The organism is Pseudoalteromonas peptidolytica, assembly GCF_012641745.1.
Lineage (GTDB): Bacteria > Pseudomonadota > Gammaproteobacteria > Enterobacterales > Alteromonadaceae > Pseudoalteromonas > Pseudoalteromonas peptidolytica.
Window position 1 is genome coordinate 1 of sequence record NZ_WEHZ01000004.1, and the last position, 57,671, is coordinate 57,671.

Below are 57,671 nucleotides of genomic sequence, written 5' to 3' on the forward strand. Positions count from 1 at the left end.
AACACTCAGCCGCTTTCCAATTTCCCGGTAACTAAAACCCTCGCGTAAGTATGCCTCTATCTGGTATCTTTGTCCTTCGATCAACTGCTTGTAACTCATGGTAACTACTCTTGTTTTTTGGCGATTACAGAGTACCACCAACAGGCAGTTGATCTCTCCTCACCGATTAACCATGAGTGGTGCACTTATTATCTGAATTCGGGCTTAACAATTTATTACGACGCACTAAAAAAAGCGTCAAAACAGTGCGATAACGTACCAGATACCACCACCAAGTGGTTATCGCTGGTGGAGTCAACCTTGTTTGAATTACAAGAGCTTGCTCACATGGAAAAAGCGTATATGCAGAAGTCAAAAACCATGAATAACTTGGTTGAGCTAGTATATTCCAGCGCGCCCAGTATGGAATAGCATAGCGCGTTTAGGTTTTGCGGTGAGGGGGAGCGTTTTACTCTAATTTTACGCTTCCCCCTTTTTATTATTTAGTATTAACTGCTGTGACAATACTGTAATGTACGGTGCGACGTTATCGTATAGTCATGCTGGTAGATATAGCAATTAATTAAGATAATTGGCCTGTTTGTTTTTCATAGTTATTTGAAGATAAATAGAATATAAAAAAGGGGAAGCGTATAGAATATACTTCCCCTTTTTTAATAAGTATAAACGTAAGTTGATTACAGTTCGTAAGTAAAACTTAATCCGTACACGCGTGGTTCACCGTACTGCACGTAAGTATGTGGCTGCCAACCGTCTAATGGGTTGTTACCAAATCTAAAGCCGCGTACTACAATATCTTCATCCGCTAGGTTTCTGCCCCAAGCTGTGAGTGACCAGTTATCACCGTAATAGCTTAAGCTGGCATTGATCAGGTTATGATTACCGGCTTGCTCGTTGTGACTATCCGAGAGGTAATAGTTGTCTTTACCTTCAACGCCAAGCGCTACTACTAGGTTATTCATTAGCTCGTAATTAACAGCAAATGAGTATTGATAGTTTGGTGCTTGTGCTTGATCGCGGCCGTCTAAGTTAATGCCACTTGCTGCAACAAAATCTTCTATTTCTGTTTCCAAATAGCCTGCGCTATAGGTAAAGCCAAGGCGCTCGTTGTAACTAAAGGTGCCTTCTAGCTCTAGTCCATAGTTGCTGCCTTCACTGGCGTTATCGATATAGCCTGCAAATTGCTGGTTAGATACTTGCCACTGCTTTAGTTGAATGTCATCACGCTGCATATAAAATGCAGTAACACGTACAAGGTGACGCTTATCTTCAGATTGCCCTTTCACGCCGAACTCGGCATTCCAGACATACTCTGGGTCAAAATAATGGTGCTCTGTGGGAATGTTTAACCCTTCGTCTTTGGCCTTTGCTAATGCTTCACCATTTACGCCACCAACCTTGTAACCACGAGATAAGCTGGTGTAGATCATAGTACGAGGGACAGCTTGGTATTCAAGTGCGACTTTACCGCCCCACATCAAGTCATCGGTTGCGATGGTGAAGCCATTGCTGTCTAAGTAATCAGCGTCGTATTGTTCTGCGCGTAGGCCGCCAATCAAGCGAGTTTTATCTGATAGGTGATGCACGTACTGGCCAAATATAGCTTTGCTTTCGATTGAATAGGCAGAAGTAAACGGTGTAGCAAGCCAAGTATAGTGGCGGGTTAGATCAACGTCGTTACGCTTGGCATACATGCCAACTACCCAGTCGCTCTGCTTATCTTTGATTAAAAACTCAATATCGCCTTTTTCATAATTACGGGCATAAACATCGGTTGAGCTATATCCTTCAGGGTGTAATCCCGCGCCGCAGAGTGCAGGTTTACTTGGGTCGTTACATACCCAGTCTTCATCAAAGCTATAGAGGGCATCAGCGTCTAATCCTGATACTTTAAACTCAACATCAAACAAGTCTGAGCGTGTATATTTGCCACGAAAAGCAAAAGCGTCAGACTCTAGGTTATCTTGCCCAGGTTCATCAGCAACACTATTGCGCGAATTATCTAAAGTAAAGCCATCATAACCGTTGTCAGTATCGATATGATGGAAAGTAAACTCTAACGCAAGGTTGTCGCTGACCTGAGAGTTAAGTTTTAGTCTAGCGGCTTGCTCATCTTGCGTTTGCGTGGGCTTATTGAGATAAAGATTATCAACATAGCCGTCGGATTCTCGTTGATATAAGCTCACTCGTGCAGCAGTGTTATCGCTAAGCCCAGCGCCTGCGGCAATACCAGCTTCATAACTGCCATAGTTGCCTGCGCCAAGTTTTAGTTTTAGTGAGGGTGCAGTTGTTGCCATTTGAGTATTTACTTCAACAATACCTGCCAAGGCATCAGAGCCAAACTTGGTACCTTGAGGGCCGCGATACACCACGACTGACTCGGTATCAAAGAGTAGCGCGCTGCCACCTAATCCCGAGTAGTTAATGCCGTCAATCAATAAACCGACGCTAGGATAAATAGGATCAACAAATTGTGAACGCAAACCTACGCCACGAATTTGCATAAAACGGCCACGAGACGCGCCTGCGGTAAAGTTAACATTGGCAGTTGCACCAAGGATCTCATCTAAGTATTGGGCACCACGCTTGGTGATGGTTAGTTCATCAACAACCGAAGCGCTAGCACTGAGTGTTTGGATGGTTTCATTTTGAAAGTCACCAGTAACAACGATGGTTTCCAAGTCATCATCGGCAAGTACATGATGAGAGAAAAGTGGCAATAGTGCCAACGTGATCGTAGAGAGTTTTAACTTCATGCTTAATCTTTGTCCCATTTTTAATTGGGCACAGTTTAGCAAAAGCCAGACCAGTTAACAGTGAAATTATGTTATATCTTAGCCCATTAATTTTAATGCAATAGGTGTTGATATGAGTTTTAAGCTTGATTTTAAAGTGCGTGACTATGAATGTGATTTACAAGGTATCGTCAATAATAGTGTGTATTTTAATTATTTAGAACATGCAAGGCATGAGTTTTTGTTGGCTCATAACGTTGACTTTGCAGCACTTGCTGAGCAGAAAGTGAACTTGGTGGTGATCCGCAGTGAAATGAATTACAAAGATTCATTGCGCCCAGGTGATGACTTTTATGTTGAAGTCACCCTTGAGCGAGAAAGTAGGGTGAAGTTTGCATTTAAGCAAAAAATAATCAGAACCCATGATAATAAGTTGATGTTAGATGCGCTAATCACTGGCACTTCAGTTAACGAACGTGGCAGACCTTTTTTACCGGATGCTATCACACACTTATTTGATTAAATAAATGCCGAAAAAGTCATTTTTACAGAATTTTACTGCAATTATTGCCCAATGAAACGTTATAATAAGTATTGGGCATAAAATAGATGGTTTACCATGAAATTCATCAGCATAATTTGCGCAGTTATTGCGCTTAGTGGATGTGTCTCAACAGGGAAGGTAGACACGCAAGCGCTTAAGTATTCTAGTTGGCAGCTTCGCAGCATAAATGGCCAGCCACTTACACAATCACAGGACGCATCTTCAGAGAGTATGCAAGCGATTGACATTCGTTTTATAGACGCGTTGCAAGTCAATGGGTTTGCTGGGTGTAATCGCTTTTTTGGTGAAGGTGAAATTGTTGATGGGCAATTAATCGTCAAAAATCTAGGGATGACCCGTAAGTACTGTGGTGAGGATGTGGCTAAAGTTGAGTCACAGCTGATTAATCAGTTACAAATCGGCGTATTGCTTGAGGTTGAGGCTAATATACTGACCTTAAAGGGAAAACCTGAATTTACTTTTGTTAAACAATAAGCCAAAACCCCACATACCAGTGTGAATGCTGGCGACAATACTTGCGAGCGTTGATGTAAGTAAGTAGACTGGCGCTAATTCGTTACTTGTCGGAGTGCCTCGAATTTTTACAGCAAGCCAGCTGCTAATCATTCAGGCTGAGATCGCATTTTGCGGGATCCGTGGACCTGATCAGGTTAATGCCTGCGTAGGGAACAAGACAGCAAACGTGTTGCGTTTGTCTGTAGCAATAGTGGTATATTGCTATCCACCTTACCCGAGGACTATCCTCGTCTCCTCCTTTTTGGAGATCTGACAAGACACCTTTGATGAAAGTAAGAGGAACGTCATGTCAAACAATAGTAGCAAGTTAAGTCGTCGTGAAGCACGAGCAGCTGCGGCAGAATTTATCCATAATCTTAAAGGCCAACCTTTCCCCAATTCTCATAAAGTCTATGTCGACGGCGACCAAGCCGGTGTGCGCGTTGGTATGCGTGAAATCACGCTCAGTGATTCGTTTGTTGGTGGCACCGAAGACAATCCGGTATTTGAATCAAACGACCCTATTCGTGTTTATGATACTTCAGGTCCATACACAGACCCTGAAGTACCGGTTGACGTTCGTGCTGGTCTTCCTAAATTTAGAGCGCAGTGGATAGTTGAGCGTGACGATACCGAAATGCTAGAGTCGGTGACGTCTCAGTTTTCCCAGCAGCGTATGGCGGATGAAGGGCTTGATCATATTCGCTTTGAACACCTACCTAAAATTCGTCGTGCCAAGGCGGGTAAAAATGTCACACAAATGCACTATGCACGCCAAGGGATAGTGACGCCAGAAATGGAATATGTGGCGATCCGTGAAAATATGGGGCGGGCTAAATTACGAGATGAGTTATTAGCACAGCAGCACAAAGGTCAATCGTTTGGAGCCAGTATTCCTGAGTTTATTACGCCTGAATTTGTCCGTGATGAAATTGCTCGTGGCCGCGCCGTACTGCCAAACAATATCAATCACCCTGAGACTGAACCGATGATCATCGGACGTAACTTCTTAGTAAAAGTTAACGCCAATATCGGTAACTCATCAGTGACCTCTTCTATCGAAGAAGAAGTCGAAAAGATGGTATGGTCGACTCGCTGGGGTGCAGATACCGTAATGGATCTGTCGACAGGGCGCTACATTCATGAAACTCGTGAGTGGGTGGTACGTAACTCTCCTGTGCCAATTGGTACTGTGCCAATCTATCAAGCACTAGAAAAAGTCAATGGCGTTGCCGAAGACCTAACATGGGAGATCTTCCGCGATACGCTAATTGAACAAGCTGAGCAAGGGGTAGATTACTTTACCATCCATGCTGGCGTACTGCTGCGTTATGTACCAATGACGGCAAAACGCGTCACCGGTATTGTGTCTCGCGGTGGTTCAATTATGGCGAAGTGGTGCCTAGCGCACCACAAAGAAAACTTCCTCTACACGCATTTTGAAGAGATCTGCGAGATCTTAAAGCAATACGATGTTTGCTTTTCATTAGGCGATGGCTTGCGCCCAGGCTCTATTGCCGATGCCAATGACGAAGCACAATTTAGTGAGCTACGCACTCTTGGTGAATTGACTAAGCTGGCGTGGAAGCATGACGTGCAAGTATTTATTGAAGGCCCAGGCCATGTACCGATGCAGATGATCAAAGAGAATATGGAAGAGCAGCTAAAGCATTGCGATGAAGCGCCATTTTACACGCTTGGTCCACTCACAACCGATATCGCTCCGGGTTATGATCACTTCACTTCAGGGATCGGTGCGGCGCAAATTGCTTGGTATGGCTGTGCGATGCTGTGCTATGTGACACCAAAAGAACACTTAGGCTTACCGAATAAAGAAGATGTAAAAGAAGGTTTGATCACCTACAAGATAGCAGCACATGCAGCGGATCTGGCAAAAGGCCATCCGGGTGCTCAAGTTCGTGACAATGCGTTGTCTAAAGCGCGTTTTGAGTTCCGCTGGCATGATCAATTTAATCTTGGTCTAGATCCTGACCGCGCCCGTGAATATCACGACGAAACATTGCCGCAAGAGTCGGGTAAAGTTGCGCATTTTTGCTCTATGTGTGGGCCAAAATTCTGCTCAATGAAGATCACGCAGGATGTACGTGACTACGCAAAAGCGCTAGAAGCACGAGGGATTGATCCGAATAATGTAGGTGAAGAGATCAGCATTAAAATGGTGGATGTTGAAGCTGAGATGAAAGCAAAGTCTGAAGAATTTAAGCAATCAGGCTCAGAGCTTTATCACAAAGCGATATGATACCACTTTGTCTTAATACTTGCTCAATTTGAGGGAGTAAATCTGACGCTAACTGCGTTAAAAGTTTCTTATTTAGAACAACTAAATAGCAAAACTTTTGCCTTGCCTACAGGACGTACGTACCTCGGCGTGAGCAGGGCGCGGAAGCGGTGTTATCGACAAGATTTTCTTGCCTCAAAATAGATCACTTAATAAAGCAAATTGGTATAACTCATCCCATCATAGCCACCTTGATGTCTGTGAGGTGGCTCATTTTAGGAGTGTAGCGATGTCTACTCAAGCACGTGTTGCTATCTTGGGTTTTGGTTTAACTGGGCGTATCGCCGCATTGATGCTTGCAAAGCGCTATCAGATCAGCGTATTTGAGCAAGCAGAGCAAGGTGCTGAGTCTTCAGCAGGTAGTGTCGCAGCGGCTATGTTAGCGCCGTTGGCTGAGTCTGTGATATGTACTGAAACTTTGGCGTTACAAGGGCTTGAGTCGATGAGGTTATGGCCGCAAATACTTGCTAAACTCGACAGCCCAGTCTTTTTTCAACAGCAAGGCTCACTAATTGTTGCCCATGCGCAAGATCGTGGTGACTTGGTGAGTTTTAAGCAGCGCTTAAAGCCGTTAAAAGAGCATCGTGCGGAAACGGTGAATGGTGCTCAAATAGCCGAACTTGAGCCGGAGTTGGGGGGCGTGTTCCACCAAGGCTTGTATTTACCTTGCGAAGGCCAACTGGATAATCAGGCGTTTTATCAAAGTAGTACTACAACACTACTGAAGCAAGGTGTAGAAATTAATTACGGGGTTCATTGTGATGAGGCGAAAAAAGCGCAGCTGAGTCACTCATATGATTGGGTTATTGATTGTCGCGGTCTTGGTGCAAAAGTAAAATGTGAAGGGCTTCGTGGCGTGCGTGGAGAAGTAGCGAGAATTTATGCCCCTGAAGTGACCTTGACTCGACCTGTGCGTTTGATGCACCCAAGGTACCCTATTTATATTGCACCCAAGCCGGATCACCAGTTCGTGATTGGTGCGACGGAAATTGAGTCGCAAGACAGCACAGAGATCACTGTGCGCTCTACACTTGAACTACTCTCTGCTGCTTATTCAGTGCATCGTGGATTTGCTGAAGCGCGAGTATTGTCCTTATTAGCCGGACTTAGGCCCGCATTTAAAGATAATCACCCCAAAATTGACCAACAAGGCAATGTGATCAGTATCAATGGTCTTTATCGGCACGGCTATCTGCTGGCACCACTTATTGTGCAACAAGCACTATCTAAGGAGTTATTATGAAAGTCGAATTTAATGGCGAAACGATTAATATCGACCACGAGCAAACTATTCAGGAGTTTATCACAGCCAAAGGTGCGAGGCCGCCTTTTGCCGTGGCACTCAATGGTACTTTTGTTTCTCGCACAGAGCTGCCAAGCGTGACACTGAACGACGGTGATAAGATTGAACTTTTATCACCAATTCAAGGAGGGTGATTTATGCAGTCTTTGGCTGATACGCCACTTACCATTTATGGTGAACAATTTACGAGTCGAATGCTAATTGGCTCAGCGCTTTATCCTTCTCCTGAAGTCATGCAGGCGGCTATCGCCACCTCGGGTGCTGAAATTGTTACTGTGTCGCTGAGACGCCAGCAAACAAAGCAGGCTGGTGATGACTTTTGGTCGCTAATCAAGGAGATGGGACTGCGCGTCTTGCCGAACACCGCAGGTTGTCACAGCGTAAAAGAAGCGGTGACACTGGCACAGATGTGTCGAGAAGTGTTTGCCACTGATTGGATTAAACTTGAACTTATTGGCGATGAATATAACCTGCAACCAGATCCAATTGCATTACTCGAAGCCACCGAAATCTTATTAAAAGACGGTTTTAAAGTGTTGCCTTATTGCACTGATGATTTGGTGTTGTGTCAGCGCTTGGATGCGTTAGGCTGCGAGGTTTTAATGCCTTGGGGCGCACCAATTGGTACAGGGAAAGGGCTGTTAAACCCATATAACTTGCAAACTATCCGCACACGTTTGCCTCATCAAACCTTGATTGTTGATGCCGGGCTTGGCCTGCCGTCTCATGCTTGTCAGGCACTTGAGTTGGGTTATGATGCGGTATTACTTAATTCGGCGGTGGCTGGGGCGGGTTGTCCCATTACTATGGCAAAAGCATTTGAAGCCAGCACAGTCGCAGGGCGTCTATCTTATTTAGCAAAAGCAATGCCGCAAAAAGAGGTGGCATCGCCCTCTACACCAACCCTTGGGATGCCTTTTTGGCATGCAAATTAACTTGAGTTGCGGATAACTACATAGGGAGCTTTTTTATGTCACATATTGTTTGGAGTATAGCAGGCTCTGATTCTGGTGGTGGTGCAGGCATTCAGGCTGATCTCAAAGCAACGCAGAGCTTTAATGTCCATTGTTGTACAGTAATAACGGCGCTAACCGCGCAAAATAGTTTAGGGGTTGAGGCGTTAAATCCTGTTTCTACTACAGTTATCGAATCTCAACTAACAGCACTTTCGCAAGATATGCCTGCGACAGTGATAAAAATTGGCATGCTTGCCAATGTGCAACAAATCCAACTTATTGCTGAGCATTTAACACATTACAAAGCGACATGGGTAACGCCGCCAATCGTGGTTTACGACCCTGTTGCCATTGCGACCAGTGGGGACGCGTTAACGGAAGAGGATACGGTTGATGCGTTAAAAACCCACTTGTTACCGCTGGTGGATGTTATAACGCCCAATACGCATGAAACTCAGCTGCTGACTGGCGTGTATTTAATTGGCCCGGAGGCGGTAAAAGAGGCGGCTGCCAGACTGCGAGAGTTCGGTGCAAAGTCGGTGATCATTAAAGGGGGACATTGGGATTACCCGAAAGGTTACTGCATTGATTATGGCGTAGAAGCGGATACTGAATATTGGCTCGGAAACGAAAAAATTCAAACACCACATAGTCATGGCACGGGGTGTAGTTTATCGTCAGTTATGGCATCGTGTATCGCTAAGGGCTACCCGTTTAAAGATGCCTTTATTCTTGGTAAAGCCTATATCAATGCGGGGTTAAAAGCGGCAATACGATATGGGGAAGGGGTGGGACCTGTTGCGCACACGGGATTCCCTGTGACGCTCAATGATTACCCTCAAGTGGTTGAAGCGGGATCTTGGCTTGCGGACGAATTAGAGTTTACCTTACCAGAGGAGTTTAACTTTGCCGCAGGTTTTGCAAGCATTGATGACCTCATTGGGCTTTATGCTGTGGTAGATAGCGCGAATTGGGTGGAAAAGTGCCTCGCGATGGGGGTCGATACGGTTCAGCTGCGGATTAAAGACTCAGAGCAAGCCAATCTTGAAGCAGAAATACAAACTGCCATAGCACTTGGACAAAAGTACGGTGCAAAGGTGTTTATTAATGACTATTGGCAGTTAGCAATTAAACACGGTGCGTATGGCATTCATTTAGGCCAAGAGGATATTGATAAAGCAAACCTAGCTGCTATTCAAGAAGCGGGGCTGCGCTTAGGTATTTCTACCCATGGTTTTTATGAAATGCTCCGAGCGCATAACTATCGTCCCAGTTATTTGGCTTTTGGTGCAATTTATCCAACGACAACCAAAGACATGACAGGTCAAATCCAAGGGCTTGAAAAGCTGACGCACTTTGTTCCTTTGATGGAGCCTGTCTATCCAACCGTCGCCATTGGTGGTATTGATCTTAGCCGAGCACAGGAAGTGGCTGCTACAGGCGTGTCTAGCATTGCGGTGGTCAGAGCAATTACTGAAGCCCAAGACCCACAGCAAGCTGTACTTGAACTAAAACAGGCGATGACACAGCATGACTGAGCTGAGTGACAAAGAGCGACTAAGATACAGTCGCCATTTGCTATTAAAAGAGGTCGGCGAACAAGGACAGTTGGCTTTAAAGCAGGCACATGTTGCCGTTGTTGGGTGCGGCGGACTGGGAAGTCCCGCGCTGTTTTATCTTGCTGCCAGTGGCATTGGTAAGCTTACATTTATTGATCACGATGAAGTTGAGTTGTCTAACCTACAGCGGCAAATTTTGTATAAAGTGAATCACTTAGGCCAGCAAAAGGCTAAAGCTGCGGGAAAGGTGCTGGCGAGTCTCAATAACGACATAACACTTACGCCTATCAATGGGCTCTTGACCCAAGAAAATATAGCTGAGTTGCTTAGTGAGGCCGATGTTATATTAGATTGTAGTGATAACTTTACTACCCGTTATTTGCTCAATAAGTACTGTTATCAAACAAATAAGGTGCTGATAGCTGGCGCAGCTATTGCCACCCAAGGCCAACTAATGTGCTTTGATTTTAGAACCAAGTCACCTTGCTATGCTTGTATTTTTCCAACAGACTCACAAGCTCCAACGGAAAACTGCGGTAACTTTGGCGTATTGAGTCCAATACTTGGGATCATTGGCGCGCAGCAGGCATTACTTGCTGTAAACGTGCTACTTGGACATCATCAAGGGAGTTACTTTTCTTACATAGATGCGCTGACACTAGTTCAGCACCAATTACTACTAGTCAAGGAAGATAGCTGTAGCGAGTGCAGCTAATCATAACCGTTGTATAAGGTTAAATAGTAATACATAAAGCCAAAAAAAACCCAATTATTAAAATTCATTTAATGATTGGGGTTTATTTAAAAATGAAGTTTATTCTAAGCTAAAGCAATTTTACTTTGAACGGAGCTATTTCCGAAGCCAAACTGTGCCATTACTAAATTCAATTTGCTGGCAATTGTTCGTAATCTTAAAGGTAATATTGTTAGCAGTGCCCTCTAGCTTAGATATAACCCCAGGTGTTTTTTCTAAAGCTTCATTAATGAATAAAAGCTTTTCTCCTTTTTGTGTGACATAAGCTTCCTTTCCTTTCCTTCACTTTGACAAACGCTAGTACAGATGTAACTACCTGAAACATTGGCATAACCTTGCTCATTCATAATACATTGAGCAACAGAGCCTGTAGCAGTAAAAAGTGAAACAAGAGTGAGCACTGATTGTAGAGTACTTTTCATTTAACTATCCTTTTATAGGTCAAAACCTATAACTACGAAGTTATTTCAACGTTGTCAATGCTACTTTCTCTGTGCTGTGGAGTTACTTTAGATAAGGGGAAAAGTTAAAATTTAATATTGTTTCTAAGTACCGAACTTTAATTATTAGCTGCCCAAATATTTGAGTTCTAAAAAGTGGTCTAAACGACATCTTTGAAAACTTAAATATGGAAGCCTGTAGTGAGGAAAAACAGGCCGCCACATTCACAGTAATTTACTCTGCTATTTTTGCAAACGGTGTACCCATACGTGTTACTGTTTCTGGGTTTTGACCGTCAAGGAAGTCCGCTTTTTCAGCGCCCCACGCTAAGATCACTGTTGAGCCGAGCTTAAAGCGACCCATTTCTTCGCCTTTTTTCAGCTTAATTGCATTGTCACCAGTCTCTGGATATGTCCAAGTAAACACATCTCTACCCGCAGGCGGAGTGACGGTCCCTGCCCAAATAGTTTCAATACTGGCAACTATGGTTGCACCCACCAATACCATAGAAAGAGGTCCAATTTCAGTATCAAAAATGGCAACTACACGTTCGTTGCGTGCAAATAAGTTAGGTACATTTTGTGCGGTCAAAGGATTTACCGAAAATAAATCACCAGGCACATAAATCATCTTGCGCAGTGTGCCATCAATTGGCATATGAATACGGTGATAATCTTTAGGGGCAAGATAGATAGTGGCAAACTTACCACCTATATAAGGGGTAAAATCTTCCTCTTTGCCGCCAAGTAAAGTTTGCAGGCTATAGTTGTGGCCTTTAGCTTGGATGATTTGACCATCGACAACGTCACCTAACTGGCTAATCGCACCATCAACAGGGTGAGCTAAAATATTGCTTTCTTCAGCAAGAGGACGGATCCCTGGTTTCAAAGGGCGAGTGAAAAACTCGTTGAAGGTTTTGTAGTGAGCTGGATCTTCGTGCAGAGCCTCACTCATGTCGATTTTATATTGTTTGATAAATAGCTTAATAAGCTTTGTTGTTAATGCACCGGCTTCTGCTGCTGCAAGCTTACCAACCAAACGAGAAACCGCATGTTTAGGTAATGCATACTGCATGGCAATTTTTAGTTTATCCAAATTCACTTTTAACAGTTCCTAATTGTAGTCTTGCCACTAAGGTACTTAGTAGCCGCTGGGCTCAACGGGTTGAGCCAATTTAGCAAATATTATCAGACTCTCGGAGCTCGCGCACCTGCGCGACCATCTGCCATAGACTCTAAAATGCGGTGGTAGCTTTCAAAGCGCAGTTCGCTGATTTTTCCTTCATCGACGGCTTCTTGGATAAGGCACCCGGGATCATTGAGGTGTTTGCAGTCTCTAAAACGACAACCTCCAATAAATTCTCTAAACTCTTTAAAACACCAAGTCACTCGCTCAACTTCTAGATGCCATAAGCCAAACTCACGGATCCCCGGGCTATCAATTAAGTTTCCGCCAGAGGGGAGGTGATGTAAGCGTGATACTGTTGTTGTATGTTGCCCTAAGCCGCTATTTTCGGAGACTTCTTTGGTCAGGATATCGGCATTTGGGAGTACAGTATTAACGAGCGTCGATTTACCCACACCAGATTGACCAACAAAAATATTATTTTTGTCTTCTAAGATATGTTTCAGCTCATCTATGCCTTCACCTGATTTGGTGCTGACTAACAGCACGCGATAACCAAGCTCACGATAGATATCTAACACTTCATCAACGTAATCCAAGCTTTCTTGGTCGAGCAAGTCAATTTTGTTTAGTAACAAAATTGGCTCAATCCCCATGTCTTCACAAGCAACCAAATAGCGGTCAATGATCTGTGGGGTAAACTCAGGCACAACAGCTGATACCATCAATATCTGATCGATATTGGCAGCGACGACTTTCACACCATCATAAAAGTCGGGGCGAGTAAGTTGTGTACGTCTTTCATGTACAGCCTCAATGACTCCGGCTAGGTCACCATCACTGACCTTGGCACGACGAAAAATAACTTCGTCACCGCAAACCAAGCTGCTCACGGTGCGGCGTATATTACAACGCAAAATCTCTTGCTCTGTGGTTTCTATATCTGCATGTTGCCCGAAGCGGCTGATCACCACTGCCGCTTCTGTTGGTCCTAGGTTGTCATTTTGCCATGAAACATCAGACACTTCTGTCCCTTTCGCTTTATCGATACGCTTCTGATGATTAGCTCTAATCCGTCGGGATTGGCCTTTACTGAGTTTCTTTTTCTTTGCCATGTCTATAATCTGTTTAAGCTTGAGCGTGCAGAGCGTTTAAATTTAGGCTATAAATCAATAAAACGCCGTGCATGGTAAAAAAAGCTTTAGGTCGAGTGTTTAAACTAATATGATATATCTAATTGCATTGGATCTAAAGGAAAGTACCGCTAAGGTAATGTATGTCTTTTCATGAATCAAACTTGATCTGGCTCGATCTCGAGATGACGGGGCTGGAACCAAAAACAGATAAAATCTTAGAAATCGCGACGGTGATAACAGATGGTGATCTCAATATTTTAGCTGAAGGTCCTGTAGTGGCAATTCATCAAAGTAATGAGCTCCTTGATGGAATGGATGAGTGGTGTACTAATCAACACGGTCGTTCAGGTCTTACCGATCGCTGTAAAGCCAGTAAATACACAGAAGCCGATGCAATCAAGCAGACGTTGGACTTTTTGAAAGAGTGGGTACCACCAGGTGCTTCACCAATGTGCGGTAATTCGATTGGGCAAGACCGTCGATTCCTCAACAAATACATGCCAGAGCTAGAAGCTTACTTCCACTATCGCAACCTAGATGTAAGTACAATAAAAGAGCTAGCAAGACGTTGGAAACCTGAGTTATTAGGTGAAATTAAAAAGAAAAGCTCCCATTTAGCCTTAGATGACATCAAAGATTCCATTATGGAATTAAAGGTGTATCAAGAAAAATTCTTCAAAGTTTAAAAAAATACTTGCAAAGCAAATTTTATCTTGTAGAATCCTGCCCCGCTTGAGACGACAAGCCCTGCGGGGTTTTTAGCCCAAGCGTGGCACTAGCTCAGCTGCAGTAGGTAATCAACGCGACCTTGCGTAGTTACCGACAAGTCCAGAGCTAAATATTGTGATGCGGCACTAGCTCAGCTGGTAGAGCGCGACCTTGCCAAGGTCGAGGTCACGAGTTCGAACCTCGTGTGCCGCTCCAAACTTCTCAGTTTATATTCGACTGAAAAAATAAAGAATATAATGTGATGCAGCACTGGCTCAGCTGCAGTAGGTAATCAACGCGACCTTGCGTAGTTACCGACAAATCCAGAGCTAAATATTGTGATGCGGCACTAGCTCAGCTGGTAGAGCGCGACCTTGCCAAGGTCGAGGTCACGAGTTCGAACCTCGTGTGCCGCTCCAAACCTATCAGTTTGTATTCGACTGTAAAAAGTAAAGAATATATTGTGATGCGGCACTGGCTCAGCTGCAGTAGGTAATCAACGCGACCTTGCGTAGTTACCGACAAATCCAGAGCTAAATATTGTGATGCGGCACTAGCTCAGCTGGTAGAGCGCGACCTTGCCAAGGTCGAGGTCACGAGTTCGAACCTCGTGTGCCGCTCCAAACCCCTCAGTTTATATTCGACTGAAAAAATACAGAATATGATGTAATGCGGCACTAGCTCAGCTGCAGTAGGTAATCAACGCGACCTTGCGTAGTTACCAACAAATCCAGAGCTAAATATTGTGATGCGGCACTAGCTCAGCTGGTAGAGCGCGACCTTGCCAAGGTCGAGGTCACGAGTTCGAACCTCGTGTGCCGCTCCAACTTTTCTAAATTTCTATATTCATCAAACACTTCCTATTTGCTTTTAAAATATACCCATATTCCACCAAATTTTTGCAATAAACTGATTGCTTAATTTTAGTTCGGCACGTAAAATACGCGCTCTTTCGGCCCTACTATTATCGTTCCTTGCCTTACCCCGACTGGCCGAAACGGGACAAGGCTATACTAACCGTAAGGAATATCCATGCGTCATTACGAAATCGTATTCATGGTTCACCCAGATCAAAGTGAGCAAGTACCTGGTATGATCGAGCGTTATACTGGTGCTATCACTGAAGCTGGCGGTACTATCCACCGTCTAGAAGACTGGGGTCGTCGTCAACTGGCTTACCCAATCGAAAAGCTTCACAAAGCACACTATGTTCTATTGAACGTTGAAGCACCAACTGAAGTAATCAACGAGCTTGAAACTTCTTTCCGCTACAACGATGCAGTGCTTCGTAACCTAGTTATGCGTACTAAAAATGCAGTAACTGAAGCATCTCCTCTTGCAAAAGAAGAGAAAAAAGAAGCAGCTTCTGCTTAATCGTTGTTGATTTCGGATTTGACTAACCTTTCGAGGTAATGGTGAGTACTCAGGTTGACCTGTATACCAATCAATATCTGCTCTCGGGCGTGATTTGTAAAACACCTAAATTTAGTCAAAGCCCAGCTGGGATCCCGCACTGTATATTTGTACTTGAGCACAAATCAATGCAGCTAGAGGCTGACCTAACTCGAAATGCCTACGTGCGTATTCAAGTGGTTGCCAGTGGAGAACAGTTCCGAAACCAAACTGAGCATTTATACGTTGGGCAAGCATTACAAGTTCGCGGTTTTATAAATCGCCACGAGAGCCGAAATGGCTTAAGTCAGCTAGTATTGCACGCACAACATATTGAAAGAATTAATTGAGGAAATTACTCATGGCACGTTATTTCAGACGTCGTAAGTTCTGCCGTTTCAAAGCGGAAGGCGTACAACAAATTGATTACAAAGATCTGGCTACTCTTAGAAACTACGTAACAGAAAGTGGCAAAATCGTACCTAGCCGTATCACAGGTACTAGCGCTAAATACCAGCGTCAGCTAGCAACTGCTATTAAGCGTGCTCGCTACCTAGCCCTTCTTCCATACACTGACTTACACAAGTAAGCAGCTGATTACTAGTTTTTAAAAGGTGTAGAGACATGCAAGTTATTCTACTAGACAAAATTGCAAACCTAGGTAGCCTAGGTGATCAGGTTAATGTTAAATCTGGCTTCGCACGTAACTTCTTATTCCCTAAGGGTAAAGCAGTTCCTGCAACTAAAGCTAACATTGAAACTTTCGAAGCACGTCGCGCTGAGCTTGAAGCGAAAATCGCTGAAGAGCTAGTTGCTGCACAGGCACGCGCTGAAAAACTAGAAGCACTAGCTGAAGTAACTCTAGTTTCTAAAGCGGGTGACGAAGGTAAGCTATTCGGTTCTATCGGTACTCGCGATATTGCTGATGCTATCTCTGCAGTAGGTGTTGAGGTATCTAAGTCAGAAGTTCGTCTACCTCTTGGTACTATCCGTGAGACTGGCGAGTTCGACGTAGCTATCCAAGTACACTCTGACGTTACAGCTACGATCAAAGTAATCGTAATCGCTGAAGCTTAATTTTTAATTAAGCCCAAAAAAGCCGTGTGTTTTTATACACGGCTTTTTATCACTTAATTGACCTATATTAAGTGCCCCTTCAAAAAAAATCATAATAATAATCTTATTCATACCAATTTCAGGTATGACATGGATGATCCTCTCGCTAACGGATACCTCGAAAAACGAGGTAGTTCAGTTGTAATATGGTGTAATAGGTTTCCTTTCTAGAAACTTTTGCTTCATGTTATGTTTACATATTATAGGCTTGTCCTTTTCTTTGTCTTTTGTCTGTCATAAAGTAAGTCTAATGACAGCGCTATCAAATTGGTGGTGGAATATATAAATGCCTGTGAATAAAGGTTTTACATTAACTGAGTTGTTAATAGCAGTGGCTATCGTGACGATTACAGCAAGCTTTGCATATCCGTCGTATGTGCAATACGTTCAAGATGCAAATCGTTCTCAAGCACAGCAACAATTGCTAGAAACTGCTGCTGTGATAGAGCGCATTTATAGTCGCAATGGTGGCTACCCTGATGCGGACTTGATGCCTAATTTGCCACAATCAGATCTGTATTCCTTCGCTTACATTCCACTAGATAAACCTAATGGTGCTGTAGGTCAGTACCGAAACTTAAGCTATCGGCTCACTGCCACACCAATAGCAGGTAAAGCACAAGCAGCAGATAGATGTGGTGTGTTAAGTATTAACCATCAGGGAAACCAAGGAGCAAATAATAATGACTGTTGGTAAGTGTCGCCGCGGCTTTACCTTGCTTGAGCTGTTAATCTCTATGGCCATTTTAGCCATTTTGGCTTCAGTAGCTGCACCTAGTTTTATTAAGCAAATTCAGCAAGATAGAGTGACTACTCATGCCAATGAATTACAGGCCATCTTTCGTTTAGCTAGGAGCGAAGCCGTCAGACGTGAACAACAAGTTGCTTTGGTTATTGAAAGTGGTGATTGGGTAATTAAAACGACAGAAAATGGTCAGTTAACAGAAGTGGGCCGTTTTACGATTAAACACAGCTCAATAGAAGTGGCATTGGCAGACCAAATAGTACGCGAAAGTGGTGAAGTATTAGCGACAAATAATATACTTATTACAGATAACCTGACAAATACGCAGGACTACCGGTTGTGCGTACTGGTGAGCGGTCAGAGTTGGTTAGGTGAGGCAGAGCAAAATTGCAGCTAAATAAAGGGTTTTCACTTATTGAGGTTGTGGTGTCGATGTTAGTGGCGGGGTTGATGCTGCTAGGCCTTGCTGCAACACAATTAAAGTCACTGCAGTTTGCATCCAATAGTTTTCAATACACTATGGCATTAATACATGGGCAAAACGCGATTGAAAGAATGTGGCCTTTGCTGTGTGAGTTACAGCACAATAATGGTGATATGACTGCGGCAAACCCTTTGATCCAGCAACTACATCCAATTGATGATCGTTTTACGCTAATTCTGCCTGCGATTTATAGTAACAAAATGCAGATTACGGTGAGCTGGCAGGATAACAGAGTAGACAATCCTGCAGAAAATCAAGTTTCTTTAACTGCTAGCTATCCAAATGTTGCGAATACATGCCCACCACCGCCAGGAGGTAGCTGATGAGCCATAAAGGATATACTTTGCTTGAGCTGATGATTGCTATGGTGGTTGGCCTGATATTAGTTACAGGAATAGCTGCATCTTACACGTCAATTAAAGAGACTGTAACAACAAGCCAGAGACTTGCTGCTTCACAAGAAATCATTCGCTACACCAATCGGGTACTGATGCGCAGCATTAAACAGACACAAAGTATCCCTACAGTGTCCGCGACAGATATTCGTATCGATCAGTTAGCTGGTGTCCCTGCTTGTGATGGTAGCGTTCCGTCAACTGATTATACTGAGCGTTACTTTTTACAAGGTGAGTATTTAGTATGTGACCGTGGCAGCGGAGATGTGAATTTATTAAAAGGCGTGACAGGGTTGGCATTTACCATCAATGGCCAGCTGATCACGGTGACAATCCAAGGTAATCGTTTTCCTTTGCAGTATGGTGCAGGCATACAAATGAATTTTTACGCTGGATTAGGTAGCTAATACAATGAAACAACAACAAGGTTTTACACTAGTAAAGGTGATGCTGCTTGGTGGCATGGCGAGTGTTGTCGTATTTGCTTCTCTCAAGGAAGGTGTTGTACAAGAGAGATTAAGCGGTAATTTCCAAAAAGATATTAATGCCCGATTAGTAGCTGAGCAGGGGATAAGAGAATACCGCCAGCGATTGGAGCAGTCATTAATAAATAACCCGACGAGTGTTGCTCAATTGGTTGCTGGCGTTAGTACAACAGGTGATGGTGCCATCAATGACTCGCGTTTTAATATATCGGTAACCACAAGTGGTAATGAGTTCAGCGTTGAAAGTTTAGGTCAACGCTATGGTGAACATGCCAATCATAGATTAGTTGCACGCTTTGAGCTACAGCCAGCCCCAAAGGCATCTATTTTTCAAAATGCGGTAACAGGCTGTAAAGGTGTTAACCTATCAGGTAGTGGCGCAGTAGACAGCTATGATTCATCAAAAGGCACTTACGAAGAAACCAAAAGCAACGATGGCGATGTGCATACTGTAGTTGGTGATGCTGATGTAGTGCTGTCTGGACATTCGCCAATTAAAGGTGATGTGCAAGCATCCGGGATAGTCTATTTAAAAGGTTCATCCCCGATCCTTGGCGATGTAAGATCGAATACTGGGGTGGATATTTCGCCTTCATCCAGTGGTATTCGAGTTGAGGGTAATGTCTATAGCCGTGGCTTTTTCAAACATAGAGGTGGAAAAATAACTGGCTATGTTCGCGCAATGGGAGATGCGCAAATGGAGTGGGGCGCTGAGATACTTAATCAGCAGGGGGATGCTTTTGACATCCAGTATGCCGGTAGTGGTCAATTTAAAGATACAGGGCTACAGCTACAAGATGGAGTGCATTACTCGGATCCTAGGTTTAGGGTGCAAGATTTAGTGGTTGAGCCGGTAAAAGTCTATGATCCAGATTCTCCAGATTATGATCCGGCTAAGCCCAATAAAGAATGTGATCCGCTCGCTTTGCCGTTCAACATGAATAGTATTATCGATCCTAATAATCAATATACAGATTTACAGGTTGGCGCCCGACAGATCTTACACTTTAAGCCAAAGCAGGCGGTGTATGAGCGTAATGGCACTCATGTTTATGTCGCCAAAGAAAAAGCAATTTACTTATTTCAAGGCATCGATCAAAACTTAGGAGCTGCAACAGAACGCACTCAGCTAGCATTTCCATTTAAAAGTTTAAAGCTTGGTTCTGATGGTCAAATAAAGGTCTCAGGCGGTGATGTGATCTGGCTGGTTGATGGTGACATGACATTATCGGGGAACACCCAAATTTGGATCGAAAAAGGCAGCTCGCTCACTGTTTTTACTACGGGAAAAGTGTCAATTGGTGCAAGTGCAAAAGTAGTCGCAGAGCAAGAGGGGTTGACTGAGAGCGGATTACCAGTATTTAGTGTTTACTCCTCTTTTGATGAGCCAAATGGATTTGTGTTTAGCGGGGCCTCTTCTTTGTACGCTGCAATTTACTCGCCTTTGACTACTATCTTACTAAATGGCAGTGGACAATTTTATGGGACAGTTCGAGGCGCTTCAATTACTGGTACTGGCGGCACAGGGATTCACTTTGACCAAGCACTGAAAAATGCAGGAATTGGTGTGCAGCCACCATCAGGTGGAAAGCCGAAGTTGATCTTCAAAGGCTGGCACTACAAACCGTATGAGGTTGAAGATCAAGAAGCATCAAATTGATACCATTCATTCGCATAAGCAAATTGGTATTATTTGAGTTGTTGCACATTTTTTTATCTTTCTTTAAACCATTTCTCATTTAGCTTGCGTCTAAACCTGTACTTATACCAATTAGTCTTGATACTTGCTCAAAATAGAAAGTTTAGTTAAGCAATTTGGTATTAAAGAAAAAGCTGAAATGAGTAATTGGGCGTTGGTGGCTTTGTTTGTTTCATGTGATATGCGAAGATGAAGGTATCAACCCAAAGGAACAAACGCATGATAATTAATGCCAAAGCGGCATTTTCACAAGAACAAACTGATGCGCTAGTGGCTAGATGTCAACAGGGGGATCAAGGTGCATTCCGTGAGCTATTTGAACAGCACCACCGTCGAGTTTATGCATTATGCCTGAGATTGTTAGCTGAGCCTGCTCACGCGGAAGATGCTTGTCAGGAAGTTTTTGTGCAAGTGTGGCAAAAGATTGATCAATTTAAAGGGCAATCACAATTTTCGACCTGGCTCCACAGTGTGGCGAGTAATATTGCTATCAGCTACCTTCGAAAGCAAAAAAACTGGTTTCAAAAGGTGGTGAGCTTTGAACAATCGGGGCTTGATGAACAAGGTGCTGAGCAACTTGGAGAGCTAAACGGATTGGACAAACTGATTGTGAGATTACCTGAGCGTGCGCGATTGGTTTTTGTATTACATGCCGTTGAAGGGTATCGCCACGAGGAAATTGCCAATATGTTGAATATGGCTGTAGGTTCGAGTAAATCGCAATATCACAGAGCCAGAAATCTATTACAGGAGTGGTACAACAATGACTAAACCATCATTTGATGAATTTATGCATACCGCACTGAATGATGAGCAGTCGCAGCCAGCACCGCAGCGCGATTTATGGCAAGGTGTTGAGCGCGCGATTAATCAAGCGCAGCCTGTGCAGTCGCCAAAACAAAGTAATTGGCAAAAGCTTTCTGGTATTGCCGCTTGCACTTTTGCGGGTCTTCTTGCTTGGCAAGTAATAATGAGTCAACCAAAGCAGGATTCATTGGCAAATATCAGTGCTTTTTTTGAGCAGCAAAAACAATCTTTGCTTGTGCAGTATGAGACGCAACCAGCCCTAACCTCAGATTGGCAAACTCAGTTGCAAGAACTTGAACAAGCTGAGCTGGCTGTAAAGCTTGCGTTAAAGCAAGACCCTGAAAACGCTGCATTACTAAATATGCTTGCTCAGGTTTATCAACAGCAACTCGATTTAATTAATAAGGTTCATGAACCTCGTTGGCAACAAATTTAGGAGAACTAAAATGAAAGCATTAATTTTTGGCCTTGCAGCACTGCCAACATTAGTATTGGCTGGAGAATCTATCGATAAAGAACTGTCCATCCCTGCTAACGGCAAAGTTATTATTGAGAACCAACGTGGTGATGTCATCATTAAAACATGGGATAAAAACCTGTTTAAGGTGAGCGGCAAGCTTGATGATAAGGCCGAAGGCTATAAGTTAGAGACCTCGGGTGAGATCACAGAGTTTATCGTAGAAATGCCAAAACGCTACAATAGCTGGGGAACAGGTGGTGGCTCGAATTTAACGATTTATATGCCGAGTACCAGCGAGCTTGATTTTGAAGGTGTTATTGTTGATGTCGAAGCGGCGGAGTTAACCGCAGGAGCCAGTATCAAAACAGTGAACGGTAATATCAAAGTCAATAAGATCAGCGGCAAGATCTCACTAGAAACTGTAAATGGCGACATAGATAGCCAAGAGTTAAATGGTAATATTCAGTTTGAAACAGTAAATGGTGATATTGAGGATGTAGCTTCCAATGGGAAACTGCGATTTAACGCCGTGAACGGTGAAATTAAAACGCAAACTACAGCAACGGAGTTACGTCTAGAAAACGTAAATGGTGAAGTTGAGCTAAAAATGGCGGAGCTGAAAGATTTACGTTTATCGACCGTAAATGGTGAGATTGAACTCTACACCAACAAGCTTTTAGATAATGCGGCAATTAACATGGAGAGTGTGAGCGGAGACATTGCACTATATTTCCCGAGTGATGTGTCAGCTCGATTTGAAATAAATGCTCATTCAGGTGGACGCATAACCAACGAATTAAGCGATGATGAGACAAAAAAAGCCAAATATGGCCCAGCCAGCTCTCTTGAGTTTGTATTAAACGGTGGTAATGCTGATGTTGAAATCGACACTGTCAGTGGCAATATTGAATTAAAACGAAAATAATCACGCATGATGGATACAAGCACCACAAAAGGCCAGAGTTTAACTAAACTCTGGCCTTTTGTGGTTTGCACTTGTAAGTAGACCAGATACAATAGAGGGCCTTCTCTTTTTCAATGTTGTGATATGGCTAAATCAGATCTACAAGTCGATACCTTAAAAGTTCCTCCGCACTCAATTGAAGCCGAGCAGTCCGTGTTGGGCGGTTTGATGCTCGATAATGAAGCGTTTGACCGTGTTGCGGAATTGGTGGTTTCCCATGACTTTTATACCAGAACCCACAAACTGATTTTTGAGGCTATGGAGAAGTTGGTAGAGTTAGGTCAACCTATCGATTTAATCACGATTTCTGAAAACCTTGAGAAAAACAACCAGCTAGAAACCATAGGTGGTTTTTCTTATCTTGCTGAAATTGCAAAAAATACCCCCAGTGCAGCAAATATCGACGCCTACGCGAGTATCGTACGTGAACGTGCGGTAGTACGTGAAATGATAGGGGTAGCCAATGAAATCGCAGAGGCTGGTTTCAACCCTGAAGGACGTGACAGTCACGAGCTCTTAGATTTAGCAGAAAGCAAGGTGTTCAAGATTGCTGAGCAGCGCACCAAGAGCACTGAGGGACCACAAAGCATTCATAACATCTTAGAAAAAACTGTAGATAAAATTGAAGAGCTATACCAGTCTCCTCAAGACGGTGTTACAGGAGTGAGTACTGGATATGGTGATCTGGATAAGATGACTGCGGGTATGCAGCCTTCAGATCTTATTATCGTTGCCGCGCGTCCATCGATGGGTAAAACCACATTTGCGATGAACCTCGCTGAACATGCTGCGATGACGCAGGATAAACCTGTACTGATCTACTCGCTAGAGATGCCCTCAGAACAAATCATGATGAGGATGCTTGCTTCTTTAGGTCGTATCAACCAAACCAAAGTACGTACAGGGCAATTAGATGATGATGATTGGGCTCGTCTATCATCAACCATGGGGCTGCTAATGGAAAAGGGCAAGATGTATATTGATGATGCGTCGGGTCTTACCCCCACGGATGTACGCTCAAGAGCAAGACGTATTGCCCGCGATCATGGTGGGATCAGTATGATCATGGTGGATTATCTCCAGCTTATGCGCGTGCCTAGCTTATCTGACAATCGTACACTTGAAATTGCAGAGATCTCTCGTTCACTAAAAGCCCTTGCCAAAGAACTCCAGTGCCCAGTTATTGCGCTCTCTCAGCTTAACCGTACACTAGAACAGCGTGCTGACAAGCGCCCTGTAAACTCTGACCTCCGTGAATCTGGCTCCATCGAGCAGGATGCCGACTTAATCATGTTTATTTATCGCGATGAGGTTTACAACGACGATAGTCCCGACAAGGGAACCGCGGAGATCATTATAGGTAAGCAGCGTAACGGTCCAATTGGTAAGGTTAGGTTAACTTTCCAAGGTCAATACTCTCGATTTGATAACTATGCAGGCCCTGCAATAGACGACGAATATTAATCTTCAATTGAGTAGTAATATGCGATTAGCAAGTGCTGAGATAAATTTAACCGCGCTAAAAGAGAACTTGAAGTTAACACAACAGTTAGCACCAAACAGTAAAGTCATGGCTGTACTTAAAGCCAATGCTTATGGACATGGACTTGTTAAAATAGCACAGCACCTCCAAGATGCAGATGCCTTTGCTGTGGCTAGAGTGGACGAGGCGTTAGCACTGAGAACGGGTGGGATCACAAAGCCAATTGTGCTGTTAGAGGGTTTTTTTGATCCCTCAGATTTACCTATTTTACTAGCCAATAACTTGCAAACCATTGTTCATGACATTTCTCAGCTCGAAGCCATTGAGCAGGCAAACCTAGATGCACCGCTTACGGTCTGGCTAAAAATCGATACTGGCATGCACCGCTTAGGGGTGGAGCCAGAAGAGTTTGAACACTTTTACTCTCGTCTTAAACGCTCTAAAAATGTGGCCGAACAAATCCATCTCATGACGCATTTTGCCTGTGCTGATGATACAAAAGATAGTAAAACACAAGAGCAGCAAACGCTGTTTGATACGTTAGTGTCTGGTAACAGCGCGCCACTATGCTTGGCAAACTCAGCTGGTATAATTGGTTGGCCCAGCTCTCACGGGAACTGGATCCGTCCAGGACTTATGCTTTATGGCGTATCTCCGATGCTAGATTGCGTTGGTAACCAACATGGTTTACAACCCGTGATGCGATTGACCACCAAAGTTATCGCGATTAAGCGCGTTAAAGCCCATCAGGCAGTAGGCTACGGTGGACGTTGGCAAAGTGAGCAGGATACCTACCTTGCAGTAATAGGAATGGGCTACGGAGATGGTTATCCTCGTCATGCAAAGCAAGGTACACCTGTGGTGATCAGAAATAAACGTTACGGTATTGTCGGCTCTGTATCTATGGATATGATCAGTGTGAATATCGGTAACAACTTAGATGATATTGCTGTCGGGGATGAAGTCGAGATGTGGGGGCCTCACTTACCGGTGGAAGAAATTGCACAATGTGCGGATACTATCGCTTATGAATTACTCTGTAATGTCACGCCCAGAGTCAGTTATGAATATATCACCTAAGCGATATTGAAGAGTAGGAGTTAAACTGGGTTTTAACTCCTTTGCCCCTGTAATGTCGCTACGATGCGTCTTGCACCACCGTAGTCGCGATGTTCCCCTAAATAGATACCCTGCCAAGTACCTAACCGCAAACAACCTTGATAAATTGGGAGCGTCACTTCGCAACCTAAGGTACTCGACTTAATATGTGCCGGCATGTCGTCATCACCTTCGTAGTCATGGCGATAATAACTCTGTTTCTGCGGTACAAAGTGATTAAAGTGGCTCTCCATGTCCATACGCACTGTAGGATCTGCATTTTCGTTCACCGTCAGGCTGGCTGAGGTATGCTGAATAAATAGATGCAGCAACCCCACCTCATAATGATGTAATTCTGGTAGCTGGCTGATGATTTCATCATCAATTAAATGGAAGCCTCGATTACGAGGCTTTAGAGTTATTTGTTTTTGGATCCAACTCATAGACTACAGAAACATCTTTTCGTCACTGAGCGAGCTTATCGAAGCTGACTTCAATATTGGCATTCCCATCAGCAGAGGTAAAAGGCATAATGAGTTTAGGGCCATCACACTTATGGGTGATAGTATGCCCTGCACCAGAAACAACAATAGGGGTTGCCATATCAAACTCATAACCCTTTTCGCCAAGTAAATTTTTGGCACCGCCTGTAACCATATTGGTGATTTCGCCAACCATATCAGTGACGTCTTCGTTTATTGAATCAGGTCGTTCACCAAGCATCCGCTCCATAATAGTCAATGCTAGGTTTTCTTCAAATGTGATGGAAAATGAGCCTTTTGTTTGTGGGCCAACCATACCAATTACACCCGAGACATCACCCTGTGCTACCTCATCTTTTTTGACTTTTGGCTTACCAGGGGTTAGCTCAGTTTGTGCCATAGTAGCTAATACATTGATAAGAGATGATAAAAAGGGGTTGATGAATTCTACATTCATATGGATTTTCCCTTACGCATTTTAAATAAATTTGTGTTGCTGTTTTTATTAAGTGTAGTGTTTTTTTACTCCACTGCACTTAATCTTTACAATTTTCGCAACGGCCATGAGCTTCTATGGTCTGCTCGGTGACTATAAACCCCGTTTCAGCTGCTAGGTTGTTTAGTTCATGAGAAATCGTATTAGAGTGTAACTCTTGAACGTTTCCACAGCTGTCACAGATCAGTAATTGCACGGGGTGCATATGGTCGAAATGATGGCAAAGCATAAACGCATTGGTACTTTCGATTTTATGGATAAAGCCCAACTCAGAAAGGAAATCCAGTGCGCGATAGACGGTTGCAGGCTTTGCTGCGGGCTCTGTCAGCTTTAGCTCTTCAAGGAGATCATAAGCACCTACACCACCTTGCTTTGAGGCTAGTAGTCGAAACACTTTCTCTCTAATTGGGGTAAAACGTGCACCACGGTTATCACATACTTGCTTGGCTTTGCTAACTAGTAACTCTATATTCATGATTTCAAATCCTTACACTGCCTTGCAATACTAACATATTATTTTTATTAGTCTTGTCTTTGCCCTGATAAATTATAACCGAGAATGTGCGATGACTTTTTTGTTGGTATTTTGGGTGCGAAAAAAAGCTTCAAATTGCTGTGCCGTTAATGGTTTACTAACTAAGTAACCTTGTCCAAAATCGCATGCCAATTGTTGCAATATTTTTAGTTGTGTTGACGTTTCAACTCCCTCTGCAACGACTTTCATTGATAGGCTATGCGCCATGTTAATAATAGTAGTGACCAATGCCTGCGACTCTGTTGAGACGAGCATATCAGCAATAAAGCTTTGATCTATTTTAAGTACATCAAACGGATAATGACGCAGGTAATTAAGAGAAGAGTAGCCGGTGCCAAAATCATCAAGAGCAAGTTTAAACCCGAGTTCATGAAGCTGATCCAATGCTTGTTTTACTTGTGCCTGTCCAGAAATAAGCACTCCTTCGGTTATTTCTAATTCAATATCGTGACTGGCTATAGACCGATCATCAACAAGGAGGGCTATTTTTTGAATTAAATTTGGGTCTTTGAACTGCCTAGGCGAGAGGTTAATAGCCACTTTTAGGTTCGCCTGTAAACTCTTTTGCCACTGATTAACCTGTTGTATAGTCGTTGCCAGTACGAATAAACCAATATCTATGATGAGCCCATTTTGTTCGGCAATCGGGATAAATTCCGCAGGAGATACCGAGCCGAGGGTTTTACTATGCCAACGTAACAGCGCCTCTGCACCGAATATTTCACCATTATTAATGTTAAATTGAGGCTGGTAAAAAACTTCGAGCTCATCCTCTGCTAGTGCGATTCTTAGTGCTTCTTCTATGGCAATTTGTCGTGATAGCTTCAGGCTCATTTCTTGGTTGTAAAAACAATAGCCATTCCGACCATTTTTTTTTGCATTGTACATCGCGGTGTCTGCACAACTAAGCAATTCAGCTGGAGTGTCAGCATCTAGAGGATAGACAGCAACGCCAATACTGATGGAAATATTAAAATCTCTATCATTGAGCTCAATGGGTTCATGAAACAACTTAACCAGCATATCGGCGACACACGTAATATCAGAGACATGATCAAAACCATTCATCAATATAATAAACTCATCACCTCCCAGCCGAGCAACAGTATCCTGCTCCCGTATTGAGAGGGTAAACCTTTCTCCTGCTGCGACGAGAACTTGATCTCCGATTTCATGACCTAGGGTGTCATTGATCCGTTTAAAGTCATCTAAGTCTATAAAAAATACAACAGCCAGTGCTTCACTGCGCTGTGCCGTAGACAGCTGTTGCGTTAATCGCTCCATGGCTAAAAAACGATTTGGGAGATCTGTGAGTGAGTCATAAAAGGCATGATGTAAAATGACTTCTTCTTGCTTTTTCTTTTCGGTAATGTCACGAACTACAATAACGAGCTGCTCGCTGTTTGGGATTGGAGAAAGCCGCGCTTCAAATAGCTTGTTCTGACCGTCAATAGTCAATGGATATTCTATTTGTGTTAACTGATGCTGTTGAGTTGCAGAATTTATTGCTTGGTTAAACTGTCGAGCAGCATGATGAGGTAAAACATCAGCCATCTTTTTGTGAATGAACTGTTCTGGTGAAAGATACAGATCATCTTTTTTACCAGTGTGACACTCAACAATAGTGCTATCCGAATTGATAATAAAAAACAAGTCAGGTAAGGCATGGAAGACGCTTGTCATCAGTGCATGGCGACGCGCCAGTTCTTGGTTGGTTTGCAGTTGTTGTTGCCAGTTTTGCTCCAGTGTTTGCGCGGTTTTATTCAGTTGCTCAGCAAGTACTGCAAACTCACCTTGCCCAGTTATCTGCACACGGCTGGTGAGTGATTTGGTTGAAAGGTCGTGTCCAACATCAATCAGCCTTTTGATTGGTCTATGAATAAAGTAATGGGTAAAGCTTAATAAACCTGCGGTTAACAACACCAAAAACGCAATGAGTATAACTGCTTTGGCGGTAAATTGCTGTTTTAGAGAAGTGTAGATCTGGCTGACATCATAAAGTGCAACCAGTCTGATCACATCGTCAGAATCACTAACTGGGAGGGTGGGAGACACGGGAATAACGGTAACAAAATACTGCTTTGCGGGAATATACACAGTAATAAGGTCATGCGTGTCTAACGCAGACGTCACATTGTGTTCCTTGATGACGCGAGTAAATAAGTTAAAACCAGCTTCTGACTGTGGATCCAGTTTCATTACCAAGTCATTTTTAATTATAAAGAGGGCTGCATATTTATCATCTGAGTAGTAATCCTCAAGGGTTAAGCTAACCTGACTGATATTGCCCTTGGCAAATTCAGTAGATAGATGTTTACCTAAATGCCTCATGCTATGTGTGAGTTGTGTTTGGTATGTACTAAGCAACATATCTCTTTGGCTTACGTAAGAATAAGCAATAATAAGAGAGGAGATCAGCAAGCCACAGAGTACGGTACCCCAAGTCAGAGTCTGTTTTAAGTTAATGGCAATAACTTTGTTATTCATATGTCTCGTTCTGAAACGTCTAATGCGAGTAATCCTCTACCGTAGCCAAGCCAAACAGGTGTTATGTCTGTGTGGCTTTCAGGTGAGCTTTAAAAGCTACACTCTAGCTTATTTTTATGCTGATTGATGAATCGTCAACAATCAAAGATAGTGTAGTTCACTAACTCAAGGCTGTATCACATTTCAGTAATAATTATAGCAACTGGCTCTTCAGAATTAGGCGCGAAACCAAAACTAAAATCATTTTTCAAGAAGCCTATCAAGGAGAGGGGGATAAAGTCGTCATGACTATAAAAGGTGGCTAAAGTAAGAGCAAATAAATGCGTAGTTCTCTGTAATTACACATGAATTGTAACAGTTCTCATGCTTTGATTTTAGCGAGTGTGGGGGTAACATGAGGGTCAGAACTCTACCCCAAAATAGAGCAGAATAATAGCAAACGGAAATTCAGGAATAATAAAATGACAAAAACTATAATAAAAAAACGTACCTTATCACTGCTAGTGGCAAGTGCGCTTGCAGCACAAAGCTGGGCAGCACTGGCTGAAACTATCACGAATAACGTTTACTCGGAAAAAGGATTGGCGGGAACGCTTACACAAGAAAAAATCGATGACCAAAACTACAAAGCAAAAATTGAATTTGGTTGGAATAACCGCCGTATCTTAATCGATGAAAATCTCACACTGAATGAGCAAGGCTTACCTATCAAGCTCAGTCTTCAAGGGCGTTCTGCATTTGGCTCAAAAATTGATGAGACATTTAGTTATAACCGTGGAATTGCGCAGTGGAAAAGTGTCAATGAATCCGGTATCAAAGCTGATGCAACGTTAGATTTTTACGTGCCATCTAATCTCCATCTAGCACTAGACAACGCCACAATGCGTTACGTGCTTAAAAACAATCAATATGAATTAGATGTATACCCCCAAGGTAAAATGTTGATTGAGAAGTTAAAAACACTCAAACTTGGAGAGCAAACTGTGCACTTATTAGTGACCAGTGGTCTTAGTCTTACACCAAACTTTGCTTGGTACGACGATGATGGTAATTATTTTGCACAAACTTGGGGAGCAATGTATGTATTACGTGATGGTTTTAGTAAAGCACAGTTTGAGCAGCTTGAGACCATCCAAAAGCAAGCTGAACAGCAGCACCTTGAAAATCTTGCTAAGAAACTGACGCACCAAGTTCCTGAGCTTTTCATCGAAAATGTTGCGGTGTTTGATAGTGAACAAAAAAAGCTGCTGAAAAAACAAGATGTATTGATCCAAGATGGCAAAATTGTAGAAGTCGCTAATCATATTAAGAAGCCAAAAGGGGTGGCTAGTATTGATGGCAAAGGAAAGACTTTGATCCCAGGGCTTTGGGATATGCACGGTCATTTATCAAAAGAAAACGGCATCCTTAATATTGCCAACGGCGTGACCAGTGTTAGAGATATGGGTAATGAGCACGACAATATTATGGAGATTGAAGCGCTCTTTAATACTAACCAAGTATTAGGGTCTCGTGTATATCGTGCGGGTTTTATGGATAAATACAGTGAAAACTCAGCGGGGTTGAGCGTTAAGTCTTTGCAAGAGGCACTGGATACCGTCGACTTTTTCGCAGACAATGGTTATGTTCAAGTCAAACTGTACTCTTCAATAGATCCAAGTTGGGTGAAGCCTATTTCTGAGCGAGCACATAGCCGAGGATTAAGGCTTAGTGGCCATGTTCCCGCCTTTATGACAGCTGAGCAAGCAATTGCAAATGGATATGATGAAATCCAGCATATCAATATGCTTTTCCTTAACTTTTTAGCTGGTGAAGAAGTCGACACCAGAACACAAAAACGCTTTTCACTAATGGGAGAGCAGGCTTCAGGCTTATCACTAGATAGCCCAGAGATGAATGCGTTCATTAAGCTACTCAGTGATAAGAAGGTGGTTGTTGATCCGACGGTATCGACATTTAGAAGTTTATTGATGTCAGAAGATCAAAAAGTCAATCCTGAATTTGCCGCTATCTCCGAGCATATGCCAATTGCATTTGCTCGCGGCTTGAAAGGGGCTGAGATGCATGTTGATGAGCAGTTTAAACTCAGTTATCAGGAGTCAGGCGAAGCGATGCAGAAAATGCTGAAAAAACTCTATGATGCCGGTGTGCCTATGGTACCTGGTACCGATAACATAGCTGGTTTTACCCTGATCCGAGAACTAGAGCTTTATGTTGATGCGGGGATCCCAGCTGCGGAGGTGCTGAATATGGCCAGTATCGAGAGCGCTAAATTGATGGGGGTTGCACATCAAACAGGCTCTATTGCCAAAGGTAAAGTAGCTGATTTAGTGTTGGTGGACGGCGATCCACTCAAGGACATTACAGCATTGCAAAAGGCAGCCTTGGTGATCAAAGGCGAGCAAGCCTTTAAACCTGCTGAAATCTACCGAGCGATTGGAGTGAAGCCATTTACTAGCGCGCCCTCACTAAAGTAGATAGTAATACCAATTTGAAGGAGTAAATCTGAGGCTAACAGCGTTAAAAATTTCTTATTTAGAATAACTAAATAGCAAAATTTTTGCCTTGCCTACAGGACGTAGGTACCTCGGCGTGAGCAGGACGCGGAAGCGGTGTTATCGACAAGATTTTCTCGCCTCAAAATAGACCACTTAATTAAGATAATTGGTATAACCCAACGACTAAATAAACCAAGGCCAGTACAAAAATATGCGCTGGTCTTTTTTATTTATGCCTCAATTTGAACAAGTGTTACGACTAAATGGTGTCCGTTAATCCTTCTGTTAGTTCCTCTTAATACGCTTTAGCTATAACGTGCGACTGACCGCTGAGTAATCCTAGTTGAGTGTTTGATAGACTTTTCTATTGCAAAAATAAAGCTCAAAGCGCAATAGCCTTTAAATATGTCATACAAAAATCTTAAAATTAACTGAGTGTAATCTAGTGTAATGAATAAATTTACTTTTTTGTTAATATATTGCTTTATTTATCAGTTTCTTGTGCTAGCCTTTTTTACTGATCACTCGTAGTTGGTGTGAAACCGCAGTCGTTTTCTCGTTGTGTTTGTTTTACCTGCTGTTGAAAGGTCTCATTTTTAAACTCTATTTGATTCTCTGAAGTCGTCACTCTTTCTTGCTACTAGTAGTAAAAAAGTTGCCATATTGGTGTGTTAAAATGACAGTGAGTAATTACAGCGATGTTGTTGTGCTGCAAGCAAATAGCAAAAGGTGCTGTTGATTAACTTGGCTCGCGGTTTTAGCGGTTAGTTAACCTTTATAAATATACCCCACAAACGCTTCCCTGCTTATGTTAGGTACTGTGTTTGTTGTGGTTAAGTAATTGATTGGTTTTTTACAACGTTACTGATGGTTAACTGTCGCAAGCCAAATAGATATTGCTCGCGCTGTTGCCAAAGGAATCCCAACCAAGTTATGGGGATGGCATGAATACAAATATTGTTACTATACTCGCGGGTTTAGCGCGTACTCGATCTCAAGATATTGCCTATCAGTATTTTTACGATGAGGCACTACCAAGTAAAACCATTTCCTACCAAGAATTGCATGCACGTGCAGCATCCATTGCTGAGGTATTGAGTGAATATTTTGAGCCGGGTGACAGAGCATTATTACTATACAACTCCGGATTTGAATTTATAGAAGCATTTTTTGGGTGTTTATACGCTGGGATCATTGCGGTACCGGTTTATCCTCCTAAGAAGAATCAAAACGTTGATCGTCTGCGTGCCATCATTGAAGACGCAGGTGCCAAAGGCGCGCTCACCAGTGAAAAAATCAATGAAATCGCCAAGCCATTGCTTGATGCAGAGCCTAGCCTAGCGAAATTAGCACTATTTACTACTGATAACATTGCTCTTAAATCGACCACCCAACAGTGGCCTCGTGCAGACATTCATGGTGAGCAACTGGCATTTTTGCAATATACCTCAGGCTCGACGGGCACGCCCAAGGGCGTGATAGTAACCCACAATAATATTCTTGATAATCAGGCGCTAATGAAAGAAGCGTTTGGTCATGATAACAACTCGTCGGTCGTAAGTTGGTTGCCTCATTTCCATGATATGGGACTCATTTTTGGCATTATGCACCCAATTTACATCGGTGCGACAGCCGCGCTGATGAATCCGGCTTATTTCCTGCAAAAACCACTGCGTTGGTTAAAGCTGCTTTCCCAAACCAAAGCTTTAACGTCAAGCGCGCCAAACTTTGCCTACGATCTGTGTGTGGACACTGTTAAAGACGAAGATCTTAAAGACTTAGATTTGTCTCATTGGCGTTCGGCATTAAACGGCGCAGAACCAGTGCGTGCCAGCACGTTAGAGCGCTTTTATCAAAAGTTTAAAGTATGTGGTTTACAAAGAGCGAGTATCGCACCTTGTTACGGCATGGCAGAAACCACCTTATTTGCAACCGGAGGGCGGCTTCTAGAAAAACCAAGGATATTACGTATAGATGCGGCCAAGTTACAACAGGGTAAAGCCGAACAAGTCGCAGATGAAGGTACAATAGATGCGTTTTATGCGCTAGGTGAGGCTGATGATCAGCAGCCTTATTACGCCGTATCTTCTGGTGTGAGTTGGGGCGAGCATCGCATTGCGATAGTTAATCCAGAGTCTTGTGAAGCCCGCGATGATGGTGAAACCGGAGAGATTTGGGTAACAGGGCCAAGTGTAGCAAAAGGGTATTGGAATAACCCAGCGGCAACCGAGGCGACATTTCATGCCAGAATTAAAGGTGCTGACCAACGGGATTATCTGCGTACTGGTGATTTAGGCTTTATCCAGCGTGGGGAGTTGTTCGTGACAGGACGCGCCAAAGACGTACTTATCTTCCGTGGTAAAAACTACTACCCGCAAGATATAGAGCTGACGGTGACAGAAGCAAGTGACAGCTTAGAACAAAATGGTGGCGCGGCGTTTTCGGTCGCCGCTAATGGCGATGAAGAACGTTTGGTGATAGTACAACAAGTAAAACGTACCGCGCTTAGGAAGTTAAATGCTGAGCAGGTACTGCAGCAGATCACCGCAGCGATCGTTGAGCACCACGGCATTACGCCTTATGACATTGTATTGATAAAGCCCGGTCGCATTCACAAAACATCGAGCGGTAAAATTCAGCGCCAAGAGAACAAGCGTAGTTACCTAGCAGGTAACTTTGAAGCAATTGCGCGCGCCCGTGAAGCTGCTGTGTTACAGCAAGCTGAGACGCCATCGTCCTCATCGTCACTACAACAAATTCAGCGGTTATTACAAGAGTTAGTCGCACAAGAAATAGATAAGTCCGCGCGTAGTTTGGATATCGACGCGCCATTCTTAGCATTAGGTGTAGATTCGATGAAAGCGGTGCGGATCTCAGGGGAGTTAATGGAAGTACACCAGCTAGACCTTGAGCCTACGGTACTTTACGAATATCCTTCAATTCGCGAACTCGCCCAGTATTTAAGTCAGTTTAGTACGTTTGCTCAAGCTCTAGGGCAGACTGAGCTTAACGAGTCGAAAGGTACCACTCAGCAAGCGAATAAGAAGCAAGCCTCTCGCCGAACTGCACATATTGCGGATACAGATATTGCCGTGATTGGCATGGCCTGTCTTTATCCATCAGCAAATGGACTTGAGGCATTTTGGCAGCTGTTATGTCAGCAAGGCGATGGGATCACCACGCCAGATCCGAAGCGCCAGCAGCTTTGTCCTAACCTTGAAGCTGATCGACTCGGAGGTTATCTAGAGTGTATTGATGAGTTTGACGCTGCATTATTCGGGATCTCGCCACTTGAGGCCAAGCATATTGACCCCCAACATCGATTACTGCTTCAAACGGCTTATCACGCCATACAAAATGCCGGTTACCAACCCGCCACGCTCGCAGGTAGCGATATTGGCGTCTATGTTGGTATATCGCAAAATGACTACTTTTTATTGTCACAACAACAGCAAAAAAGTACTGCGTATTTAGGCACAGGCACAGCACTGAGTATTGCTGCAAACCGCATTTCTTATAGTTTTAATTTTACCGGCCCAAGTGTGGCGATTGACACTGCGTGCTCGTCATCGCTGGTGGCGCTTCATCATGCAATTCAAGCACTAAGAAATAGAGAAACGAACGCGGCATTGGTGGCGGGCGTTAATCTTATTCTGAGCGATGATGTGACTAAGGCCTGTGAAAACGCACAGATGTTAGCAGCAGACGGTCATTGCAAAACCTTTTCACAAGCAGCGGATGGCTATGTGCGAAGTGAAGGAGTTGGGGTGGTGATGCTAAAGCCGCTACAACAAGCCATGGCAGACAACGACCCGATTGTTGGTGTACTCAAAGGCAGTGCAATTAATCAAGACGGTCGCAGCAATGGTATTACCGCGCCAAATAGTGCCGCGCAACAGGCGGTGATCAATGCCGCCCTTGATAATGCCAAGATGCAGGCGGGAGATATCCACTATGTGGAAACCCATGGTACGGGTACGGAGCTTGGCGATCCTATCGAGATCACAGCATTAAACCGCACGTATGGAGAACACCATAGTCGTCATGATCCGGTTATTCTCGGTGCGGTAAAAGCGAATATTGGTCACCTTGAGTCCGGTGCGGGTATTGCTGGGCTTATCAAAACGCTACTGTGTTTACAGCATGGGCAAATTCCAGCGCAGCGTTATAGTGAGGTGTTAAACCCGCATATTCCATGGCAAAAGCTCCCGTTCATTGTGCCGCAAAGCACGCAGGCATGGCCTGTACAACAAGGGGGAGTAAGAGCCGCTGGATTAAGCTCTTTTGGCTTTGGTGGTACTAATGCCCATGTGATCTGCGCACAAGCGCCAGTGTCTAAACCCTATACGCAAGCTGAAGTAACACCGCCTTCGTGTTATCTATTGCCTCTGGCTGCTAAATCGAAAGCGGCATTGCAACAACTCGCTGGTCACTATAGTGAGCGATTGTTGAGTTTGACTCCTCAAGCATTTGATGACTTCTGCGCACAAAATGCCGAGCAAGTGCCGCTTAAAGGTGTGCATAAAACGTTTAGCAGTGTGAGTAGAGAAGCACTTATTGCGCAACTGAATAGTCCCATTATTGCTGAACAGTCCTCGGCAAACACTCCACCAGAAGTCGCGTTTTTGTTCACCGGGCAAGGTTCGCAATCCCCCTTGATGGCTCACTCTTTATATCAATACCATGCAGTGTTTCGCGGACACTTAGATGACATTGACAATTTGGTTGGGGAGCGCTTTGGTGCACGCCTGTTGGATGTGTTATTCGATCAAAAGCATAGTGAACTACTGGCACAAACACGTTGGACGCAAGTGAGCTTGTTTGCCGTCGAATACAGTGTGGCAAACTTATTGATACATTTTGGGGTAAAGCCATCTCAGCTGCTCAGTCATAGCGTTGGTGAGTATGCGGCTGCTTGTATTGCGGGTGTGTTTTCGCTTCGTGACGGCGTTGAGTTGATTGCAGCGCGTGGTCAGCTAATGCATGAATTACCGATAAAAGGCAGTATGATCGCCGCAAGATGTGATGAAGTAGCCGCACGTAATTGCTTGAACGAGATTCAGGGGCAAGTGGTTATTTCAGCCTTTCATGGTGAGGCTGGGGTGGTATTCTCCGGTGCTGAGGAAGCAATCTCAGCCCTCAGTGATGTACTTGCTGCACAGCAAATTAAAGTAACATCTCTGCATACGGCAAACGCTTTCCACTCTGCACTGATGAGCCCTATGCTAGACGCCTTTAGGGAAGTCGCTGAACAGGTTAGCTTTCAACAGCCTAAATTGCCTTTTGTTTCATCCATGACGGGGCAAGTAGAAACTGCACGCATTGCAACAGCTGAGTATTGGGTTGAGCAAATTATGGCTCCAGTTCGCTTTGTTGACTGTGTAACCGAGCTTGAGTCACTAGAGTATGGCTTAGCGATTGAGCTTGGTCCCAAACCTATTTTAAGTGGCTTAATACAAGAAAACAGTAATAACAAAGCGCTCAATTATGCCCATGTATTGCACCCCAAAGGCGATGATTGCATGAGGTTCGCCGAGTGTTTAGGCACATACCTCGATTTAGGCGGGGCGCTCAAATGGCAACAGGTGTATGGCAATCGTCCGAACGCTAGAGTGAGTTTGCCGCAATACCCATTTGATTGCAGCTCATACTGGGTTTTTGGTACTGAACAATCACAGCCCGAAGCTCTGACTGTGGTGGATACAAGTGACCGTGATGCACAAATTCGCAGCTTTGTGCTCAATACCTTAGCGGGACTCTTGTTGATGCCCGCTGAGGCTATCCAAACCAACCTCCCTTTGCTAGAAATGGGGGTTGATTCGTTGATGATCATGCAGGCCGTTAGAGTGTACGAGCGAGAATTCGGTTTAGAGTTTAGTGTTCGCCAATTTTATCAAGAACTCAGCGATGTCGATAAGTTAGTGGCCTATATTCAACACCATAGCGACTATCTCAAAGCGCCGCAAGGTTCACAGCAAGCTGGCAGTTTGCCATCACCTGTATCGGTAACGACGGATACGCCAAAAGGTAGCGCTGTAGAGGCTGACAGCCACACACTCGTTGCCATTTGTCAGGCGCAATTACAGGCGGCAAGCACAGTGACCAACGCTGAAGCAAGAGCTGCGTTAGAGGCCGTGGTGGGTCAGCAGTTACGCCATATTCAGGGCGTAAAAATTGAAAACAGTGCAGTCACCACAACAGCAACTGTGGTATCAAAACCCCAGCTGAGCAGCGCTCAATCAGTATTACCAGGCGCACAGCAAAAACAAGTGCAGCATGCCAATAGCAGCCCAGCCATACGTCAACACCTTGCTGCATTGAGTGACTCTTACATTGCGAAAACGCACAGTTCCAAAGCGCTAGTGAACGAATATCGCGCACGCCTTGCGGACTGCCGTGCGTCGGCGGGTTTTAGACTGTCGAGCAAAGAGCTACTTTATCCGGTGTTTTCTAAGCGCTGTGAGGGCGCATATATCTGGGATATTGATGATAATCGCTATATTGATATCACCATGGACTTTGGTACTAACTTATTTGGTCACAACCCTGACTTTATCAAAGCTGCACTGGCGCAGCAGCTTGAAGCGGGGATGCAGCTGGGACTGGCAAGTCCCGATGCGCCAGAGGTCGCCGCACTTATCTGTGAGCTGACTGGGCTTGAGCGGGTATCGTTTTGTAACTCTGGTACAGAGGCGGTAATGACAGCGCTACGCCTAGCAAGAACAGTGACCAAGCGCGATAAAATTGTTCAGTTCTCAGGTGCGTACCATGGTCACTATGATGGTACTTTAGCAACTGAATCGCCAGAGCACGGCGTAGAGGCAATGTGTGCTGGAGTGCGCTACGGCGCAATCGCCGATAATCTTGTTTTACCTTATGGTGATGATGAAGCGCTTGAGATCATTACCCGAGAGGCACAACATATTGCCGCGGTGATTGTTGAACCGGTACAAAGCCGTAATCCTGAAAATCAGCCTTGGGCGTTTTTACGTAAACTTCGTACGCTCACTGAAGCACACGGTATTGCCCTTATTTTTGATGAAATGATCACTGGCTTTAGAGCACATCCCGGTGGCGTTCAAGGTTTGCTTGGTATTAAGGCCGACATGGCAACCTACGGCAAAATCGTCGGTGGAGGTATGCCTATCGGTGTGGTCGCGGGGGCAGCCACCTATCTTGATGCCATTGACGGCGGCAATTGGCAATACGGAGATGATTCTTACCCTTTGACCGATACCACCTTCTTCGCCGGAACTTTTTGTAAACACCCAATGACCATGGCAAGCGCCAAAGCGGTGTTGCAAGCGATTAAGTCGCAAGGTCCAGCGTTACAACAAGGGATCAACGACAAAACCGCGGCATTTAAAGCACATCTCAATGCGTTTTTTGAAACCCATGATGTACCCATTCGAATAGAAGCGTTTGCCTCATTATTCCGTTTTCGCTTTTCGCAAAATCTTGATGTGTTCTTTTATGAAATGCTAGAGCGCGGTGTGTTTATCTGGGAAGGGCGTAACTGCTTTTTCAGCGCCGCCCATACAGATGAAGACATTGCTGCGGTGATAAACGCAGTTGAAGCCAGTGTACTTAGCTTAAAACGTGCGGGTTATTTTGGTGAAGCGAGCCAAAGTGATGACGCCGCTGCATTTCCACTTAGCCATAGCCAGCAACAGCTATTAGCGCTGGCATTGACCTCAAGCGATGGAGCGAGCGCATATCAATTACAAGCGACGGTAAAGCTCTCCGGTAAGCTCGACTTAGCACGGCTGCAACAAGCTGTTACTGCGCTCTGCCGCGACTTCCCAATCTTGCGTTTTGGTGTTGATAGTGAGCGCTTAATGCAATATTGCCGAGTGGAAAAAGCCGAGCTACATGTTGAGCCATGGAGCGAAGACGACCAAGCAGCATTGCAGGCGCGGTTATCTGCACTGCGTTATCAACCGTTTGACTTTGCAAAAGACCCACTTTGTAGAGTGGCATTGTTGAGTGATGGCAAAGCGCAGCACTATTTAAGTGTGGTGGCCCATCATGTGATCTGCGATGGGCTGTCACTACAAATGGCGTTAGCAGCGATTGCTGAGCGCTACAATCAAGATGTAAAGCAAAATGAGGCGGCAAGTCGAGCGGTTTCCTTTAGCCACTACGTTGATAGCTTGCAGGCATATTCACATTCACCGGAAGCTGCCAAAAACCAAGCTTTTTGGCACCACTGCTTAGCCAGTTCAACTCCGCTTGAGCTGCCAAAATCAATGGCGGTGAGTGCGGCTTCATTCCAAGTTAATCAACTTACATTACCCATTTCATCGAATGCAATCCGCAACACTGAGATCCTTGCCCAGTCTTTACGCTGTGGGCAATTTGCAACCATGCTTGCACTTTATTGCTTGTGGCTACACAAGTTAAGCGGCCAGACGGTAATAAGTGTCGGTGTGCCGGTATCAGATAAGCAGCGACTGGCATCACAGTTTGAGCCTGAGTTGCTCGACCAAGCGTTACTGGGCTATTGCACCAATATCTTACCCATGGTGGTTGATATAGCAGGCCTTAGCACTATCGGTGAGCTAGTACAGCGGGTGCAAAATATTTTACTTGATGCCTTTGATCATCAAACTCATCCATATGCAAGCCTTGCTGATGACCAGCTTATTCTACCTAGCACCTTGTTTAATCTAGATAAAGTTACCACTTTGCCGAGCTTTAACGGGCTGCAAGTTGAGGTGCAACCAAGTGTCGCTAAATTTGGCCAATTTGAACTGACGACAAATATGACCTGTATTGCGGGGCAGTGGTCACTGTTAGTGGAATATCACACTGCGCAATTTGATACTGAATTAATGACTCAGTATGTGGCTAAGTTTGTCCATTTGCTGTCGCAAGTTCAGAGTAGTACACCGATAGGGGCTCAAAATGAGCTGATGCAAAGTAGCGATGATGTGTATCGATTGGTTGAGTTGCCACTGCAACAAGAAAAATCGGTCAAAGTCGCGACGAGTTTCATTGAAACGTGGCAGCACAATGTGTCGCGTTGCAGCAAGCGTACAGCATTGGTAACGGATGATGTGAGTCTCAGTTATGAAGCGCTAGATGCGCGTGTTAATCAGCTCGCTCACTACTTGATGAAGCAACAGGTAACGCCTAATAGTATCGTGGCAGTAGCATTACCACGCAGGGCGGAGCTATTGATAGCACTTATGGCGGTGATGAAAGTAGGGGCGGCATTTTTACCACTTGACCTTACCTTTCCTGACGAGCGCATCGCGCATATTTTGCATGATGCCAAAGTGAAAGTTGTGCTGTGTGATGCCACCGGTGCGGAGTCTGCGTTATTCAACCATGGTGGTTTAAAGCGAGTCTGCATGGATAGCGATGCGGAAGAAATTGCCAAAAGTGCGACTCGCAGCCCAAGCTTACTAATTCAAGCTCAGCAGCGAGCATATGTGATTTATACCTCTGGCTCTACGGGGTTACCCAAAGGCGTTGAGGTCAATCACGGGGCATTTGCTAATTTGCTTGCATCTATGTGTCGTGAGCCGGGGCTGGTGGCAGATGACCGCTTATTGGCTATCACCACGGTGGCATTTGATATTGCCTTGCTAGAATTGTTTGGGCCATTACTGGTTGGTGCGTCTGTGGTGCTGGCAAGTGATGAAAGTATTAGCGATCCTGCTGTGCTTGGCGCGCTTATCGAGCAGCAACAAGTAACTGTAATGCAGGCAACGCCAACGTTATGGCAATTACTGCTAAATGCGGCGCCAGCATGTACCTCTGGCATCAAAGTGTGGAGTGGTGGTGAGCCTTTACCTCAGGCATTAGCCGAGCAGCTACTCAGCAACAGTAAAGCGCTTTATAACTTATACGGGCCAACCGAAACCACGATTTGGTCGGCGGTTGCACATATCGATAATGCCGCAGAGGTAACCATTGGTAAAGCGATACAAAATACCAGCTTATTTGTGCTCCCAACCGAGGGTCATGGTGAAGGGCTACCTTTACCCGATGGCGTATGGGGCGAGTTATACATTGGTGGTAGTGGCGTTGCTATGGGCTATTTACATCAAGCGGAGCTGACCCAGCAGCGCTTTATCAATCATCAATTTACAGCTTCTATTAGCCGCCGTTTATACAAAACGGGAGACAAAGCGAGGCGTTTGGCTGATGGTCGTTTTGAAGTAAAAGGGCGCTTAGATAACCAAATTAAGCTTCATGGTCACCGCATAGAGCTTGGTGATATTAGCCATCACTTGGGGCGGATACTCAATAGCGGTGAAGTCGATGTTTGTGTGCAAACACTAGCAACAGGCTCTTGTCTATGTGGGTATATCGTTGATGATGGTGAGTTATCTACCGAGTGGTCTTCACCTCGGTTGCGCCAAGCGCTTGGTGAGTGGTTACCAAGTTACATGGTGCCTGAGCATTTTGTCTGGTTAAGTCAGTGGCCGATGACGCCAAATGGTAAGCGCGACCGCAAAGCACTGCCAAAGCCTGTGACAGACGAAGCCTCAGAAATATGCACCTTGGCTCCCCGCACTGAAATAGAAAAACAGCTGCATCAGCACTATATCTCGCTACTCCCAGTTGAGCAGTTGGGCGTCACAGCACGTTTTGTGGATAGCGGTGGCAATTCAGTGATTGGCATGCAGTTGGTATCGAGGCTCAACCAAGCTTTCAATATTAAATTGACCATTGGCGACATCTTTGAACATGCCTGTATTGCAGAGCTTGCCGAGTGTATAGAAGCGCTGAAACAAGCCCATGATGCCATGGCATTGGAAGCGCAAACTCCAAATGTAGAAAAAGTCAGTGATATTGTGAGCGATCGTGATTTGAGCGCTGCACTACGTGATAAATCCATGACGGAGATGGACTTGTAATGATGGATAACTTTGCAATAAAACAGTGGTTAGATAAGCTTGATCGTCAACAGATTTATGTTTATTTACAGCAGGATAAATTAAAACTTAGAACACCGCTTGGGCAAGTGCCTGAGGGTATTCTGGATAAGATAAAGACACACAAAACTGCGCTTATCACCTACCTTCAGGGGCAACAAAAGCAATCTACCGCGCTATCTGCTGCGCAGCAAAGAATGTGGTTTATTGATAAGTATGAAGGAGGCACTGCGGCGTACAATATGGCAGGGCTAGTTAAATTATCGCAGCCATTTTTAGTCACGGATATTGAACAAGCCTTGAACCGCTTGGTAGCTAAGCACGATATTTTAAGAGCAAGATTTACCACGGTTGAAGGGAAGGTGGTTCAGCAAATTGAACCTGCCGAGGCGATGAAAATTGCGGTGATGAGCGTTAATGAGGACGCGCTGCCCAATCAGCTGCCTGAGTCGATTAAACAGGCGGTGCGCTATCAGTTTGATCTTGCCAGCGAGTCGTTACTACAAGTGACGGCATTAGTGCGCAACTCTCACACCGCTTGTCGCTGGTTACTAATAAATATGCACCATATTATTAGTGATGGTTGGAGCGTGACTGTGTTTATTAACGCGCTGCTACGTGAACTAACCGAGGAGCCTCTTGACTCTCCAGTATTACAGTATGGGGATTATGTGCACTGGGAGCAGCAATTAAGACAATCCCCAGACTATCAACAACAATTGGCTTATTGGACTGAGCAGTTAGAGGCATTTACACCGTTTGAATTACCCACCAGCTATCCCAGGAAAAAAGAGAAGCAGTACCAAGGTGGCACAGTTCGTTGTTCGTTTAACGCAGAGCAAATACAACGATTAGATAAAGCTTGCCACAGCGATGGCGTAACACATTTTACCGCCTTGCTGGGCGTGTTTTACATCTTGCTTTATCGCTACAGTGAGCAAGCCGATATTACCTTAGGGGTGCCGGTTGCAAATCGTCAGCAAAGCGAGTTTGAAACTATGCTTGGCTGCTTTATTAATACCTTGCCATTGCGAATGCAGATAAACGGTGAACACTCCATAAGTGAGGCGATTAAGGCACTACAAGGTCAAGTATTGCAAGGGCTTAGTAATCAAAACGCTGCCGTAGAAGACATCATTGAAGCGCTAGAGCTACCCAAATCCGCCGCGCATTCCGCCTTGTTTCAAGTGTTATTTAACTACAATGGTGTGGCAAGTAATAAGGTGTCGGTAAATAACCAATTAGAAGCCGAGTTAATTGCTCTTGATAATGGCACTGCGAAATTTGACTTAACCCTATCTGTTGATGATACAGATGATGCCTTTGTGTGTGACTTTGTTTATGCAACAGGGCTTTATAAGCATGTGCTTATTCAGCAATTTGCCGATGATTATTTGGCACTCGTCCAGTGCTACTGTGCTAAAGAAACGCTGCCGATTGATGACTTGGTGCTCAAATCAACGAGCGTATCGGCAAAGGCGGCGGATATCAATCACAACATCAGCCAGCCGGCGCTTGTGCCTCAAGCAATCAGAGATATAGCGCAAATTCAAGGTGAGGCGATTGCAGTGGTTGTGCCAAATACCAATGGCGAAGCATCACGCACCCTGACGTATCAGCAGCTACAAGATCAAAGCCTACAAATTGCCAACAACTTAGATGCTCCAGCGTCAATCATTGCGCTAATAACTACGGGTGATATGAGTGACATTGTCACTATGCTTGGCGTAATGCAAAGTGGCCGCGCGTATCTACCTATTGATGGCAATATGCCCACTGCAAGAGCGCTACAAATGCTAGGGCAAGCTGAGTGTAATACGGTGGTGGTAAGTGTCGAAACGCCTCTTTGCCAAGCGCTACATGAAGCTGACATCCAGGTTATTAAATATAGTGAGCTGAACCAAAACAAAGGAGCGCCGCAGCAAACTTATTCACCAAGTTTTGATGATAGCGCGTATGTGCTGTTTACTTCTGGCTCTACTGGTGTGCCCAAAGGGGTTGAGATCAGCCATGGCGCGCTGAGCCACTATTGCAGCAGTATTGCGGCGAGATTGAGTTACAACCAAGATACGCGAGCGGGCGTGGTCACAGGACTTGCCACTGACTTGTGCTTAACGGCTGTGTATCCGGTGCTTACTCATGGCGGCACTGTGGTGTTGACTCTTGCAAGCCAAGCGCCAGAGCCTGCCCAAATCGCAGCCAAGTTAGTGGCTGAGCAAGTTAACTTAATAAAATTAACCCCTTCTTTTGCCACCGTGCTGTTGCCTCAGTTTACGGAGCAAAAGCCCGCTATTTCGCAGTGGGTGTTAGGTGGAGAAGCGTTAGGTGAGCAGCTTGTTGATAGCATTCGCGCGCTGACGCCCGCGGCGCGTATTTTCAACCATTATGGTCCGACGGAGGCTTGTGTTGGGGTGATTTGTCATGAAGTGACTGACAGCAAGCTAACCGGCCACAGTTACCCAATCGGTACGCCTTTGACACATGTTGCTACCTGCGTACTCAACAAACAGGGGAAGCTAACACCCGCAGGTATGCCCGGTGAGCTCTATATTGGCGGGCCGAGCCTCGCCAAAGGGTATATAAATGCGCCTTTAGAGACCGCAGCTCAGTTTACAAGTAGCTTGCAACATAGTGTCCAATGCGCGCGTTTTTATCGCAGTGGTGATAGCGTTAGGCTGAATGCGAGCGGCGAGCTTGAATTTCTCGGTAGAATTGACAAACAAGCGAAAATTCGCGGTTACCGCGTTGACCTTAATGAAATAGAAGCTGCACTGGTGGCGCTTGATGAGGTATCGCAGGCTGCAGTCGTGGTGCGCAAGCTCGGCAAACAAGATGCCTTGGTTGCTTTTGTGGTAAGTATTGATGGCAGCCAGTGCGCCGCAACTAATCTGCGCGAGGCTATCCGCCAAGGCTTGAAGCGTCGCTTGCCTGAGCCGATGATCCCAAGCTGGATAGAGCTTTGCCAGCACTTACCCACCCTGAGTAATGGCAAGATAGACCGCCAACAATTACAGTCTTTGGCATTAACTTCTCAAAGCCAAAGTAGTGAAGTGACAAGTGCGTTGCAGCGACAGTTAATCGCGCTCTATCAAACCTTAACAGGCGCACCAGAAGTGGGGCTGCACGATAGCTTTTTCAGTATTGGTGGTCACTCTTTATTGGCAATGCAATTGCTCAATGAGCTAAGAGCTCAGCTCTCAGTGGAGGTGAGCTTAAAGCAAGTATTTGCCAATCCTAGCGTATTTGAGCTAAGTGAGATGTTGGCTAACTCTCAGTCTCAAGCTTCATTACCAAGTCTACAACCTGCACCATCACAGCCCAATTATCCTTTGTCATTTGCACAGCGGCGCTTATGGTTTGTTGATCAACTGCAAGGGCACAGCAACCAGTATAATCTCCAGGGCATATTTCAATTAAAAGGCAAGCTGAATGCTGAGGCCTTAGAGCAAGCCTTTATGACTGTGATTAAGCAACATCCGGTCTGGGCGTTTAATTACCATCAAAATGCGCAAGGAGAGCCATATCAAAGCGTTAATCTTGATGCTCGATTTGCCTTGGTTAAGCACGACTGGACTGATAAATCCGCTGAGCAACAAGCGCATGCGTTAGAGCAGGCTATCGCAGAAGATTACGCAACCAGCTTCGATTTAAGCCGTGATTTGATGCTACGCGCCAGTCTTTATCAACAAGAGGCGATGCAGGCTACCCTTGTGATCACCTTACATCATATCGCAGCCGATGGTTGGTCTATTGCTTGTTTGAGCGAAGCGTTAGAACAGGCATACAAAGCAGCGCTCAGTGGCGACACCCCAACATTGCAAGAGGTGCATTATGTTGATTATGTAATGTGGCAACAGCAGCTGGAGCAGAGTTCGCTATGGCAACAGGAGCTCGATTATTGGCGTATGCAATTACAAGGTCTGCCCAAGGTGCATGAACTACCGCTTGATTACCGCAGAGAGGCAACAACTTCTGCGCGCGGCGCGTTAGTGATTGAGCCCATACCAGCAGCGCTGGTCAGTGCGCTTCGAGCGTATCAAACTCGCTCAGGGCAAACCTTATTCGTGTTACTGCAAACGCTATTTTCCTTGTGGTTAAGCCGCTTTTCTCAACAGCGCGACGTGGTTGTCGGGACGCCGGTATCAGGGCGTCACCTTAAAGCATTTGAAAGTATGATTGGTAACTTTATCAATACCTTAGTGCTTAGGAGCAAGTGGAGCGAAGACACCACCTTTACCCAAGCGCTACAGCAAACTCAAGGCTTACTAAACGACGCGTTGCAACACCAACATATTCCCTTCGATGTGTTAGTGGATGAGCTAGACATTGAACGCTCAAGCACTCAACATCCGCTGCATCAAATCGTGTTTCGGGTAAATAATCAGGTAAATGAAAACCTTACGCTAGAACAATTGGAAGTGACGCCTTGCCAAAGTAAAGTACGCGGTGCCAAACTAGATTTGGAAGTTGCAGTGATAGATGAGGGGGATGTACTCACCGTTGAATGGCTTTATGACAGTAACTTGTGGCAAGAAGCGAGTGTAGTTAGTTTCCATCAGCAGTTTTGTTATGTGTTATCGCAATGCCTTGCAGAGCCAAATGTCCCGTTGTCAGCATTGTCATTGTGGCCCGCTGAGCAGCAGTTAGCGCTATTAAAACAGCAGCAAAGTGTTGCAGTAGAAGTGACAGAGCAACAGCCATGGGTGGCTCAGTTTAGTCAAGCAGCTCTTCAGGCTCCACTACAGACTGCGGTGCGCATGGGGGAGTTCTCTTGTAGTTATCTCACCTTAGAAAAATGCGCGAATCAACTTGCTAATAGCTTATTAGAAATGGCATTTGCCGAGCAAAGTCGCATTGCTATTTTACTGCCATCTTCCAGTTACATGGTGGCTGCGGTGCTGGCAATATTAAAAGCGCGCCATATCTATGTGCCCATTCATCATGACACGCCAACCGATACCTTAGCCTACATCATGAATGATGCAGACATCGTATTGACGCTGGCACTAAGTGAAGATGCCGAGCGCTTGATTGAAGCCGGGAGTGACTTTTTGTTGCTTGATGATTTGTTTGAAGCCGAGGGGAATTTTGCGTTTTACGATACCAGTTTGTTGGTAGATGAAGACGCTGCTGCATTTAAAGAGGCCGAGCTTGCTTATGTTATTTATACCTCAGGTTCAACTGGGCAGCCAAAAGGGGTGCCCATTAGTCATAGCAACCTCAATAATTATCTGCGTTTTGCGTCTCAGCGTTACCTGCCACAATCCGGCGATATAACCAAAGCTGTACTTAGTACACCGCTGGCGTTTGATGCGACGGTGACCGCCTTAGTGCCTATTTTAATGCGAGGCGGAGAGCTTGAGCTGCTTCCCTCGGGGGCTGAATTGTTGCCTGCATTACATGAACAGATTTTTGCCGCGACGGAAGCTAAATTATTCAAGTTAACACCAGCTCATTTACGCGCGGTATTGGCATTAAGTGACGCACAAACTTATAGCAATATTGCTCACCGATTTGTGGTTGGCGGTGAAGGGCTGAGCGCAGCCTTGGTTGATAAGCTGATGGATAAGCTCCCTAATGCTCAGTGGATAAACGAATATGGCCCAACTGAGGCAACAGTCGGCTGTAGTATCTATGCTGTAAGCCGTGAGTCGCGCCACTTGTTAGCGGGTCATGAGGAAGTGCCGATTGGTCATGCTATTGATAATATGACCCTTGCAGTGGTCGACGAGTTTGGCCAGCTGGCTTTACCTAATATGCCCGGAGAGCTTTGGCTTGCGGGAGATGGGGTGTGTGAAGGCTATATTAATCTCGCGAGTGTGACGCAAACACGCTTTGTTGAGCAAGCAGTGTCTACGTCTGGTACTTCAAGCATGCGTTGGTATCGCAGTGGCGACAAGGCAAAGTGGCAGGCGAATGCGCGCGGTGAGGCAGACTATCTTTGTTATTTGGGGCGGTTAGATGAGCAAGTCAAACTGCGCGGCTACCGTATTTCTCTTGTGGCAATCGCTCATCAAATCGACGCGTTGACACAAGTAAAAAGCTGCGCTGTGAGTGTTGATGAAGCGCAAGAAAGCCTAGTGGCTCATGTGGTCTTACATGACGAGGCTAAGCTCACACTTGTGCAGTTGCGCCAAGCTTTATCGCAGTCGCTGCCCAGTTACATGTTACCCGCTGCACTGGATATCGTTGCTGATATTCCGCTGACTGCAAACGCAAAAGTAGACAAGCAAGCATTACAGCTTGCCTATCAGGCACAGGCGAAAAGCCATGAGGTCACCGAGGTAATTGATGGATCTAAGCTCACGGACATACAGCGTTATTTACTTGAGTTATATCGCGAGCTTCTGCCGAGCCAAGTACAGAGTATTAACGACAGCTTCTTTGACTTAGGCGGGCATTCGCTGCTGGCTATTAAAGTGATAAGCCGAGTGCGCAGTGAGCAGCGGCGAGATATCACCTTACCACAACTTTTTGATGCACCGAGTATTGCAGCATTTGCTGAAGCGATAACGACAAGTTCGATGATTGCGCACAGCAATACCATTGAGCCGGTATCAAGGGCCCAAGCGTTACCTTTGTCTTTTGCTCAGCAGCGTTTGTGGTTAATCGACCAGTTACATGAGCAAAGTGTGCAATACCATATGCCAGCGAGCTATTGGTGTGAAGGTGCCTTAGATATTGACGCTTTAACACAAGCGTTAAGCGCGATTGTTGCACGTCATGAAGTACTCCGTACGGTCATCGTTCCTGCAAGTGGTGATCACGGTGCTGTGCAGCAAGTTCGTGATCAAGTAGCCTGTCCTGTGGAATTAGTCGATTTGTCTGGGCTGAATAACGCAGAGCAACAGCAGCGTTGGCAAACATTGCAGCAACAATCGCTCAGCAAGCATTTTGATTTATGCCAAGACACTATGCTGCGCGTGATCTGTGTACAGTTTAGTCACAACCAATTTGGACTTTTGTTTAACATGCACCACATTGCCAGCGATGGTTGGTCAATGGCGCTGCTGGCGAAAGAATTTGTGGCGTTTTATCGGCACTTTAGTGAAACGCCAGCGCATTCGTTGCCAGAGCAATACGCTAAGCCGCTAGCGGTGCAGTATGCAGACTTTGCCTACTGGCAGCAAAAACAGCAAGATAGCTATCAGGCGGATCTTGCCTATTGGCAAACTCAGTTGCAGCAATGTCCTGTTGTTCATGAATTACCGCTGGACTTTGAGCGACCACAAGTTCAGTCCCTTGATGGTGAGTGTATTCGTCATACTCTTACGACGTCGCAAGTTGAGGCGATAAAAGCGCATTGCCAAGCACAAGGAGTAACCTTGTATATGTGGTTGCAAAGTGCCTTTTCGCTGTTGATGCTTCGTCTTAGTCAAACGCAGGATATTGTTATTGGCTCGCCCATTGCCGGACGTGAGGTAAAAGAGTTAGAGGGATTACTGGGCTGCTTTGTGAATACTTTAGCTATTCGCACTCGCAAAGTGGGGTCGCCTTCATTTAACGATTGGCTAAGTGAGCAAAAGCAGGTGATTTTAGCGGCGTTTGCCCATCAGAGTTTACCCTTTGAACAACTTGTTGATGCCATTAATCCTCCGCGCAGCTTAGCGCATTCACCCGTGTTACAAATACTCTTTGCACTACAAAATAACGAACAAAGTGACTTCGAGCTACCTCATCTTAAAATCGAGCAACAGCTTGATCTCAAGCCTGCAATGAAGTTCGACTTAGAAGTCAATGCACAAGAATTTGGCAGTGAGATTGCAGTGCAGTGGAATTATGCCAAAGCCTTGTTTAAGCACAGTAGCGTACAGGCGATGAGTGATGCTTTTGTGACGTTAATTGGCGCGGCGCTGAAAAGCCCTGAGCAAAGCGTAAATACCTTACCATTAGTTGATAGCAAAACACTCAGCGAGCTAGGGCTTACCGCGCAAGCACAGCCGCAATCTCCTTGGTTTATCAGCGATAAAATACAACATTTTGCTCAGCACCACGCGAACCATAATGCTGTACGAGATATGACTGGCAAGCGGTTAAGTTTTGGCGAATTGGAGCTACAAAGTAACAAGCTAGCGCGTTATTTGGTTGAGCAAGGCGTAACAGCAAAGTCGCAGGTCGCAATAAGCTTAGCGCCAAGTTGTGAGCAAGTTGTGGCACTGTTGGCAATCTTAAAAGTTGGGGCTGTGTATGTGCCGCTTGACCCCAATGCACCGAGTCAGCGTCAGCACTATATATTGCGTGACAGTAAAGCGACTTGCCTTATCACCACCTCAGCGCTACTTCCAAACAGCACAGATCTCAGCTGCCATGTGATGCTAATAGACACCGAGCAGGATTGGCAGAACATGCCTGTAGAGGCGCTTGCGCCATTAAGTGATATTGATGCGCCAGCTTATATAATTTATACCTCAGGCACCACAGGGCAACCCAAAGGCGTGATGATAAGCCATCGAAACTTGCACCTTTATCTTGAGCACGTGAGCCGTAGTTATGTCAAAAGCGATTTACATGAGAGTGTTGTCAGCACACCTTTAGCATTTGATGCGACAGTAACGAGCTTATGGGGCGCGCTGGTTAATGGTCTTGGCGTTGTATTGTTAAGCGATGGCGGGCAGTTAATCACAGAGCTAAGTGAATGTTTAGCGCGCGAAGAAGCGCTGTTGTTTAAGTTGACACCAGCCCATTTGCAAGGCGTGCTGGCACGATTACAACCAAGCAATGCAGCGCACCACATTGTGGTGGGGGGAGAAGCCCTATCTAGCAGCGTGGTGGCTCAAGTTGGAGCACTGGTGCCACAGGCTCATTTTTACAACGAATATGGTCCAACAGAAGCAACGGTTGGGTGCTGTGTGTATCGCTGTAGTGGCCAAGATGCGGTTGCGCTTGCACAGCAATCACAGCGCTTTGTGCCAATTGGTAACGCCATTCAAGGCACTGATTTGGTGGTATTGGATCAGCATCAACAGCCTGTGCCTATGGGCATGCCCGGTGAGCTATACATCGCAGGCGATAATGTGGCTCAGGCGTATTTTGGGTTGCCTGAACTCAGCGCCAGTAGATTCGTGTCATTGTCTTTGATGAATAACTCGCAGCGTTATTATCAGACGGGGGATCAAGTGCGCTGGCTGCTAGATGAACAGGGCTGCCCTTGCGTGCTGCAGTTTATTGGTCGTCGAGACAATCAAGTTAAGCTGCGTGGTTATCGCATTGAGCTTGATGAGATCGCAGCTCAGCTTGAGCAACTAGATGTAGTGCAACAGGCACATGTGTTACTTAACGAAAGTAAAGATAATTTACTGGCCTGTGTGGTGCTAACGACGCCATCGCACAGTGATGCCATCTGTGAGCTTGAACAAGCGCTACAGACTCAGGTTTTAACCTCGTTAGCAGAGGTCCTGCCAAGTTATATGTTGCCTTACAAACTGTATGTATTGACTGCTATGCCGCTTACCAATAACGGCAAAGTAGACGCAGGAGCACTTGCACAACTGGTGCAGTCGCAACAGGCGCAAGCGCTTACAGCACCTTTAGCTCCTATGACTGAACTACAAACGCTACTGGCAGAAATTTTTGCTCAAGTGCTCAATACTCAAGTTCGAGATATTAACAGTAACTTCTTTGAATTAGGGGGGCACTCTTTATCAGCAAGCCAAGCGGTTGTCTTAATTGAACAGGCGCTTGAGGTGCCCATTACCTTAAAAGTATTGTTCGAGCGGCCAAGTGTTCGTGCACTTGCAACTTGGTGTGAGATCCATCGTGCAGCCAGAGCAGCAGACGAAAACGGTCAGTCTGAGGAGATGTTTTTGTGATGAATGAACAACAAAGACAGATAGAGGCATTGATCGCAGAAGCATTGGCAGCTGGCGTGACCTTGTATGAAAAAAACGGTGGCTTGGCATTTAAGCAAACCGCTGGGTTTCCTCCCCAGTTAAAACAGCAAGTAGTTGAATATAAATCAGAGATCATTGCCTACTTTCAGCAGCAAAGCCGTGATATGGCGAAATCTTCACCGCACATTATCGCGCAGCCAAATGCGAGGAAGGACTTACCGCTGAGCTTTGCACAAGAGGGGCTTTGGTTTATAGAGCAGTTGCAAGGCAGCAAGCAGTATTATATGCCTGCCGAGTTTTTGTTACGCGGCGAGCTTAATATTCCCGCAATGCGCAGCGCTGTGCAAGATGTGGTGCTACGCCACGACATACTGCGCGCTAGGTTTGTAAAAAATGAACAAGATGGCCAACCCCAGCTGCAAATAACGGATGATATTAGTGCGCCGTTCGAGTGGCTTGATGCCAGTGTAGCTGCTGAGGAAACAAGGCAAGCCTACATCGCTTCGCGCATCGCAGCACGTCAAAACAAGCCTTTTGACTTGGCTCATGATTGTTTGCTTCGCGTGCTGGTGGTGAGTGATGGCGATGAACATCACCTTGCATTTAATATGCACCATATCGTCTCTGATGGGGCGTCAATGGCGTTACTTGCACAAGAAATCGAAGCTGGCTATTGCAAACACCTAGGCGCACCGTATACACCGCTTCCACCCATTCAGGTGCAATATAGCGATTTTAGTCAGTGGCAGCGAGCACAGCTAACACCAGAGCGTATCGAAGCACCACTGGCGCAACTAAAACAGCAATTTAGCGAATTAGCGCCGTTGCAATCATTGCCTTGTGATTTTGTTCGTCCTGCGGTTCAGTCATTAACAGGGAGAGTATATCGTCAAGCGCTTGATATGTCGTTATTTGCGGCGATTTCGACACAGGCGAAGTCGCTCCAACTGACCCCCTTTATGTGGCTGCTCAATACCTTTATGTTGTTTATCGCAAGGCTTACGCAATCGCAGCAGGTAGTTGTAGGCACGCCAGAGCTTGGTCGCCATCACCCCGAATTAACACCGTTAATTGGCTTGTTCGTTAATACCTTGGTGATGCAAGCAAAGCTTGAAAGTGATATGCCATTTAGCCAATGGTTGCAGCAACAAAAAGACCTCAACTTAGCGGCATTTGAATACCGCGATATTCCTTTTGATAAAGTGGTTGAAGCCGTTGGCGCTCCACGAGATTTAAGCCACCACCCGCTAGTACAAATATTATTTACACTGGAAACCCATGATGAGCGTGCTTTTACGCTTCCGGGATTATCAGTTCAAGAAGTGCAAAAAAAGCAGGCGGACAGCACTCCAGTAAAGTGCGACTTAGAACTCAATGCGGTGATTGATGAGCAGGCACTTTATTTACATTGGAAGTTTGATAGCCATCTTTACACAGAAGAGACCATCAAACATTGGGCGGATTGCTTTCATACGCTACTTCAAGCGTGTGTTACAGCGCCTCATACCGCCGTTGGTGAACTTGCGTTACTGAACCAAAAACAGCAGCAAGCTTTAATAACGGGCGCGCAATGCCATGGGGCAATTTGGCCTAAGCAAGACACCATCACCAGTTTATTCATGCGCTACGCCGAGCGCTTTGCCACACGCACCGCCGTGCAAGATGGCACGACTGTGCTGAGTTATCGTGGGCTTAATACCCGAGTCGATGCGCTGGCGGTAATGCTGTTACAACAAGGCGTCACGCCACGAACCATGTTGGTGGTGAGTGTATCACGCAGCGTTGAGATGATAGTGACCCTGCTGTCGGTGCTTAGAGTGGGTGCCGCCTACGTGCCAGTAGATCCCGACTACCCGCAAGAACGCATTGAATATATTCTGGGAGATGTGCAAAGCCCCTGGCTGCTTTGTGATAACGCCACGCAGGCACAGTTTAGTCAGCTTTCATACCAGCTAATTAATGTGTCACAGGCAGAACATCAAGTCAGCCGCGAAGCCCTCAAGCAGCTTGATGCTATTCAGATTGAGCCGCAAGACTTGGCTTATATGATCTATACCTCTGGCACTACAGGGCGACCAAAAGGCGTACAAATTGAGCACCGTCATGCGGTGCGGTTACTCCATGTTGAGCCCAACTTATTCGATTTTAATGAGCAAGATGTTTGGACCTTGTTTCATTCTTTCTGCTTTGATTTCTCTGTGTGGGAAATGTATGGCGCGTTACTCTTTGGTGGTCGTCTTGTGGTTGTGGATAAAGCCACTGCGCAAGATACCCAAGCTTTTGCTCAGCTGTTGGTTGATGCCGAGGTTACGGTCTTAAATCAAACACCAAGTGCGTTTTACGCGCTACAAGCCACGCTACTCAATGACAGTCATTTGGCGAGTCAATGTGCAGTGCGGTACGTAATTTTTGGTGGTGAAGCGCTACAGCCTAGTAAGCTACAACCTTGGGCACAGCAGTTACCAAGTTGCCAGTTAATCAATATGTATGGCATCACTGAAACCACGGTACATGTTACGTTTAAGGCGCTGGAGCCTGCGGATCTGATGCTTGGCACCAGTAATATAGGTCGTGCTATTCCGACCACCAGCTGCTATGTACTTGATGACAAGCAAAGGCTCTTGCCGCAAGGTGCCGTGGGCGAGTTGTACGTAGGTGGCGAGGGGGTTTGTCGGGGGTATTGGCAACGTGACGAGTTAAACGCGACACGCTTTATTCAAAACCCATTTAGTGCAGCACCCGAACAGCGGCTATATCGCTCGGGCGATCTCGTGCGCTTAATGGCTAGTGGTGAGCTGAGCTACGTTGGCCGAATTGACGACCAAGTAAAAGTTCGGGGTTATCGTATTGAATTAGGCGAAATTGAAAACCAGTTGCGCCACCATCCCGAAGTGGCTGAGGTCACTGTGCTGTTAAATCGGCAAGACCCAGAAAATGTCTGGATCTGCGCCTTTGTGGTGTTACACAAACAGGTCGAGTTCGATGACATCACGTTAGTCATGCAGCAATTTTTAAAACAAAATTTACCTGACCATATGTTGCCTGCCAAAGTGCAAGCGGTGGCAGCTATGTCACTGACCAGTAATGGAAAAGTCGATAAAAAAGCACTATTGCAGCAACTTGATACGAGCTTTAACGAAAACACTTATGAAGCACCGATTGGCGAGCTTGAAACCCAACTTGCAAGCTATTTTTCTGAGATCTTGCAGTGCGAATCAGTTGGTCGCTATGACGACTTTTTTAGACTCGGCGGGCACTCACTACTTGCTGCAAAACTGGCAAATCATATTCGCAAAACGCTACAAATTGAGTTACCGCTGCAAACGATTTTTACGCACCCTACGGTGCAAGGTTTAGCGACAGCACTTGAAAAGCAAGGCACGCAGCTAAGTACAATTGCTGTGGTGGATAAAGCTAATGGCGTGGTGTTGTCTTTTGCTCAGCAGCGTTTGTGGACATTAGATCAAATGCAGCAGGGCAGCCAGCAATATCAAATTCAAGCGTTATTGGCGTTTTCAGGGGAGCTTGATCTGAGCGCATTCGAGCAAAGTTGGCAAAAGATGCTGTCACGGCATCAGGTGTTGCACTCGACTATTACCAACACTAATGATGGGCCTAAACAGTATCTTGTCACTTTGCCTGAGCATTTTGTTACGCTTATTGACGTCTCCACGCAATCACCGTTGTGGCAAAACTTGCTTTGGCAGCGCGCGGTACGAGACGACCAAACGCAGGGTTTTGACTTTAGTAAAGATCTAATGATCCGTGTAACACTAGTTCGCTTTTCATCAGGCTACCATCGCCTTATTGTCAACATGCACCACATTGCTAGTGATGCTCGCTCCATTGAAGTATTAATGCGAGAGCTTACGCAATTTTATGCCCATTACGCCCAAGGCTGTGAACTTGCCCGTGACTTGATTACGCCACCTGAGGTGCAATACGCGGATTATGCTCATTGGCATCGAGCACAGTGCCAAGGCGCGCAGCAAAGTGCAGACATGAAATTTTGGTCAGCGCACCTTGATGGTGCGCCACCACTGCATCAATTACCGCTCGATACGCCGCGTGGGCAGGCCATGAACAATAGCGCGCAAGCATTTGAGCAGCAGCTAAGCGCAGAGACATGGCAACAGCTACAACAGCATTGCCAGCGCTTGGCAATAACCCCATTTATTTGGCTGCATAGCGCGTATGCGGTGATGCTCGCCAAGTTTAGCAAAGTGGATGATATTGTGATTGGTGCGCCATTTTCAGGGCGGCATCACCCACACGTGGAGCAGTTGATAGGCTTTTTTGTTAATGCCTTACCGATTCGCGTGAAGCTCGATTGGCAGCAGAGTTTCAGCCAACTACTCGATATACAAAAAGAGCAGATTGAACAAGTACATCAACATCAATCTTTGCCCTTTGAGCAGCTCATTGATCATCTTGGTGTTAGCCGAGAGCTGAGTCACCAGAGTGTTTTCCAGTTGAGTTTTGCATTTAATCCCGAGCCACAGCACACACCAGAGTTTGTGGGGCTCAGCACGGAAGTTTTAACGTCAGAAAACGCGCGTGCCAAGTTTGATCTAGAGCTCAGTGCCACATTAAGTGGGCAAGGGTTGCGATTGCACTGGCTATACAACAGTGGACTATTTGAAAAAGAAATGGTGGCTAGCATTGCAGAGTGTTTTAACCTTGTAATTGCGCAGTTACTCGCGCAACCTGATTGCGCTCTTGCGGATATAAAACTTTGCAAGGAGCAGCCGCTAGCGGATTATGCGATTTCAGGCAAGTCAGCGCCGGAACACATAGAGCAGTCAGTGCTTGAGCAAATTGAGCGAAATATGGCAGAGCCTGCACAAGCTGAGCGGCTCGCAGTAATTGACACAAACTCAAAGCAAACCTTGAGTTATGGTGAGCTTAATGAAAGAACCAAGGCATTGGCGGCGCTGTTATTAAGCGAAGGGCTGCAATCAGAGCAGCCTGTGCTTGTTGCGATGACGGGTAGCGCAGATCTCATTGTGGCGATGTTGGCTGTGTTAAAAGCGGGTGGATGTTATGTACCTGTGGACCCTCATTACCCTCAAGCGCGAGTGAATTACATTGCCAAAGACAGCGGTGCCGCGCTGGTTTTAACAAAGTGTGAGTTTGCCGCTCGCTTTGAGTCAGCAGAGTTAGATGATAACCACATTGACGCTGACTACCGCTCCCCACATGTCATTTGTGTTGATGACGCCGACGTGCGAGCGCGTCTTGCTGCAATAT

The 57,671-nt window shown here is 45.3% G+C and carries 37 protein-coding genes, 4 tRNA genes and 1 riboswitch (1 of these 42 running past the window's edge); of the genes, 32 read left to right on the forward strand and 9 right to left on the reverse strand.

Annotated elements, in window-relative coordinates:
• A partial coding sequence (locus tag F9Y84_RS22505; protein WP_168756741.1) for a helix-turn-helix domain-containing protein occupies window positions 1-99 on the reverse strand: 99 nt, incomplete at its 3' end.
• Window positions 100-192: 93 nt separating this feature from the next.
• Here F9Y84_RS22505 and F9Y84_RS03660 point away from each other — a divergent pair.
• Entirely contained in the window at window positions 193-411 is a 219-nt protein-coding gene (locus tag F9Y84_RS03660) for a hypothetical protein (RefSeq protein WP_211091547.1), read from the forward strand.
• 266 nt (window positions 412-677) lie between these two features.
• On the opposite strand, the gene F9Y84_RS03665 is transcribed toward F9Y84_RS03660, so the two are convergent.
• Window positions 678-2,756, reverse strand: coding sequence for a TonB-dependent receptor (locus tag F9Y84_RS03665; RefSeq protein ID WP_147391332.1), 2,079 nt, complete (start codon window positions 2,754-2,756; stop codon window positions 678-680).
• 112 nt (window positions 2,757-2,868) lie between these two features.
• Between F9Y84_RS03665 and F9Y84_RS03670 the strand changes: the two genes are divergently transcribed.
• The 8 genes from F9Y84_RS03670 to F9Y84_RS03705 all read left to right on the forward strand — a co-directional run bounded on the left by F9Y84_RS03670 (window position 2,869) and on the right by F9Y84_RS03705 (window position 10,627).
• On the forward strand, window positions 2,869-3,258 hold the full coding sequence (locus F9Y84_RS03670) for an acyl-CoA thioesterase (RefSeq protein WP_125252253.1): 390 nt from the start codon (window positions 2,869-2,871) through the stop codon (window positions 3,256-3,258).
• 96 nt (window positions 3,259-3,354) lie between these two features.
• Window positions 3,355-3,774 carry an META domain-containing protein gene (locus F9Y84_RS03675; RefSeq protein ID WP_125252252.1) on the forward strand — a complete coding sequence of 140 codons (420 nt, stop codon included), beginning with the start codon at window positions 3,355-3,357 and terminating at the stop codon, window positions 3,772-3,774.
• An 80-nt stretch (window positions 3,775-3,854) separates the two neighbouring features.
• Window positions 3,855-3,985: riboswitch (TPP riboswitch) on the forward strand.
• 117 nt (window positions 3,986-4,102) lie between these two features.
• Window positions 4,103-6,055: a phosphomethylpyrimidine synthase ThiC gene (gene thiC / locus F9Y84_RS03680; protein ID WP_147391331.1), complete on the forward strand. Its 1,953-nt coding sequence runs from the start codon at window positions 4,103-4,105 to the stop codon at window positions 6,053-6,055.
• Window positions 6,056-6,323: 268 nt separating this feature from the next.
• On the forward strand, window positions 6,324-7,337 hold the full coding sequence (locus tag F9Y84_RS03685) for an FAD-dependent oxidoreductase (protein ID WP_147391247.1): 1,014 nt from the start codon (window positions 6,324-6,326) through the stop codon (window positions 7,335-7,337).
• On the forward strand, window positions 7,334-7,531 hold the full coding sequence (gene thiS, locus F9Y84_RS03690; RefSeq protein WP_125252249.1) for a sulfur carrier protein ThiS: 198 nt from the start codon (window positions 7,334-7,336) through the stop codon (window positions 7,529-7,531). Before F9Y84_RS03685 ends, thiS begins: the two co-directional genes overlap by 4 nt.
• Before the next feature lie 3 nt (window positions 7,532-7,534).
• Window positions 7,535-8,332, forward strand: a complete 798-nt coding sequence (locus F9Y84_RS03695) for a thiazole synthase (protein ID WP_128731280.1) — start codon at window positions 7,535-7,537, stop codon at window positions 8,330-8,332.
• Between the two features lie 35 nt (window positions 8,333-8,367).
• Window positions 8,368-9,891: a thiamine phosphate synthase gene (thiE, locus tag F9Y84_RS03700; protein ID WP_147391246.1), complete on the forward strand. Its 1,524-nt coding sequence runs from the start codon at window positions 8,368-8,370 to the stop codon at window positions 9,889-9,891.
• Window positions 9,884-10,627: a HesA/MoeB/ThiF family protein gene (locus F9Y84_RS03705; protein WP_147391245.1), complete on the forward strand. Its 744-nt coding sequence runs from the start codon at window positions 9,884-9,886 to the stop codon at window positions 10,625-10,627. The genes thiE and F9Y84_RS03705 overlap by 8 nt, the downstream gene beginning before the upstream one ends.
• Before the next feature lie 254 nt (window positions 10,628-10,881).
• Here F9Y84_RS03705 and F9Y84_RS03710 read toward each other — a convergent pair whose 3' ends face one another.
• The 3 genes from F9Y84_RS03710 to rsgA all read right to left on the reverse strand — a co-directional run bounded on the left by F9Y84_RS03710 (window position 10,882) and on the right by rsgA (window position 13,347).
• Window positions 10,882-11,088 (reverse strand): hypothetical protein, encoded by a 207-nt coding sequence (locus tag F9Y84_RS03710; protein ID WP_147391244.1) that lies wholly within the window; start codon window positions 11,086-11,088, stop codon window positions 10,882-10,884.
• A 253-nt stretch (window positions 11,089-11,341) separates the two neighbouring features.
• Entirely contained in the window at window positions 11,342-12,208 is an 867-nt protein-coding gene (gene asd, locus F9Y84_RS03715) for an archaetidylserine decarboxylase (protein ID WP_128731277.1), read from the reverse strand.
• Window positions 12,209-12,294: 86 nt separating this feature from the next.
• Window positions 12,295-13,347, reverse strand: coding sequence for a small ribosomal subunit biogenesis GTPase RsgA (gene rsgA, locus F9Y84_RS03720; RefSeq protein WP_147391243.1), 1,053 nt, complete (start codon window positions 13,345-13,347; stop codon window positions 12,295-12,297).
• Window positions 13,348-13,508: 161 nt separating this feature from the next.
• Between rsgA and orn the strand changes: the two genes are divergently transcribed.
• From orn to alr, 19 genes are all read left to right on the forward strand, one after another.
• Window positions 13,509-14,054, forward strand: coding sequence for an oligoribonuclease (orn, locus tag F9Y84_RS03725; RefSeq protein ID WP_125252243.1), 546 nt, complete (start codon window positions 13,509-13,511; stop codon window positions 14,052-14,054).
• Window positions 14,055-14,216: 162 nt separating this feature from the next.
• Window positions 14,217-14,292: transfer RNA gene (locus tag F9Y84_RS03730), tRNA-Gly, on the forward strand.
• A gap of 127 nt (window positions 14,293-14,419) precedes the next feature.
• Window positions 14,420-14,495, forward strand: a tRNA-Gly gene (locus F9Y84_RS03735).
• A gap of 128 nt (window positions 14,496-14,623) precedes the next feature.
• Window positions 14,624-14,699, forward strand: a tRNA-Gly gene (locus F9Y84_RS03740).
• Between the two features lie 127 nt (window positions 14,700-14,826).
• Window positions 14,827-14,902: transfer RNA gene (locus F9Y84_RS03745), tRNA-Gly, on the forward strand.
• A gap of 206 nt (window positions 14,903-15,108) precedes the next feature.
• Window positions 15,109-15,450: a 30S ribosomal protein S6 gene (gene rpsF / locus F9Y84_RS03750; protein ID WP_010368810.1), complete on the forward strand. Its 342-nt coding sequence runs from the start codon at window positions 15,109-15,111 to the stop codon at window positions 15,448-15,450.
• 38 nt (window positions 15,451-15,488) lie between these two features.
• On the forward strand, window positions 15,489-15,818 hold the full coding sequence (gene priB / locus F9Y84_RS03755) for a primosomal replication protein N (protein ID WP_088531731.1): 330 nt from the start codon (window positions 15,489-15,491) through the stop codon (window positions 15,816-15,818).
• Window positions 15,819-15,829: 11 nt separating this feature from the next.
• Window positions 15,830-16,057 (forward strand): 30S ribosomal protein S18, encoded by a 228-nt coding sequence (gene rpsR, locus F9Y84_RS03760; RefSeq protein ID WP_002962753.1) that lies wholly within the window; start codon window positions 15,830-15,832, stop codon window positions 16,055-16,057.
• Window positions 16,058-16,092: 35 nt separating this feature from the next.
• Entirely contained in the window at window positions 16,093-16,545 is a 453-nt protein-coding gene (gene rplI / locus F9Y84_RS03765) for a 50S ribosomal protein L9 (RefSeq protein ID WP_099640397.1), read from the forward strand.
• Between the two features lie 325 nt (window positions 16,546-16,870).
• Window positions 16,871-17,281 carry a type IV pilin protein gene (locus F9Y84_RS03770; RefSeq protein WP_125250983.1) on the forward strand — a complete coding sequence of 137 codons (411 nt, stop codon included), beginning with the start codon at window positions 16,871-16,873 and terminating at the stop codon, window positions 17,279-17,281.
• Window positions 17,268-17,726, forward strand: coding sequence for a GspH/FimT family pseudopilin (locus F9Y84_RS03775; protein ID WP_128731275.1), 459 nt, complete (start codon window positions 17,268-17,270; stop codon window positions 17,724-17,726). Before F9Y84_RS03770 ends, F9Y84_RS03775 begins: the two co-directional genes overlap by 14 nt.
• Complete coding sequence (locus tag F9Y84_RS03780) at window positions 17,717-18,136, forward strand: type IV pilus modification PilV family protein (RefSeq protein ID WP_147390762.1); 420 nt, start codon at window positions 17,717-17,719, stop codon at window positions 18,134-18,136. Before F9Y84_RS03775 ends, F9Y84_RS03780 begins: the two co-directional genes overlap by 10 nt.
• The gene (locus F9Y84_RS03785) at window positions 18,136-18,615 is read left to right on the forward strand and encodes a PilW family protein (protein WP_147390763.1); all 480 of its coding nucleotides are present in this window, start codon (window positions 18,136-18,138) and stop codon (window positions 18,613-18,615) included. The genes F9Y84_RS03780 and F9Y84_RS03785 overlap by 1 nt, the downstream gene beginning before the upstream one ends.
• A 4-nt stretch (window positions 18,616-18,619) precedes the next feature.
• Window positions 18,620-20,353, forward strand: coding sequence for a DUF7305 domain-containing protein (locus tag F9Y84_RS03790; RefSeq protein WP_147390764.1), 1,734 nt, complete (start codon window positions 18,620-18,622; stop codon window positions 20,351-20,353).
• Between the two features lie 258 nt (window positions 20,354-20,611).
• On the forward strand, window positions 20,612-21,163 hold the full coding sequence (locus F9Y84_RS03795; RefSeq protein ID WP_125250988.1) for an RNA polymerase sigma factor: 552 nt from the start codon (window positions 20,612-20,614) through the stop codon (window positions 21,161-21,163).
• Window positions 21,156-21,635: a hypothetical protein gene (locus tag F9Y84_RS03800; protein WP_147390765.1), complete on the forward strand. Its 480-nt coding sequence runs from the start codon at window positions 21,156-21,158 to the stop codon at window positions 21,633-21,635. Before F9Y84_RS03795 ends, F9Y84_RS03800 begins: the two co-directional genes overlap by 8 nt.
• Before the next feature lie 10 nt (window positions 21,636-21,645).
• Window positions 21,646-22,584: a DUF4097 family beta strand repeat-containing protein gene (locus F9Y84_RS03805; RefSeq protein ID WP_147390766.1), complete on the forward strand. Its 939-nt coding sequence runs from the start codon at window positions 21,646-21,648 to the stop codon at window positions 22,582-22,584.
• A gap of 123 nt (window positions 22,585-22,707) precedes the next feature.
• Window positions 22,708-24,087 (forward strand): replicative DNA helicase, encoded by a 1,380-nt coding sequence (dnaB, locus tag F9Y84_RS03810; protein WP_125250991.1) that lies wholly within the window; start codon window positions 22,708-22,710, stop codon window positions 24,085-24,087.
• A 19-nt stretch (window positions 24,088-24,106) separates the two neighbouring features.
• Window positions 24,107-25,186, forward strand: coding sequence for an alanine racemase (gene alr, locus F9Y84_RS03815; protein ID WP_128732449.1), 1,080 nt, complete (start codon window positions 24,107-24,109; stop codon window positions 25,184-25,186).
• 32 nt (window positions 25,187-25,218) lie between these two features.
• Here alr and F9Y84_RS03820 read toward each other — a convergent pair whose 3' ends face one another.
• From F9Y84_RS03820 to F9Y84_RS03835, 4 genes are all read right to left on the reverse strand, one after another.
• On the reverse strand, window positions 25,219-25,647 hold the full coding sequence (locus F9Y84_RS03820; protein ID WP_125250993.1) for a secondary thiamine-phosphate synthase enzyme YjbQ: 429 nt from the start codon (window positions 25,645-25,647) through the stop codon (window positions 25,219-25,221).
• 22 nt (window positions 25,648-25,669) lie between these two features.
• On the reverse strand, window positions 25,670-26,143 hold the full coding sequence (locus F9Y84_RS03825; RefSeq protein WP_125250994.1) for a chemotaxis protein CheX: 474 nt from the start codon (window positions 26,141-26,143) through the stop codon (window positions 25,670-25,672).
• A gap of 79 nt (window positions 26,144-26,222) precedes the next feature.
• Window positions 26,223-26,657, reverse strand: a complete 435-nt coding sequence (zur, locus tag F9Y84_RS03830; RefSeq protein WP_125250995.1) for a zinc uptake transcriptional repressor Zur — start codon at window positions 26,655-26,657, stop codon at window positions 26,223-26,225.
• A gap of 72 nt (window positions 26,658-26,729) precedes the next feature.
• Entirely contained in the window at window positions 26,730-29,204 is a 2,475-nt protein-coding gene (locus tag F9Y84_RS03835) for an EAL domain-containing protein (RefSeq protein ID WP_147390767.1), read from the reverse strand.
• 461 nt (window positions 29,205-29,665) lie between these two features.
• On the opposite strand from F9Y84_RS03835, the gene F9Y84_RS03840 reads away from it, so the two are divergent.
• The 4 genes from F9Y84_RS03840 to F9Y84_RS03855 all read left to right on the forward strand — a co-directional run.
• Window positions 29,666-31,681, forward strand: coding sequence for an amidohydrolase family protein (locus F9Y84_RS03840; RefSeq protein ID WP_147390768.1), 2,016 nt, complete (start codon window positions 29,666-29,668; stop codon window positions 31,679-31,681).
• A 965-nt stretch (window positions 31,682-32,646) separates the two neighbouring features.
• A complete protein-coding gene (locus F9Y84_RS03845) occupies window positions 32,647-42,573 on the forward strand; it encodes a non-ribosomal peptide synthetase/type I polyketide synthase (RefSeq protein WP_147389630.1) in 9,927 nt (3,308 codons plus the stop codon).
• Window positions 42,573-52,400 carry a non-ribosomal peptide synthetase gene (locus F9Y84_RS03850; protein WP_147389629.1) on the forward strand — a complete coding sequence of 3,276 codons (9,828 nt, stop codon included), beginning with the start codon at window positions 42,573-42,575 and terminating at the stop codon, window positions 52,398-52,400. Before F9Y84_RS03845 ends, F9Y84_RS03850 begins: the two co-directional genes overlap by 1 nt.
• Window positions 52,400-57,671 carry the start of a non-ribosomal peptide synthetase gene (locus F9Y84_RS03855; RefSeq protein WP_147389631.1) on the forward strand. 6,785 nt of this gene lie beyond the right edge of the window, so only the first 5,272 of its 12,057 coding nucleotides appear in the window; its start codon is at window positions 52,400-52,402; its stop codon lies beyond the right edge, outside the window. The genes F9Y84_RS03850 and F9Y84_RS03855 overlap by 1 nt, the downstream gene beginning before the upstream one ends.

Bases quoted from the DNA above. Each gene is read 5' to 3' on its own strand.
- F9Y84_RS03845 (WP_147389630.1), top strand. From the start codon at position 32,647: ATGAATACAAATATTGTTACTATACTCGCGGGTTTAGCGCGTACTCGA.
- zur (WP_125250995.1), bottom strand. From the start codon at position 26,657: ATGAATATAGAGTTACTAGTTAGCAAAGCCAAGCAAGTATGTGATAAC.
- orn (WP_125252243.1), top strand. From the start codon at position 13,509: ATGTCTTTTCATGAATCAAACTTGATCTGGCTCGATCTCGAGATGACG.
- F9Y84_RS03665 (WP_147391332.1), bottom strand. From the start codon at position 2,756: ATGAAGTTAAAACTCTCTACGATCACGTTGGCACTATTGCCACTTTTC.
- F9Y84_RS03670 (WP_125252253.1), top strand. From the start codon at position 2,869: ATGAGTTTTAAGCTTGATTTTAAAGTGCGTGACTATGAATGTGATTTA.
- F9Y84_RS03695 (WP_128731280.1), top strand. From the start codon at position 7,535: ATGCAGTCTTTGGCTGATACGCCACTTACCATTTATGGTGAACAATTT.
- F9Y84_RS03785 (WP_147390763.1), top strand. From the start codon at position 18,136: ATGAGCCATAAAGGATATACTTTGCTTGAGCTGATGATTGCTATGGTG.
- F9Y84_RS03795 (WP_125250988.1), top strand. From the start codon at position 20,612: ATGATAATTAATGCCAAAGCGGCATTTTCACAAGAACAAACTGATGCG.
- rsgA (WP_147391243.1), bottom strand. From the start codon at position 13,347: ATGGCAAAGAAAAAGAAACTCAGTAAAGGCCAATCCCGACGGATTAGA.
- thiS (WP_125252249.1), top strand. From the start codon at position 7,334: ATGAAAGTCGAATTTAATGGCGAAACGATTAATATCGACCACGAGCAA.
- F9Y84_RS03705 (WP_147391245.1), top strand. From the start codon at position 9,884: ATGACTGAGCTGAGTGACAAAGAGCGACTAAGATACAGTCGCCATTTG.
- rpsF (WP_010368810.1), top strand. From the start codon at position 15,109: ATGCGTCATTACGAAATCGTATTCATGGTTCACCCAGATCAAAGTGAG.
- rplI (WP_099640397.1), top strand. From the start codon at position 16,093: ATGCAAGTTATTCTACTAGACAAAATTGCAAACCTAGGTAGCCTAGGT.
- alr (WP_128732449.1), top strand. From the start codon at position 24,107: ATGCGATTAGCAAGTGCTGAGATAAATTTAACCGCGCTAAAAGAGAAC.
- F9Y84_RS03805 (WP_147390766.1), top strand. From the start codon at position 21,646: ATGAAAGCATTAATTTTTGGCCTTGCAGCACTGCCAACATTAGTATTG.
- priB (WP_088531731.1), top strand. From the start codon at position 15,489: ATGGTGAGTACTCAGGTTGACCTGTATACCAATCAATATCTGCTCTCG.
- thiC (WP_147391331.1), top strand. From the start codon at position 4,103: ATGTCAAACAATAGTAGCAAGTTAAGTCGTCGTGAAGCACGAGCAGCT.
- F9Y84_RS03800 (WP_147390765.1), top strand. From the start codon at position 21,156: ATGACTAAACCATCATTTGATGAATTTATGCATACCGCACTGAATGAT.
- dnaB (WP_125250991.1), top strand. From the start codon at position 22,708: ATGGCTAAATCAGATCTACAAGTCGATACCTTAAAAGTTCCTCCGCAC.
- F9Y84_RS03685 (WP_147391247.1), top strand. From the start codon at position 6,324: ATGTCTACTCAAGCACGTGTTGCTATCTTGGGTTTTGGTTTAACTGGG.
- rpsR (WP_002962753.1), top strand. From the start codon at position 15,830: ATGGCACGTTATTTCAGACGTCGTAAGTTCTGCCGTTTCAAAGCGGAA.
- thiE (WP_147391246.1), top strand. From the start codon at position 8,368: ATGTCACATATTGTTTGGAGTATAGCAGGCTCTGATTCTGGTGGTGGT.
- F9Y84_RS03825 (WP_125250994.1), bottom strand. From the start codon at position 26,143: ATGAATGTAGAATTCATCAACCCCTTTTTATCATCTCTTATCAATGTA.
- F9Y84_RS03820 (WP_125250993.1), bottom strand. From the start codon at position 25,647: ATGAGTTGGATCCAAAAACAAATAACTCTAAAGCCTCGTAATCGAGGC.
- F9Y84_RS03710 (WP_147391244.1), bottom strand. From the start codon at position 11,088: ATGAAAAGTACTCTACAATCAGTGCTCACTCTTGTTTCACTTTTTACT.
- F9Y84_RS03850 (WP_147389629.1), top strand. From the start codon at position 42,573: ATGATGGATAACTTTGCAATAAAACAGTGGTTAGATAAGCTTGATCGT.
- F9Y84_RS03775 (WP_128731275.1), top strand. From the start codon at position 17,268: ATGACTGTTGGTAAGTGTCGCCGCGGCTTTACCTTGCTTGAGCTGTTA.
- F9Y84_RS03835 (WP_147390767.1), bottom strand. From the start codon at position 29,204: ATGAATAACAAAGTTATTGCCATTAACTTAAAACAGACTCTGACTTGG.
- F9Y84_RS03675 (WP_125252252.1), top strand. From the start codon at position 3,355: ATGAAATTCATCAGCATAATTTGCGCAGTTATTGCGCTTAGTGGATGT.
- F9Y84_RS03790 (WP_147390764.1), top strand. From the start codon at position 18,620: ATGAAACAACAACAAGGTTTTACACTAGTAAAGGTGATGCTGCTTGGT.
- F9Y84_RS03840 (WP_147390768.1), top strand. From the start codon at position 29,666: ATGACAAAAACTATAATAAAAAAACGTACCTTATCACTGCTAGTGGCA.
- F9Y84_RS03770 (WP_125250983.1), top strand. From the start codon at position 16,871: ATGCCTGTGAATAAAGGTTTTACATTAACTGAGTTGTTAATAGCAGTG.